At 71.3% G+C, this 57,092-nt stretch carries 49 protein-coding genes (1 of these 49 cut by a window edge); 21 read left to right on the top strand and 28 right to left on the bottom strand.

Annotated elements, in window-relative coordinates:
- Window positions 1-487: 487 nt before the first annotated feature.
- Window positions 488-1,897, bottom strand: coding sequence for a type I glutamate--ammonia ligase (gene glnA / locus ACZ5WC_RS01735; RefSeq protein ID WP_468538908.1), 1,410 nt, complete (start codon window positions 1,895-1,897; stop codon window positions 488-490).
- A gap of 281 nt (window positions 1,898-2,178) precedes the next feature.
- Between glnA and ACZ5WC_RS01730 the strand changes: the two genes are divergently transcribed.
- On the top strand, window positions 2,179-2,586 hold the full coding sequence (locus ACZ5WC_RS01730; RefSeq protein ID WP_468539391.1) for an RDD family protein: 408 nt from the start codon (window positions 2,179-2,181) through the stop codon (window positions 2,584-2,586).
- Window positions 2,587-2,724: 138 nt separating this feature from the next.
- Here ACZ5WC_RS01730 and ACZ5WC_RS01725 read toward each other — a convergent pair whose 3' ends face one another.
- The 4 genes from ACZ5WC_RS01725 to lipB form a co-directional block, all read right to left on the bottom strand.
- Complete coding sequence (locus ACZ5WC_RS01725) at window positions 2,725-3,432, bottom strand: DUF4191 domain-containing protein (RefSeq protein ID WP_468538907.1); 708 nt, start codon at window positions 3,430-3,432, stop codon at window positions 2,725-2,727.
- A 30-nt stretch (window positions 3,433-3,462) separates the two neighbouring features.
- Window positions 3,463-3,663 (bottom strand): SCO2195 family GlnR-regulated protein, encoded by a 201-nt coding sequence (locus tag ACZ5WC_RS01720; protein ID WP_096631684.1) that lies wholly within the window; start codon window positions 3,661-3,663, stop codon window positions 3,463-3,465.
- A 268-nt stretch (window positions 3,664-3,931) separates the two neighbouring features.
- Window positions 3,932-4,912, bottom strand: a complete 981-nt coding sequence (gene lipA, locus ACZ5WC_RS01715) for a lipoyl synthase (RefSeq protein ID WP_468538905.1) — start codon at window positions 4,910-4,912, stop codon at window positions 3,932-3,934.
- A 172-nt stretch (window positions 4,913-5,084) separates the two neighbouring features.
- Entirely contained in the window at window positions 5,085-5,894 is an 810-nt protein-coding gene (lipB, locus tag ACZ5WC_RS01710) for a lipoyl(octanoyl) transferase LipB (RefSeq protein ID WP_468538904.1), read from the bottom strand.
- Window positions 5,895-6,195: 301 nt separating this feature from the next.
- Here lipB and ACZ5WC_RS01705 point away from each other — a divergent pair, with 301 nt between their 5' ends.
- Window positions 6,196-7,809, top strand: coding sequence for a regulator (locus ACZ5WC_RS01705; protein WP_468538903.1), 1,614 nt, complete (start codon window positions 6,196-6,198; stop codon window positions 7,807-7,809).
- 15 nt (window positions 7,810-7,824) lie between these two features.
- Here the strand turns inward: ACZ5WC_RS01705 and ACZ5WC_RS01700 are convergent, their stop codons facing one another.
- Together ACZ5WC_RS01700 and ACZ5WC_RS01695 are read right to left on the bottom strand one after the other, a co-directional pair.
- Window positions 7,825-9,219 carry an FAD-dependent oxidoreductase gene (locus ACZ5WC_RS01700; protein WP_468538902.1) on the bottom strand — a complete coding sequence of 465 codons (1,395 nt, stop codon included), beginning with the start codon at window positions 9,217-9,219 and terminating at the stop codon, window positions 7,825-7,827.
- Window positions 9,220-9,401: 182 nt separating this feature from the next.
- Complete coding sequence (locus ACZ5WC_RS01695) at window positions 9,402-10,301, bottom strand: TIGR01777 family oxidoreductase (RefSeq protein ID WP_468538900.1); 900 nt, start codon at window positions 10,299-10,301, stop codon at window positions 9,402-9,404.
- Between the two features lie 62 nt (window positions 10,302-10,363).
- Between ACZ5WC_RS01695 and ACZ5WC_RS01690 the strand changes: the two genes are divergently transcribed.
- Window positions 10,364-10,888 carry a GNAT family N-acetyltransferase gene (locus ACZ5WC_RS01690; RefSeq protein ID WP_468538898.1) on the top strand — a complete coding sequence of 175 codons (525 nt, stop codon included), beginning with the start codon at window positions 10,364-10,366 and terminating at the stop codon, window positions 10,886-10,888.
- A gap of 6 nt (window positions 10,889-10,894) precedes the next feature.
- Here ACZ5WC_RS01690 and ACZ5WC_RS01685 read toward each other — a convergent pair whose 3' ends face one another.
- From ACZ5WC_RS01685 to ACZ5WC_RS01650, 8 genes are all read right to left on the bottom strand, one after another.
- Complete coding sequence (locus ACZ5WC_RS01685; protein WP_468538896.1) at window positions 10,895-11,416, bottom strand: DUF4240 domain-containing protein; 522 nt, start codon at window positions 11,414-11,416, stop codon at window positions 10,895-10,897.
- Window positions 11,417-11,478: 62 nt separating this feature from the next.
- The gene (locus tag ACZ5WC_RS01680; protein ID WP_468538894.1) at window positions 11,479-12,456 is read right to left on the bottom strand and encodes a helix-turn-helix transcriptional regulator; all 978 of its coding nucleotides are present in this window, start codon (window positions 12,454-12,456) and stop codon (window positions 11,479-11,481) included.
- Window positions 12,457-12,586: 130 nt separating this feature from the next.
- A complete protein-coding gene (gene aceE / locus ACZ5WC_RS01675; protein ID WP_468538892.1) occupies window positions 12,587-15,259 on the bottom strand; it encodes a pyruvate dehydrogenase (acetyl-transferring), homodimeric type in 2,673 nt (890 codons plus the stop codon).
- Between the two features lie 267 nt (window positions 15,260-15,526).
- Window positions 15,527-16,150: a GntR family transcriptional regulator gene (locus ACZ5WC_RS01670; RefSeq protein WP_468538890.1), complete on the bottom strand. Its 624-nt coding sequence runs from the start codon at window positions 16,148-16,150 to the stop codon at window positions 15,527-15,529.
- Window positions 16,151-16,296: 146 nt separating this feature from the next.
- Window positions 16,297-18,078, bottom strand: a complete 1,782-nt coding sequence (gene sucB, locus ACZ5WC_RS01665) for a 2-oxoglutarate dehydrogenase, E2 component, dihydrolipoamide succinyltransferase (RefSeq protein WP_468538888.1) — start codon at window positions 18,076-18,078, stop codon at window positions 16,297-16,299.
- 62 nt (window positions 18,079-18,140) lie between these two features.
- Complete coding sequence (gene lpdA / locus ACZ5WC_RS01660) at window positions 18,141-19,529, bottom strand: dihydrolipoyl dehydrogenase (protein WP_468538886.1); 1,389 nt, start codon at window positions 19,527-19,529, stop codon at window positions 18,141-18,143.
- A gap of 347 nt (window positions 19,530-19,876) precedes the next feature.
- Window positions 19,877-21,436: a leucyl aminopeptidase gene (locus tag ACZ5WC_RS01655; protein WP_468538884.1), complete on the bottom strand. Its 1,560-nt coding sequence runs from the start codon at window positions 21,434-21,436 to the stop codon at window positions 19,877-19,879.
- Window positions 21,437-21,628: 192 nt separating this feature from the next.
- Window positions 21,629-22,411: an adenosylcobinamide-GDP ribazoletransferase gene (locus tag ACZ5WC_RS01650; protein WP_468538882.1), complete on the bottom strand. Its 783-nt coding sequence runs from the start codon at window positions 22,409-22,411 to the stop codon at window positions 21,629-21,631.
- Window positions 22,412-22,499: 88 nt separating this feature from the next.
- Here ACZ5WC_RS01650 and ACZ5WC_RS01645 point away from each other — a divergent pair, with 88 nt between their 5' ends.
- A complete protein-coding gene (locus ACZ5WC_RS01645) occupies window positions 22,500-23,264 on the top strand; it encodes a hypothetical protein (protein ID WP_468538880.1) in 765 nt (254 codons plus the stop codon).
- Here the strand turns inward: ACZ5WC_RS01645 and ACZ5WC_RS01640 are convergent.
- The 4 genes from ACZ5WC_RS01640 to ACZ5WC_RS01625 form a co-directional block, all read right to left on the bottom strand.
- Window positions 23,204-23,929, bottom strand: coding sequence for a hypothetical protein (locus ACZ5WC_RS01640; RefSeq protein ID WP_468538878.1), 726 nt, complete (start codon window positions 23,927-23,929; stop codon window positions 23,204-23,206). The genes ACZ5WC_RS01645 and ACZ5WC_RS01640 overlap by 61 nt on opposite strands.
- Window positions 23,926-25,707 carry a phosphatidylglycerol lysyltransferase domain-containing protein gene (locus tag ACZ5WC_RS01635; protein ID WP_468538876.1) on the bottom strand — a complete coding sequence of 594 codons (1,782 nt, stop codon included), beginning with the start codon at window positions 25,705-25,707 and terminating at the stop codon, window positions 23,926-23,928. Before ACZ5WC_RS01635 ends, ACZ5WC_RS01640 begins: the two co-directional genes overlap by 4 nt.
- 122 nt (window positions 25,708-25,829) lie before the next feature.
- The gene (gene cobT, locus ACZ5WC_RS01630; RefSeq protein WP_468538874.1) at window positions 25,830-26,954 is read right to left on the bottom strand and encodes a nicotinate-nucleotide--dimethylbenzimidazole phosphoribosyltransferase; all 1,125 of its coding nucleotides are present in this window, start codon (window positions 26,952-26,954) and stop codon (window positions 25,830-25,832) included.
- A gap of 118 nt (window positions 26,955-27,072) precedes the next feature.
- On the bottom strand, window positions 27,073-28,275 hold the full coding sequence (locus tag ACZ5WC_RS01625) for a bifunctional adenosylcobinamide kinase/adenosylcobinamide-phosphate guanylyltransferase (RefSeq protein ID WP_468538872.1): 1,203 nt from the start codon (window positions 28,273-28,275) through the stop codon (window positions 27,073-27,075).
- Between the two features lie 78 nt (window positions 28,276-28,353).
- Between ACZ5WC_RS01625 and ACZ5WC_RS01620 the strand changes: the two genes are divergently transcribed.
- Entirely contained in the window at window positions 28,354-28,563 is a 210-nt protein-coding gene (locus ACZ5WC_RS01620; RefSeq protein WP_003969611.1) for a hypothetical protein, read from the top strand.
- A gap of 77 nt (window positions 28,564-28,640) precedes the next feature.
- Here the strand turns inward: ACZ5WC_RS01620 and ACZ5WC_RS01615 are convergent, their stop codons facing one another.
- The 3 genes from ACZ5WC_RS01615 to ACZ5WC_RS01605 all read right to left on the bottom strand — a co-directional run bounded on the left by ACZ5WC_RS01615 (window position 28,641) and on the right by ACZ5WC_RS01605 (window position 31,211).
- Window positions 28,641-29,729 (bottom strand): S1C family serine protease, encoded by a 1,089-nt coding sequence (locus ACZ5WC_RS01615; RefSeq protein WP_468538870.1) that lies wholly within the window; start codon window positions 29,727-29,729, stop codon window positions 28,641-28,643.
- A gap of 91 nt (window positions 29,730-29,820) precedes the next feature.
- Complete coding sequence (locus ACZ5WC_RS01610) at window positions 29,821-30,483, bottom strand: class I SAM-dependent methyltransferase (protein ID WP_468539390.1); 663 nt, start codon at window positions 30,481-30,483, stop codon at window positions 29,821-29,823.
- Between the two features lie 128 nt (window positions 30,484-30,611).
- Complete coding sequence (locus tag ACZ5WC_RS01605) at window positions 30,612-31,211, bottom strand: DUF3043 domain-containing protein (protein WP_468538868.1); 600 nt, start codon at window positions 31,209-31,211, stop codon at window positions 30,612-30,614.
- A 330-nt stretch (window positions 31,212-31,541) separates the two neighbouring features.
- Here ACZ5WC_RS01605 and ACZ5WC_RS01600 point away from each other — a divergent pair, with 330 nt between their 5' ends.
- From ACZ5WC_RS01600 to ACZ5WC_RS01580, 5 genes are all read left to right on the top strand, one after another.
- Window positions 31,542-32,324, top strand: coding sequence for a PspA/IM30 family protein (locus ACZ5WC_RS01600; protein WP_468538866.1), 783 nt, complete (start codon window positions 31,542-31,544; stop codon window positions 32,322-32,324).
- Window positions 32,325-32,334: 10 nt separating this feature from the next.
- Window positions 32,335-32,613 carry a PspA-associated protein PspAA gene (gene pspAA, locus ACZ5WC_RS01595; protein ID WP_468538864.1) on the top strand — a complete coding sequence of 93 codons (279 nt, stop codon included), beginning with the start codon at window positions 32,335-32,337 and terminating at the stop codon, window positions 32,611-32,613.
- A gap of 135 nt (window positions 32,614-32,748) precedes the next feature.
- Entirely contained in the window at window positions 32,749-34,032 is a 1,284-nt protein-coding gene (locus ACZ5WC_RS01590) for a sensor histidine kinase (RefSeq protein WP_468538862.1), read from the top strand.
- Window positions 34,029-34,754, top strand: a complete 726-nt coding sequence (locus ACZ5WC_RS01585; RefSeq protein WP_468538860.1) for a response regulator — start codon at window positions 34,029-34,031, stop codon at window positions 34,752-34,754. Before ACZ5WC_RS01590 ends, ACZ5WC_RS01585 begins: the two co-directional genes overlap by 4 nt.
- 180 nt (window positions 34,755-34,934) lie before the next feature.
- Complete coding sequence (locus ACZ5WC_RS01580; protein WP_468538858.1) at window positions 34,935-38,090, top strand: efflux RND transporter permease subunit; 3,156 nt, start codon at window positions 34,935-34,937, stop codon at window positions 38,088-38,090.
- Window positions 38,091-38,152: 62 nt separating this feature from the next.
- On the opposite strand, the gene ACZ5WC_RS01575 is transcribed toward ACZ5WC_RS01580, so the two are convergent.
- Window positions 38,153-40,465, bottom strand: a complete 2,313-nt coding sequence (locus tag ACZ5WC_RS01575) for a tetratricopeptide repeat protein (protein WP_468538856.1) — start codon at window positions 40,463-40,465, stop codon at window positions 38,153-38,155.
- 235 nt (window positions 40,466-40,700) lie between these two features.
- The gene (nadA, locus tag ACZ5WC_RS01570; protein ID WP_468538854.1) at window positions 40,701-41,879 is read right to left on the bottom strand and encodes a quinolinate synthase NadA; all 1,179 of its coding nucleotides are present in this window, start codon (window positions 41,877-41,879) and stop codon (window positions 40,701-40,703) included.
- Between the two features lie 273 nt (window positions 41,880-42,152).
- On the opposite strand from nadA, the gene ACZ5WC_RS01565 reads away from it, so the two are divergent.
- Entirely contained in the window at window positions 42,153-42,509 is a 357-nt protein-coding gene (locus tag ACZ5WC_RS01565) for an iron-sulfur cluster assembly accessory protein (protein ID WP_006123927.1), read from the top strand.
- An 83-nt stretch (window positions 42,510-42,592) separates the two neighbouring features.
- Here the strand turns inward: ACZ5WC_RS01565 and ACZ5WC_RS01560 are convergent, their stop codons facing one another.
- The gene (locus ACZ5WC_RS01560; protein ID WP_468538852.1) at window positions 42,593-44,002 is read right to left on the bottom strand and encodes a hypothetical protein; all 1,410 of its coding nucleotides are present in this window, start codon (window positions 44,000-44,002) and stop codon (window positions 42,593-42,595) included.
- 108 nt (window positions 44,003-44,110) lie between these two features.
- A complete protein-coding gene (locus ACZ5WC_RS01555; RefSeq protein ID WP_468538851.1) occupies window positions 44,111-44,308 on the bottom strand; it encodes a hypothetical protein in 198 nt (65 codons plus the stop codon).
- 157 nt (window positions 44,309-44,465) lie between these two features.
- On the opposite strand from ACZ5WC_RS01555, the gene ACZ5WC_RS01550 reads away from it, so the two are divergent.
- Entirely contained in the window at window positions 44,466-45,440 is a 975-nt protein-coding gene (locus ACZ5WC_RS01550) for a carbohydrate kinase family protein (protein ID WP_096629266.1), read from the top strand.
- A gap of 1 nt (window position 45,441) precedes the next feature.
- On the opposite strand, the gene ACZ5WC_RS01545 is transcribed toward ACZ5WC_RS01550, so the two are convergent.
- Complete coding sequence (locus tag ACZ5WC_RS01545) at window positions 45,442-46,833, bottom strand: aminotransferase class V-fold PLP-dependent enzyme (protein ID WP_468538850.1); 1,392 nt, start codon at window positions 46,831-46,833, stop codon at window positions 45,442-45,444.
- 273 nt (window positions 46,834-47,106) lie between these two features.
- Between ACZ5WC_RS01545 and ctaC the strand changes: the two genes are divergently transcribed.
- The 4 genes from ctaC (at window position 47,107) to ACZ5WC_RS01525 (ending at window position 51,582) form a co-directional block, all read left to right on the top strand.
- A complete protein-coding gene (gene ctaC / locus ACZ5WC_RS01540) occupies window positions 47,107-48,075 on the top strand; it encodes an aa3-type cytochrome oxidase subunit II (RefSeq protein WP_096629269.1) in 969 nt (322 codons plus the stop codon).
- Entirely contained in the window at window positions 48,072-49,808 is a 1,737-nt protein-coding gene (ctaD, locus tag ACZ5WC_RS01535; protein WP_096629270.1) for an aa3-type cytochrome oxidase subunit I, read from the top strand. Before ctaC ends, ctaD begins: the two co-directional genes overlap by 4 nt.
- Window positions 49,805-50,203: a cytochrome c oxidase subunit 4 gene (locus tag ACZ5WC_RS01530; RefSeq protein ID WP_096629272.1), complete on the top strand. Its 399-nt coding sequence runs from the start codon at window positions 49,805-49,807 to the stop codon at window positions 50,201-50,203. Before ctaD ends, ACZ5WC_RS01530 begins: the two co-directional genes overlap by 4 nt.
- Window positions 50,204-50,328: 125 nt before the next feature.
- Window positions 50,329-51,582 carry a L,D-transpeptidase gene (locus ACZ5WC_RS01525; protein ID WP_468538848.1) on the top strand — a complete coding sequence of 418 codons (1,254 nt, stop codon included), beginning with the start codon at window positions 50,329-50,331 and terminating at the stop codon, window positions 51,580-51,582.
- A gap of 88 nt (window positions 51,583-51,670) precedes the next feature.
- On the opposite strand, the gene ACZ5WC_RS01520 is transcribed toward ACZ5WC_RS01525, so the two are convergent.
- Window positions 51,671-52,072, bottom strand: coding sequence for a DNA-binding transcriptional response regulator (locus ACZ5WC_RS01520; protein ID WP_096629275.1), 402 nt, complete (start codon window positions 52,070-52,072; stop codon window positions 51,671-51,673).
- 199 nt (window positions 52,073-52,271) lie between these two features.
- On the opposite strand from ACZ5WC_RS01520, the gene ctaE reads away from it, so the two are divergent.
- The 5 genes from ctaE to trpD form a co-directional block, all read left to right on the top strand.
- On the top strand, window positions 52,272-52,892 hold the full coding sequence (ctaE, locus tag ACZ5WC_RS01515) for an aa3-type cytochrome oxidase subunit III (protein ID WP_096629277.1): 621 nt from the start codon (window positions 52,272-52,274) through the stop codon (window positions 52,890-52,892).
- Between the two features lie 55 nt (window positions 52,893-52,947).
- Complete coding sequence (gene qcrC / locus ACZ5WC_RS01510) at window positions 52,948-53,757, top strand: cytochrome bc1 complex diheme cytochrome c subunit (protein WP_311119227.1); 810 nt, start codon at window positions 52,948-52,950, stop codon at window positions 53,755-53,757.
- Window positions 53,754-54,806 (top strand): cytochrome bc1 complex Rieske iron-sulfur subunit, encoded by a 1,053-nt coding sequence (qcrA, locus tag ACZ5WC_RS01505; RefSeq protein ID WP_468538847.1) that lies wholly within the window; start codon window positions 53,754-53,756, stop codon window positions 54,804-54,806. The genes qcrC and qcrA overlap by 4 nt, the downstream gene beginning before the upstream one ends.
- Window positions 54,803-56,449, top strand: a complete 1,647-nt coding sequence (qcrB, locus tag ACZ5WC_RS01500; RefSeq protein WP_096629281.1) for a cytochrome bc1 complex cytochrome b subunit — start codon at window positions 54,803-54,805, stop codon at window positions 56,447-56,449. The genes qcrA and qcrB overlap by 4 nt, the downstream gene beginning before the upstream one ends.
- Before the next feature lie 122 nt (window positions 56,450-56,571).
- Window positions 56,572-57,092, top strand: the 5' portion of a protein-coding gene (trpD, locus tag ACZ5WC_RS01495; RefSeq protein WP_468538845.1) for an anthranilate phosphoribosyltransferase. 544 nt of this gene lie beyond the right edge of the window; 521 of the gene's 1,065 nt are visible here — the first part of the coding sequence; the start codon lies at window positions 56,572-56,574; its stop codon lies beyond the right edge, outside the window.

Here is a 57,092-nt window from a genome sequence, read left to right as displayed (position 1 = left end):
CCGAACCTGATCCCAGTACGGACCGGCGATCCTGCCATAGAACTCTGATTCCGGCTCCGCAGCTCGCCTCGGCGAGGCGTCTGTCCGATTCCAGCTCGCGTATACGACCACGACCAACGAGCGTAGATGGTCCCACCGGCAACTCCCATACATTTTCTGCGGCGGGGTGGGCGCAGGGCTCAGGTGGGATGGCTCTCTGGACGCTGCCATGTCTCTTGCAGCTCACGTCAGGTAGCGGATCAGAGCCAGCCTGTGTGGAAAGACGTCGTGACTGGCGTGTGGTCCGAGCAACGAGTGAAGGCCGTCACTTGTAAGTGACGGCCTTCACTAACGTGTCTGACACCGAGTCAGGGTTTGCGTGCTCCGGTGCACACACGGTGCACAACGCAGTGGAAATCAGCCGGGAGCCGTGAGAACTCGCGAGGCGTGCTTACGCAGGTCACGACACGTTTCGGATGATCCCTCGCAGGCCACCCGAACCCAGTCTCTAGATGTCGAAGTACAGCTCGAACTCGTGCGGGTGCGGCCGCAGCTGGATCGGGGCGATCTCGTTCGTGCGCTTGTAGTCGATCCACGTCTCGATCAGGTCCGACGTGAAGACGCCGCCCGCCTGGAGGTACTCGTTGTCCGCTTCCAGGGCTTCGAGCACGGCCGGGAGGGAGGTCGGGACCTGCTGGACGTTGGCGTGCTCCTCGGGAGCCAGCTCGTAGAGGTCCTTGTCGATCGGCTCGGCCGGCTCGATCTTGTTCTTCACGCCGTCCAGGCCCGCCATCAGCAGTGCCGAGAACGCGAGGTACGGGTTCGAGGACGGGTCCGGGGCGCGGAACTCGACGCGCTTGGCCTTCGGGTTCGAGCCGGTGATCGGGATGCGCATCGCGGCGGAGCGGTTGCGCTGCGAGTACACCATGTTGACCGGGGCCTCGAAGCCGGGGACCAGGCGGTGGTAGGAGTTCACCGTCGGGTTGGTGAAGGCCAGCAGCGACGGCGCGTGCTTCAGGATGCCGCCGATGTAGTAGCGGGCCATGTCCGAGAGGCCGGCGTAGCCCTGCTCGTCGTAGAAGAGCGGCGAGCCGCCCTGCCACAGCGACTGGTGCACGTGCATGCCCGAGCCGTTGTCGCCGAAGATCGGCTTCGGCATGAAGGTCGCGGTCTTGCCGTTGCGCCAGGCGACGTTCTTCACGATGTACTTGAAGAGCATCAGGTCGTCGGCCGCGGCCAGCAGCGTGTTGAACTTGTAGTTGATCTCGGCCTGGCCCGCGGTGCCGACCTCGTGGTGCTGGCGCTCGACCTGGAGGCCGTTCTTGTCCAGCTCCAGGGAGATCTCGGCACGCAGGTCGGCGAAGTGGTCCACCGGCGGGGCGGGGAAGTAGCCGCCCTTGTAGCGGACCTTGTAACCGCGGTTGTTCTCCAGCGCACCGGTGTTCCAGGCGCCGGCCTCGGAGTCGATGTGGTAGAAGCTCTCGTTCGCCGACGTCTGGAAGCGGACGTTGTCGAAGACGTAGAACTCGGCCTCCGGGCCGAAGTACGCGGTGTCCGCGAAGCCGGTCGAGGCGAGGTAGGCCTCGGCCTTCTTGGCGATGTTGCGCGGGTCACGGCTGTACTGCTCGCCCGTGATCGGGTCGTGGATGAAGAAGTTGATGTTGATCGTCTTGTCGCGGCGGAAGGGGTCCACCCGAGCCGTCGACAGGTCCGCGCGCAGCGCCATGTCGGACTCGTGGATGGCCTGGAAGCCGCGGATCGACGAACCGTCGAAGGCCAGTTCCTCGGCCGGGTCGAAGGTCGCTGCCGGGATCGTGAAGTGCTGCATCACCCCGGGCAGGTCGCAGAACCGGACATCGATGAACTTGACGTCGTTGTCCGCTACGTACTTCTGCACTTCGTCGGCGTTCTGGAACATCCAACTCCTCCTACTCCCGGCCCGGGAGGGACGGGGTTGTAGCTCGTGGTGCGGCCAGTGCGGTGGCACACGCTGGACCCGACCATAGGCAGGCGTGATTTCTCAAGCATGACCCATTTGTTTCGCCCAAGTTAACCGGGGCGAGGGTCGGCGGCATCTCCGTGGCCCGTTCCGGTGCCCCGCCCGGCCGGGGCCGGATACCGGCGCAGTACCGTGGACGGGTGGACAACAGGCAAGCAATCGGATCGTGGCTCTCGGGGCCCCGCGCGGCCGCCGAGGAGATGGGCGCCGACTTCGGTTACCGGGGCAAGGGGCTCGGGCTGCCCGAGCACGGGCCCGGCTCGGTCGCGCCGCTCGGACGGCGCTTCGGGGCCCTCTTCATCGACTGGTCGCTCTGCATGGTGATCGCATACGGGCTGTTCGCTCGCGGTGACCAGCAGGCGGCGGGGAACTGGGCGCTCGGGATCTTCCTCGTGCTCAGCCTCGCCACCGTCGGGACCATCGGCTGCACCCCGGGCAAGCGCCTGCTCGGGCTGCGTGTCATCTCCGAGGACGGCGGCCGGCTCGGCTTCGGGCGCGTGGTCCTGCGGACCCTCCTGCTCCTGCTCGCCATCCCCGCGCTGGTCTGGGACCGCGACGGGCGAGGACTGCACGACCGCCTCGGGCGCGCCGTGCAGGTCCGGATGTAGCCCGGACACAGTCCGTACGCGGAGGCGAGCCGACGCGTACGCGACGAGCCCGACCCGTCACATACGCGGCGGCCCCGGACCGTCACGGTCCGGGGCCGCCGCGTATGTCGCCCACGTCTGCGTCGCGTACGTGCGCCGTCAGCGCATCTTTCCGCCGCGCGGCATCCGCATGCCCTTCGGCATCGGGCCCTTCGGCAGCGGCATGTTGCTCATCAGGTCGCCCATCGCGCGCAGCCGGTCGTTGGTGGAGGTCACCTGGGGGCCGGTGAGTACGCGGGGGAGCTTCAGCATCTTGGTGCGGACCTTCTTCAGCGGCACCTGGCCCTCGCCGGTGCCGACGATGATGTCGTGCACCGGCACGTCCACCACGATGCGGGCCATCTTCTTCTTCTCGGCCGCCAGCAGGCTCTTCACCCGGTTCGGGTTGCCCTCGGCCACCAGGACGATGCCGGCCTTGCCGACCGCCCGGTGGACGACGTCCTGGCTGCGGTTCATCGCCACCGCGGGGGTGGTGGTCCAGCCGCGCCCGATCCGGTCCAGGACGGCGGCCGCCGCTCCCGGCTGGCCCTCCATCTGCCCGAAGGCCGCCCGCTCGGCGCGTCGGCCGAAGACGATCGCCATCGCGAGGACGGCCAGGACGAAGCCCAGGATGCCCAGATAGACCGGGTGCCCGATCGCGAAGCCGATGCCGAGGAGGACACCGAACGTGACGATTCCGACACCTGCGATAACAAGACCGATCTTGCTGTCGGTCCGCCTGGTCATCTTGTAGGTCAGGGCGATCTGCTTGAGCCGCCCTGCGTTCTCGGCGCTGTCCGCGCCTTCGGTTTTTGCCTTCCTCGCCATAAACAGAAGTTTACGTGGCGGGGGAGCGACCTAGGAACGGTGGTCGGCCACGGCCTCCAGGACGTGCTGGGCCTCCACCCGGTCCTTGGCGCGGCGGCGGTCCTCCAGGACGGCCGTCCAGGCGTTGCGGCGGGCGGTGCGCTGGCCGCCGCTCAGCAGCAGCGACTCGACGGCGCGCAGGGCGGTGGTGACGGACGGAAGAGCGTGGGCACGGACCGGTGCGGCCTGCATGGTGGTGTTCCCCCTCGGAAGGATGCGCCGACCCCGGGCGCGGACTGAGTACGGGAAGCGGTGACGGCGGCTGCGGGGAGCGCCGCCGTATGTGTACCTAGGGTCACTGCTCGGTGTTACCAGCGCATGACCGGTCGGTCAAACACCAATGAAACCTTCATTCCGGTGCCGCGCACGCCGGAGCGGTCCGTACGCGTCCCCTACCTGCGAGGAGCGCACGGACCGCTCGGGTGGTGTCATGACGGGGCGGTGGGCCCGGTGAGCGGACTCACACGGCCCGGGCCGCCGGGGCGCTCCCGGCGGCGGCCGCGCCGCGCGCGTCCATCGCCTGCTGGAAGAGACGGCCCGCGCGGTACGAGGAACGCACCAGCGGCCCCGACATCACGCCGGAGTAGCCGATCGCGTCGGCCTCGTCCTTCAGCTCGACGAACTCGTGCGGCTTCACCCAGCGCTCGACCGGGTGGTGCCGCACGGTGGGCCGCAGGTACTGCGTAATCGTGATGAGCTCGCAACCTGCGTCGTACAGGTCCTGGAGCGCCTCGCTGACCTCCTCGCGGGTCTCGCCCATGCCGAGGATCAGGTTCGACTTGGTCACCAGGCCGGCCTCGCGGGCCCGCGTGATGACCTCCAGGGAACGCTCGTAGCGGAAACCGGGGCGGATCCGCTTGAAGATCCGCGGGACCGTCTCCACGTTGTGCGCGAGCACCTCGGGGCGCGAGGAGAAGACCTCGGCGAGCTGCTCGGGCTCCGCGTTGAAGTCGGGGATCAGCAGCTCGACCTTGGTCGCGCCCGCCTCCCGCTCCGCGGTGAGCGTGTGGATCTGGCGGACCGTCTCGGCGTACAGCCAGGCGCCGCCGTCCTCCAGGTCGTCGCGGGCGACGCCGGTGATGGTGGCGTAGTTCAGGTCCATCGTGACGACCGACTCGCCGACGCGGCGGGGCTCGTCACGGTCCAGCGCCTGCGGCTTGCCCGTGTCGATCTGGCAGAAGTCACAGCGCCGCGTGCACTGGTCACCGCCGATGAGGAAGGTGGCCTCGCGGTCCTCCCAGCACTCGAAGATGTTGGGGCAGCCCGCCTCCTGGCAGACCGTGTGCAGCCCCTCGCCCTTCACGAGACTCTGCAGCTGCTTGTACTCGGGGCCCATCTTCGCCCGCGTTTTGATCCACTCGGGCTTGCGCTCGATGGGGGTCTGGCTGTTCCGGACCTCCAGGCGCAGCATCTTGCGCCCGTCGGGTGCGACAGCGGACACTCCGGCTCCCCTTTGCTTTCTGCTGCGTGGGATTCGCATGGGATTCTTCGGCGAACACCAGGGTACGCCCGTAAATCAAACGGTCTTACGCCCGGCCAACCTGTGGCGGACGGGGGCTATTCCCCGGTCACCCGTGGCGGCCGGTGCTACCGGTCGGTAGCACCGGCCGGTACTAGGCCGGGGCCGCGGCCTGCCGCGGCTCGACCGTCCTCGGTGCGAGCTCCGCGTTCTCCAGGATGTCCCGCAGGTGCTTCTCGACGACCGGCAGCACCTCCTCGATGGTGACATCCCGGCCCAGCTCGTTGGCGAGGGAGGTGACGCCCGCGTCGCGGATGCCGCACGGCACGATCCGGTCGAACCAGGTGTTGTCCGGGTTCACGTTGAGCGAGAAGCCGTGCATCGTCACGCCCTTGGCGACCCGGATGCCGATCGCGGCCAGCTTGCGGTCCTCGCGGCGCTGGCCGGCGTTGGACGGGGCGTACTCCGGGCCGTTCAGTCGCGCGTCGAACTCCTCGTCCTGGAGCCTCGGGTCGAAGTCCAGGGAGAGCCCGCCCGGCATCGGCCGCTGCTCGACCGGGTCGCCGAGCACCCAGACGCCGCTGCGGCCCTCCACCCGGGAGGTCTCCACGCCGAAGTCGGCGGCCGTGCGGATCAGCGCGTCCTCCAGGCGGCGGACGTGCGCCACGACGTCGACCGGACGCGGCAGCTTCTGGATCGGGTAGCCGACGAGCTGCCCCGGACCGTGCCAGGTGATCTTCCCGCCGCGGTCCACGTCGATGACCGGGGTGCCGTCCAGCGGGCGTTCGCTGTCGGCGGTGCGGCGGCCCGCCGTGTAGACGGGCGGGTGCTCCAGAAGCAGGCAGGTGTCCGGCACCCGGTCCTCGAACCGGGCCGCGTGCACCTCGCGCTGCTTCTGCCATGCCTCCGTGTACTCGACGGCCTGTTCGCCGAAGCCCAGACGGGCGAACCGCAGCTCGCTCACAGATGCCTCCCTACGTGGGGCACCGCGTGCCCGGAGGGGTGTCCCCGGGATGACGGCACCCTGCACTGATCGCGCCCGCATCCACTGTACGACCGTCACCCGGTCGGCCCACCGGCAGGTGGAGCGCGCTTGCGTGACCTGAGGCAGGGCCCGTCCCTTCCGTCAGCTCTGTCCGTAATCCTCACACGATCGGATGAACGTGGAGCAAAGGGTGGCTGTGACCGCCCCGGTGGCCGCTAAATTCGCGCCGTTCCCATGAGGGCTGACCGTCCGGCCCCGAAGGCAGGAGACCGTACAGCTGATGTCGGAACGACCCCCGCAGCGCACGCCCAACCGCCGCCTCGCCTCACTCATCGCGGAAGCCGGGTTCTCCCACGCGGGCCTGGCCCGCCGGGTCGATCAGCTCGGCCTCGAACACGGCCTCGACCTGCGGTACGACAAGACCTCGGTGACCCGCTGGCTGCGGGGTCAGCAGCCGCGCGGCACCACCCCCGCTCTGATCGCCGAGGTCTTCACCCGGCGGCTGGGGCGTCGGCTCTCCGCCCAGGATCTCGGGCTCGACGCCTGCGCACCCGTCTACGCGGGCCTGGAGTTCGCCGCCACCCCCGCCGAGGCCGTCGACATCGTCAGCGGGCTCTGGCGCAAGGACTCCGGCACCCACACCGAGCTGCGCAAGATCGCCTTCACCCCGGCCGGACTCGTCGTTCCCAGCCGCGACTGGCTGATCGGCCGGGCCGACGAGTGGGTGGCCCGGGACGGCGGGGCCACCCGCCAGACCGTCTCCTCCGTGCCCGGCCGTACGGGCGGGGCCCCGCGCACCGAGAGCCGGAGCGTGCCGCGCCCGGGCGGACCGCTGCGTCCCACGCCCTCGGGACCGGCCGCCACCCATCCGCCCGGCCCGGGGCCCTCGGCCGCGGCACAGCCGGGTGCAGGGGCCCGGTCCGGAACGGGAGGGCACTCCGGGACGCCGCACGTCGTCCCGCGCCAGCGGCAGACCGAGCGGGGGCCGGGGCAGCGGGTCGGCAGCGGGGACGTGGCCGCACTGCGCTCGGTCGGCGAGCTGTTCCGCACCCTCGACCACGCCTACGGCGGCGGCCACGCCCGGCAGGCCCTCGTGCGGTATCTGGAGCACGAGGCCGAGCCGATGCTCCGGGGCACCTACGGCGAGGCCACCGGGCGGCGGCTGTTCGCCGCGGTCGCCGATCTGACCCGGCTGGCGGGCTGGACCTCGTACGACATCGCCGCCCACGGCCTCGCCCAGCGGTACTTCGTCCAAGCGCTGCGGCTCGCCCAGGCCGCCGGGGACCGCGGTTACGGCGCCTACGTGCTGATCACGATGAGCCGCCAGGCGGTCTACCTCGGGCACGGCAGGGAGGCCGTGCAGCTGGCCCGCGTCGCCCAGCAGGGCATCGGCTCCGCCGCCCCGCCCCTCGTCCAGGCGCTGCTGCACTCGGTCGAGGCGCGCGGCCACGGGGTGCTCGGCGAGGCACGTTCCTGCACCGCCGCGCTGACCCGGGCCGAACACGCCCTGGAGACCGCCCGCCCCGGCGACGATGTGCCGCACTGGGCCCGCGCGTTCGACGAGGCGCAGCTCGCCGACGAGCTGGGCCACTGCCACCGCGACCTCCAGCAGTACCGGACCGCCGCCCAGCACGCGGAGCGCTCGCTCCAGCTGAGCGCCCCGGCGTACGCCCGCAGCAGACTGTTCTGCCGCGTGGTCCTCGCCTCCGCCCGCCTCGGCCTCGGCGAGCTGGACCAGGCCTGCCAGCTCGGCGCGGAGGCGGCCCAGCAGGCCGCCGAGATGCGCTCGGTCCGCGCCACGGAGTACGTGCGCGCGTTCGAACGCAGCCTGGAGCCGTACCGGGACGCGGTCGCCGTACGCGGCTACCGCGACCGGGTCGCCGCCCTCGGCTGACCCGGTCGGGGTTCCTCACGCCGCCTCCGGCAGCCGGGGGCTCCCTTCGTGCGGGCCCGTGACGGCCAGGTCGGTGAGGATCGCCTCGGCCGCCCGGCGGCCCGAGTGCAGCGCGCCCTGGACCGTGCTCGTGTCGCGGTGGTCGCCGCACACGTACAGCCCGGCCAGCACCCGCACCGGGCGGCGCGGGTCGTGCGGGGCCTCCATCGCGGGCACCGCCTCCGGGTCGTGATGCGCCGCCAGCAGCTCCCAGTCGTCCGTCGGGGTCCTGTACAGCGCCGCCAGGTGCCCGCGCACCGAGCGGTCCAGGTCCGGCGGCGGAGTCCCCAGCACCGTCGAGGTGATCAGCGTCCGGCCCTCCGGGGCGCGCGAGGGGTCGACCTCGCTCATCACCGCGGTGCACGCCACCGGCCCCGACCGGTCACCGTCCAGCACCAGCGACCGGCCCGTCGGCGGCGCGGCGGGCGCGGTGTGGTGAAGGACCGTCACCGGGTGGAAGGACGGCACCCGCAGCCCGGGCAGCAGCTCGGCCGCGGCCCCCGCCCCGGTCGCCAGCAGCAGGGAGCGGCACCCCAGTTCACCGTGTTCCTTCGTACGTACGGAGGTGATGTCGGCGGCCGTCACATGCACCCCGGTCCGGACCGTGCCCGGTGGCAGCGAGGCAGCCAGCAGCTCCGGCAGCGCCGAGGAACCGCCCGCCGGTACGCACAGGCCGCCGCGCGCGTAGTCCCGCAGGGCGAGATCGGCGCACCGGCTGGACGTGGTGAGCGCGGGGTCGCTGAGCAGCGCGGTGAGCAGGGGGCGCAGGACGCCGTCCACCGTACGGGCGGGCAGTCCGACGCCGGCCAGGGCCTCGTGCGCCGTCCGCTCCGGGCGGGCCAGCAGCCGGGCCTCCGGGGTGGCCGCCAGCCGCGACAGCGCCGCGCCCAGCCGGGCCCGGTCGATCGCCCCGGTCACCGCGCCGCTCCGGCCGCCGCCGCGCGAGGGGGCCCCTGGCTCGCTCCCGTGCGCGCTGTGCGCTGCCCAGGGAGCCCGGGCGGCCAGGGCCGCCCGGGGAGCGCTCGACCGGGTGCGCGCTGCCCTGAGTGCGCCCCTCGCGCTCCGTATGTCACCGGTGAGGTGGTGACGGCCCTCGCTGTGGAGCAGCACCCCCGGCGCGAACCCCCGCAGCTCCGGGGAGCCGAGCCCCGGGGCGCCGGTCAGCTCGGGCCAGGAGGAGCAGAGCAGGGGGCCGAGCCGGTCGAGCCGGAAGCCGTCCACCTCGTCGGTGGCGAGCCGGCCGCCCACCCGGGGCGCTGCCTCCAGGACGCTGACGCCGAGCCCTGCCCCGGTCAGCAGGTGGGCCGCTGACAGGCCGGCGATTCCGGCCCCGATGATGACCACGTCTGCGTGGTGTGCCGTGCTGCGCACATGCCCCTCCCCGAGTCGGTGCGACTGGTGGGAGGCTCTTGCCCCCAACAGGCCCCCGGAATGCCGGAGTTCGCATCGAGGCTAGGAGGATGGCCGGTACTGGGTCAGACGCGCGTGCCGGGGAGCACCGGGGCACGGGGTCGCACGCACCGCGGCGGGCCGCCGCCGCGAGGGGGCACGGTTCAGCGCAGTGCCGCCCGGATCGCCCCGTCGATGCCGGGGAAGGCGAACGAGAAGCCGGAGTCCAGCAGCTTCCGGGGAATCACCCGCTGGCTGCCCAGCACGTCTCCCGCGAACTCCCCGAGCACCAGCCGCAGTGCGGGCGCGGGCGCGGTGAACAGCGTCGGGCGGTGCAGCACCCGGCCCATCGCGGCCGTCACCTCGGCGTTGGTGACGGGGTCGGGGCCGGTCAGGTTCACCGGGCCGGTCAGCGACTCGGTGTCCAGGATGTGGCGCAGGGCCGCGATGTGGTCGTGCAGCGCGATGAAGCTCCAGAACTGGCGGCCGTTGCCCAGCTTCCCCCCGAGCCCCGCTCTGAAGAGGGGGAAGAGCCGCCCCCAGGCCCCGCCCTCACGGCCGACGACCAGTCCGGTGCGGGCGTGCACCGTACGGATGCCCGCCTCCTCGGCCGCCGCGGTGGCCGCCTCCCACTCCTCGCAGACCGAGGGCAGGAACCCCTCCCCGGGCGGCGCGTTCTCGTCCACCGCACGGTCCCCGGTGTCGCCGTAGAAACCGATGGCGGACCCGGAGAGCAGTACCCGGGGCGGGGCGTCGAGGGAGGCGACGGCATCGGCGATCGCGGCGGTGCCGAGGACCCGGCTGTCCCGGATCTCCCGCTTGTAGGCGTCCGTCCAGCGGTGGTCGCCGACCCCGGCCCCGGCGAGGTGGACGACGGAGTCGCAGCCGACCAGCCCGGCCACGTCCACGTAACCCCGCTCGGGGTCCCACTCCACCTCGTCGCCGGTTCTGGCGGGCCGCCGCACCAGGCGGGCCACCTCGTGCCCGTCGGCGCGCAGCGAGCGCACCAGCGCCGCTCCGATGAGTCCGGACGATCCGCTGACGGCGATACGGGAGCTCGGCATGGGCCCATCCTGCCCCATGAAATGCCTCGAACACCGGGAACGCCGCGTGGCACAGTGACCCCATGGCCGCACTCACCCTCCGCCCCGTCCGCCCCGCCGTGTCCGCCGACGGCGACGAGCTCGCCGAGCTGGACCGGTCCACCTGGTCGACGCTGCACGCGGTGGTGCCGAGGCCGCAGCCCCCGTACGACCCCTTCTTCGACGAGCGGCACCCGCCGGAGGGCTTCCTCGTGGCGGAGGCGGAGGCGGAGCCCGACGGGGCGGCGCGGATTGCCGGATACATACGGCTCGTCCCGCCCACCCCGCTCGCCGCCAACGCCCATGTGCGGCAGATCCGGGGTCTCGCCGTGGCCGGGTGGGCGCGCGGGGCCGGGGTCGGGCGGACGCTGCTGCGGGCCGCGTTCGCCGAGGCCCGCGGGCAGGGCGCCCACCGGATCACGCTGCGGGTGCTCGGGCACAACACCCCCGCCCGCGCGCTGTACGCCTCCGAGGGCTTCTCCGTCGAAGGGGTGCTGCCCGGGGAGTTCTTCCTGAACGGGCGTTACGTCGACGACCTCTGCATGGGCCGCTCGCTCGGTCCCGCCTGACGGGAGCTACCGCGGCCCGAAGCGGTCCCACAGCTCGGGGAAGCGGGCCGCGAGGCCGTCGTCGTCCTCGAAGTCGACCGGGGTGCCCAGCGGCTCGGCCGGCTGCGGCGGCAGTCCCAGGTCGGGCGCGACCACACCGGTCAGCTGCTCGTACGCCTCGTCCGCCGCGTACCCCAGCTCCTCGCCGTCCCCGTCGACCTCCTCGTCGAAGTCCTCCAGCAGCTCCGCCAGGCTGTCCGGGTCGTGCACGGCCCCCTCGAAGACCTCCCGGCCCTGGCCGATCAGCCAGCAGCGGAAGTAGTCGAACGCGTCGTCGCTCGCCCCGCCCAGCAGCACGGCCGCCGCGCCCCACAGGTCCCAGCGGTAGGCGCGGTGGTAACGGGCCTCGAAGTGCCGGGCGAAGTCCAGCACGGAATCGGGATCGAGCTGCACCAGCCGTTCCACGAGCAGATCGGCGTGGTCCTCGGGGTCGCCCTCGGCGGCCTCGCGGGTGCTGTCGATGATCTCCCAGAATTCCGTTTCGTCCATCACGGGTACAGCATCCAGCCTGCCGGGGGCTCCCGCACGCGCAGACGCCGAATTGAAGCCTTTCAGCGATACATCTCGTGCAGGCGTTCGGCTGCCTCGGTGAAGCGGACCCGCAGCTCCTCGGGCGCCACGACCTCCAACTCCGGGCCCAGTGCCAGCAGCTGGCCGTACGCCACGTCAAGGGACTCCACCGGCAGTGTGAGGGTGCGCCGGCCGTCCGGACCGGGCTCCGGCGCCTCGGCGAGCGCGGCGGCCGCCGCCGCCCGGTCGCCGGTGTACGCGAGCTGCCGCGCCCCGCGCTCGGACACCCGTACGGTCACCTCCGTACGCAGCAGTGACCGGGCGAACGAGGCGGCCCGCTCCTTCCAGAACCCGGGCAGATCGAAGGTCTCGTCCCGCTCGAAGCGCTCCTCGGCCGCCTCGACGGCGGTGAAGCGGTCGATGCGGTAGACCCGGAAGTCCTCGCCCGCCCGTGCGCAGAGGTACCAGATCCCGGCCTTGAGGACGAGGCCGTACGGAGCGAGCTCCCGCGCCGCCTCCGTGGCCTGTTCGCCCCGGCCCTTGCGGTAGCGGGCCCGCAGCACGCGGTCGTCCCAGACCGCGTCGGCGATGACGGGCAGCAGCTCGGGGGGCTCCGGCTCGGAGTACCAGGACGGGGCGTCCAGGTGGAAGCGCCGGGCGGCGGAGGTGGACGCGTCGCGCAGCGAGGGCAGCAGCGCCGCCGACACCTTGAGCCGGGCCGCCGACGCCGCGTCCTCCAGGCCCATCTCGCGCAGCGCGGAGGGCAGCCCGGACAGGAACAGCGCCTCCGCCTCGTCCCGGGCCAGGCCCGTCAGCCGGGTGCGGTAGCCGCCGACGAGCCGGTAGCCGCCCGCCCGGCCGCGCTCGGCGTACACCGGGACGCCCGCCTCGGAGAGCGCCTGGGCGTCCCGGGTGACCGTACGCTCCGACACCTCCAGCTCGGCCGCCAGCTCGGCGGCGGTCATGGCGGGGCGGGACTGGAGGAGCAGCACCATCTTGATCAGCCGGGCAGCACGCATGCGCCCCATTGTCGTGCCCCGGGAACGCGAACCCCCGGCCGCCGGGGCGGGCACGCTGTCGGACGTGCCCGCCCCGGTGACCGGGGGCTCAGCTCTGTACGGGAGAAACGGGAGAACGGGAGAAGGGGGCTCAGAGCCCGTAGCGCTCCCGGGCCTCCTTGACCGCCGATGCGGGCACCTCGCCGCGCTTGGCGAGCTGGGCCAGCGAGGCCACCACGATCGACTGGGCGTCGACCCCGAAGTGGCGGCGGGCCGCCTCGCGGGTGTCGGAGAGGCCGAAGCCGTCCGTGCCGAGCGAGGACCAGTCCTGCTCCACCCACTGGCTGATCTGGTCCGGGACCTGGCGCATCCAGTCGCTGACCGCGAGCACCGGGCCCGGCGCGCCGGAGAGCGCCTGCGTCACGTACGGCATCCGCACCTCACCGCGGAGCAGCGCCTCGTCCGCCTCCAGCGCGTCGCGGCGCAGCTCGCCCCACGAGGTGGCGGACCAGACGTCGGCCGTGACGCCCCAGTCGGCGGACAGCAGCTCCTGGGCCTCCAGGGCCCAGTGGATGGCCGTACCGGAGGCCAGCAGCTGGAGCCGCGGCGCGTCCGCCTTCGCGGGCGTGCCCTCCTTGAAGCGGTACAGGCCCTTGACGATGCCCTCCTCGACGCCCTCGGGCATCGCGGGCTGGGGCTTGGGCTCGTTGTAGACCGTCAGGTAGTAGAAGACGTCCTCGGCCTCGGGGCCGTACATCCGGCGCAGACCGTCCTTGACGATCACCGCGACCTCGTACGCGAACGCCGGGTCGTAGTTCAGCGAGGCCGGGTTGGTGGCCGCGATCAGGTGCGAGTGGCCGTCCGCGTGCTGGAGGCCCTCACCCGTCAGGGTCGTACGGCCCGCCGTGGCGCCGACGATGAAGCCCTTGCCGAGCTGGTCGGCGAGCTGCCACATCTGGTCGCCGGTCCGCTGCCAGCCGAACATCGAGTAGAAGATGTAGAACGGGATCATCGTCTCGCCGTGCGTCGCGTACGACGTGGCGGCGGCGATGAAGTCGGCCATGGCACCGGCCTCGGTGATCCCCTCGTTGAGGATCTGGCCGTCCTTGGCCTCCTTGTAGTACATCAGCTGGTCGCGGTCGACCGGCTCGTACGTCTGGCCCAGCGGCGAGTAGATGCCCGCCGACGGGAACAGGGACTCCATACCGAAGGTACGGGCCTCGTCCGGGACGATCGGCACCCAGCGCTTGCCGGTCTCCTTGTCGCGCATCAGGTCCTTCACCAGGCGGACGAACGCCATGGTGGTGGCCATCTCCTGCTTGCCGGACCCCTTGTAGAGGGCCTTGAACGCGCGCTCCTCGGGCTGCGGCAGCGGCGCGGAGGCGTGCATCCGGCGGGCCGGGGCGGGGCCGCCGAGGGCGGCGCGGCGCTCCTGGAGGTAGCGGACCTCGGGGGAGTCGGCGCCCGGGTGGCCGTAGGGGACGAGGCCGTCCTCGAAGGCGCTGTCGGGGATCGGGAGGCCGAGCAGCTCGCGCATGCCCTTGAACTCGTCGATCGACAGCTTCTTCATCTGGTGGTTGGCGTTCTTGGACTCGAAGCCCTTGCCGAGCGTGTAGCCCTTGACCGTCTGGGCCAGGATCACGGTCGGCGCGCCCTTGTGCTCGACGGCCGCCCGGTACGCCGCGTAGACCTTGCGGGCCTCGTGGCCCCCGCGCGAGGTGTAGAAGCACTCGGCGATCTTCGCGTCGGTGAGCAGCTTCGCCAGCTCGGCGAGCGCGGGCTCGGCGCCGAAGAAGTGCTCGCGGATGTAGGCGACGTCGCGGGTGGCGTACGTCTGGAACTGCGCGTCCGGGACCTCGCGCAGGCGGCGCAGCAGCGCACCCTGGGTGTCCAGCTGGAACAGCTCGTCCCAGGCGTTGCCCCAGAGCGTCTTGACGACGTTCCAGCCGGCCCCGCGGAACTGCGCCTCCAGCTCCTGGACCACGCGGAAGTTGGCGCGGACCGGGCCGTCGAGGCGCTGGAGGTTGCAGTTGATGACGAAGGTCAGGTTGTCGAGCTGCTCACGGGCCGCGAGGGCGAGGGCCGCCGTCGACTCGGGCTCGTCCATCTCGCCGTCGCCCAGGAAGGCCCAGACGTGCGAGTTGGCGGTGTCCTTGATGTTGCGGTTGGTCAGGTAGCGGTTGAAGCGCGCCTGGTAGATGGCCGAGAGCGGGCCGAGGCCCATCGACACGGTGGGGAACTCCCACAGCCAGGGCAGCCGCCGCGGGTGCGGGTAGGAGGGCAGGCCCTCGCCGCCCGACTCCTGGCGGAAGTTGTCGAGCTGCCGCTCGCTGATCCGGCCGTCGAGGAAGGCGCGGGCGTAGATGCCGGGGGAGGCGTGGCCCTGGATGTAGAGCTGGTCGCCGCTGCCGTCCCCCTCCTTGCCGCGGAAGAAGTGGTTGAAGCCGGTCTCGTAGAGCCAGGCCGCCGAGGCGAAGGTGGCGATGTGGCCGCCGACCCCGAACCGCGAGCCACGGGTGACCATCGCGGCCGCGTTCCAGCGGTTCCACGCGGTGATCCTCGACTCCATCTCCAGGTCACCGTCGAACGCCGGCTCGGCGGACGTCGGGATGGAGTTGACGTAATCGGTCTCCAGCAGCTTGGGCAGCGCGAGACCGGCGCCCTCGGCGTGCTGCAACGAGCGGCGCATCAGGTACGCGGCGCGGTGCGGGCCGGCGGCCTGGGTGACGGCGTCCAGGGAGGCCGCCCATTCGGCGGTCTCCTCGGGGTCACGGTCCGGGAGCTGGTCGAGCTCGCTCGGAAGCTTTCCTACGGGGTCGGTCATGATCGCCGCCTTCCGGAGAGGAGGGGGGTGGAGAAGGCTCTATCTGGCAGGACAGAGCGATGGGGCCGGTGGGCCCGCGAAGTGAACTGTAAAGCGCTGATCGATGATCGATCAAAGGATGGAAGGTAAAACTTCCCGATACGAAGAAAAGTGGCATGGGGTGCCTCGAAACAGGGCACGGAGTGACGCGAAAAAGTGCGCAAAAAGGGCGCTGACCTGCACGGAAGAGCAGGTCACACGCCAGATGATCGGACGGCCGCGGGCGACTCAGGCCCGCGGTGCGCAGCCCAGCACATGGGCCTTCACCAGCGCCCCGATCCGGGGGTCCTGGCGCAGGAACGCGTCGATGAGCGCCTGGTGCTCCTCCGCGTACGACTTCTGCACCGTGCCCAGCCAGCGGATCGACAGGGCCGTGAACACCTCGATGCCCAGCCCCTCCCAGGTGTGCAGCAGCACCGCGTTCCCGGCGGCCCGCACCATCTCCCGGTGGAAGCCCACCGTGTGGCGGACCTGGGCCTCGCCGTCGGCCAGCCGGTCCGCCTCGTACAGCGCCGTCACATGCGGCTCCAGCGCCGAGCAGTCCTGGCCCAGGCGCTCGGCCGCCAGCTCCGCCGCGATCTGCTCCAGGCCCGCCCGGACCGGGTAGCTCTCCTCCAGGTCGGCGGCGGTCAGATTGCGGACCCGGACGCCCTTGTTGGGGGCCGACTCGATCAGCCGGAGCGTCTCCAGCTCGCGCAGCGCCTCGCGCACGGGCGTCTGGCTGACCTCCAGCTCGGTGGCGATGCGGCGCTCCACGATCCGCTCACCCGGCTTCCAGCGCCCGCTGACGATCCCCTCCACGATGTGCTCGCGGATCTGTTCGCGCAGCGAGTGGACGACGGGCGGGGTCATGAGGTGCTCCTTCGGGCAAACCGGTGGTGCCTACACCATCACGGCGGCGCGGGCGACCGGTGGTGCTTAGACAATACGGCGGCGCCCCCGTCCGGATCAGTTCCGGACGGGGGCGCCGCTGGTGAGGCTGGTTACAGCCGGAGCGTTCAGAGGCCGAGCTCGACCTCGAACTCACCCGCCTCAAGGATCGCCTTGACCGACGTCAGGTAGCGGGCGGCGTCCGCGCCGTCCACCAGACGGTGGTCGTAGGAGAGCGCGAGGTAGGTCATGTCGCGCACCGCGATCGTCTCGCCGAGGTCCGGGTGGTCGATGACCACCGGGCGGCGGACCGTGGCGCCGATGCCCAGGATGGCTGCCTGGTTCGGCGGCACGATGACGGTGTCGAACAGGGCGCCGCGCGAACCGGTGTTGCTGATGGTGAAGGTGGCGCCGGACATGTCGTCCGGGGTCAGGCCGCCACCGCGCGCCTTGCCCGCCAGCTCGGCGGTCTTCTTGGAGATACCGGCGATGTTCAGGTCGCCCGCACCCTTGATGACCGGGGTCATCAGGCCCTTCTCCGCGTCCACGGCGATGCCGATGTTCTCCGCGTCGAAGTACGTGATGGTGCCCTCGTCCTCGTTGATCCGGGCGTTGATGACCGGGTGGGCCTTCAGCGCCTGGGCCGCCGCCTTCACGAAGAACGGCATCGGGGACAGCTTGACGCCCTCACGGGCGGCGAAGGAGGCCTTCGCCTGGTTGCGCAGCTTCATCAGCTTGGTGATGTCGACCTCGACGACCGAGGTCAGCTGGGCCTGCGAGTGCAGCGCCTTCATCATGTTGTCGCCGATGACCTTGCGCATGCGGGTCATCTTGACCGTCTGGCCGCGCAGCGGGGACGCCTCCAGCTTCGGCGCCTTGGCGGCGGCGGTCGCAGCTGCCGGGGCCGGGGCCGGAGCGGCTGCGGCGGCCTTGGCGGCCTCCGCGGCGGCGACGACGTCCTGCTTGCGGATACGGCCGCCGACGCCGGTGCCCTTGACCGCGCTCAGGTCCACGTTGTTCTCGGACGCGAGCTTGCGGACCAGCGGCGTGACGTAGGCGCCGTCGTCACCGGAGGGCGCGGCCGGGGCGGCCGGTGCCGGGGTGACGGGGGCGGGCTGCGCCGGAGCCGGGGCCGGGGCGGCGGGAGCCGACGGGGCCTGGACCGGAGCCGGGGCCGGGGCGGCCGGGGCCGGAGCCGCCGGGGCGGGAGCCGCGGGGGCCTCCTGCTTCGGCGCCTCGGCCTTGGGGGCCTCCTGGGCCGGGGCGGCGGGCTGCGCCGGAGCGGCGGCCGGGGCCGCGCCCGGAGCACCGATGACGGCGAGCTTGGCGCCGACCTCGGCGGTCTCGTCCTCGCCGACCACGATCTCCAGCAGCACACCGGCGACCGGGGCGGGGATCTCGGTGTCGACCTTGTCCGTGGAGACCTCAAGGAGCGGCTCGTCCTCCGCGACCTCCTCGCCGACCTCCTTCAGCCAGCGGGTGACGGTGCCCTCGGTGACGCTCTCGCCGAGCGCCGGGAGGGTGACGTCGGTGCCGGACGCGCCACCGGCCGGGGCGGCCGCCGGAGCCTCGGCCGCAGGGGCCGGAGCGGCGGGCGCCTCGGCGGCCGGGGCCTCGGCCGGGGCGGCGGGGGCCTCGGCGGCCGGGGCCGAGGCCTCGGCGGGAGCGCCGGAGCCGTCGTCGATGACGGCCAGCTCGGCGCCGACCTCGACGGTCTCGTCCTCGGCGACCTTGATGGAGGCCAGGACACCGGACGCGGGGGCCGGGATCTCGGTGTCGACCTTGTCGGTCGAGACTTCGAGCAACGGCTCGTCGGCCTCGACGCGCTCGCCCTCGGCCTTCAGCCAACGGGTGACAGTGCCCTCGGTGACGCTCTCGCCGAGCGCCGGAAGGGTTACGGAAACCGACATGGTTTCAGTTGCTCCTTACGAAAATGCGGAAGTGGTCGGTCGTCGCGCCCGGTACCGGGGGATCAGTCGTGGGCGTGGAGGGGCTTGCCCGCCAGCGCCAGGTGCGCTTCGCCCATCGCCTCGTTCTGCGTCGGGTGGGCGTGGATGAGCTGCGCGACCTCGGAGGGCAGCGCCTCCCAGTTGTAGATCAGCTGGGCTTCGCCGACCTGCTCGCCCATGCGGTCGCCCACCATGTGGACGCCGACCACGGCACCGTCCTTGACCTGGACGAGCTTGATCTCGCCCGCGGTCTTCAGGATCCGGCTCTTGCCGTTGCCCGCGAGGTTGTACTTGAGGACGACGACCTTGTCCGCGCCGTAGATCTCCTTGGCCTTGGCCTCGGTGATGCCCACGGAGGCGACCTCGGGGTGGCAGTACGTCACCTTCGGCACGCCGTCGTAGTCGACCGGGACGGTCTTGAGACCGGCCAGCCGCTCCGCCACCAGCATGCCCTCGGCGAAGCCGACGTGCGCGAGCTGGAGCGTCGGGACGAGGTCGCCGACGGCCGAGATCGTCGGGACGTTGGTCTGCATGTACTCGTCGACCAGGACATAGCCGCGGTCCATCGCGACGCCCTGCTCCTCGTAACCGAGGCCCTGCGAGACCGGGCCGCGGCCGATGGCGACGAGCAGCACCTCCGCCTCGAAGGTCTTGCCGTCGGCGAGCGTCACACGGACGCCGTCCTCGGTGTACTCGGCCTTGTCGAAGAAGGTGCCGAGGTTGAACTTGATGCCGCGCTTGCGGAACGCGCGCTCAAGAAGCTTGGAGCTGTTCTCGTCCTCGACCGGGACGAGGTGCTTGAGGCCCTCGACGATCGTGACCTCGGTGCCGAAGGACTTCCACGCCGAGGCGAACTCGACGCCGATGACGCCGCCGCCCAGCACGATCGCCGACTTCGGGACGCGGTCCAGCTTCAGCGCGTGGTCCGAGGAGATGATCCGGTTGCCGTCGATCTCCAGGCCCGGCAGCGACTTCGGCACGGAGCCGGTAGCCAGCAGCACGTGGCGGCCCTGGACGCGCTGGCCGTTCACGTCCACGGAGGTGGGGGAGGAGAGCCTGCCCTCACCCTCGATGTAGTGGACCTTGCGCGAGGCGACGAGACCCTGGAGACCCTTGTACAGGCCCGAGATCACGTCGTCCTTGTACTTGTTGACGGCCTCCATGTCGATGCCCTCGAAGGTGGCCTTCACGCCGAACTGGGCCGACTCGCGGGCCTGGTCCGCGATCTCGCCCGCGTGCAGCAGTGCCTTCGTGGGGATGCAGCCGTTGTGCAGGCAGGTGCCGCCGACCTTGCCCTTCTCGATCAGGGCGACGTCCAGGCCCAGCTGCGCTCCGCGCAGGGCCGCGGCGTACCCGCCACTGCCACCGCCGAGGATCACTAGGTCGAAAACGGTGCTGGCGTCGTTCGCCACGTCACGTCCTCCATGCATGTGCGCCGTACGCCGGGCCCCGTCGCTGGGGTGTGACCGGCCGGTCGGCTGGTGTTCGGCCGCTTTTGTCTTTCGGCCCTGTGGTGGGGGCCCTGTCCTGCCGAGAACCCATCTTCGCACTTGTCGACGGCGGGCGGGACGCGGGGCCCGGGTCCGGGACGGATGATCGTCCGTCCCGGAGGGTTACTGCTGCGTAGAGACCTACGGATTCCGCTGGTTTCGTCGAGAGCGAAACCCGCCCGGACCGCGTGCCGCTACCGGGGGCGACAACGCCTACGGCCCCGGAGCTATGCCCGGGGCCGTGAGCGTGTCCGGCGGAGGTGGGCCACTCAGCCCAGGTCGCCGTCGGCGGTGCGCTCGGCGAGGCGCACCAGGGTGCGGACCGCGGAGCCGGTGCCGCCCTTGGGCGTGTAGCCGTACGGAGCGCCCTCGTGGAACGCCGGACCGGCGATGTCCAGGTGGGCCCAGGCGATGCCCTCGCCCACGAACTCCTTCAGGAACAGACCGGCGACCAGGCCGCCGCCCATCCGCTCGCCCATGTTGGCCATGTCGGCGGTGGGGGAGTCCATGCCCTTGCGCAGGTCGGCGGGGAGCGGCATCGGCCAGGAGGCCTCGCCGACCTCCTCGGCGATCTCGTGGATCGACGTACGGAAGGCGTCGTCGTTGGCCATGATGCCGAAGGTGCGGTTGCCGAGCGCCAGCACCATCGCGCCGGTCAGGGTCGCCACGTCGACGATGGCGTCCGGCTTCTCCTCCGAGGCGCGGGTCAGCGCGTCGGCCAGGACGAGCCGGCCCTCGGCGTCGGTGTTGAGGACCTCGACGGTCTTGCCGCTGTACATGCGCAGCACGTCGCCGGGGCGGGTGGCGTTGCCGGAGGGCATGTTCTCGGCCAGCGCCAGCCAGCCGGTGACGTTGACCTTCAGGCCGAGGCGGGCGGCCGCGACGACGGCGGCGAACACGGCGGCCGCGCCGCTCATGTCGCACTTCATCGTCTCGTTGTGACCGGCCGGCTTGAGCGAGATGCCGCCCGAGTCGTAGGTGATGCCCTTGCCGACGAGGGCCAGGGTCTTCTCCGCCTTCGGGTGCGTGTAGGCGAGCTTCACCAGGCGCGGGCCGTTGGCGGAGCCCTGGCCGACGCCGAGGAGGCCGCCGTAGCCGCCCTTGACGAGCGCCTTCTCGTCGAGCACCTGCACCTTGATGCCGTGCTCCTTGCCCGCGGCGGTGGCCACGGCGGCGAAGGACTCGGGGTACAGGTCGTTCGGCGGGGTGTTGATGAGGTCGCGGGCCCGGTTGATCTCCTCGACCAGCGCGAGTGCGCGCTCGACGGCGGCCTTGAAGGCCTTGTCGCGCGGCTTGGCCCCGAGCAGGGCCACCTCGGCGAGCGGCTGCTTCGGGCCGTTCTCCTTGGCGGACTTCGCGGCCTTGGGGGCGAGCTTGTTCTCGCCGCCCTGGTAGGCGGTGAAGGCGTACGCGCCGAGCAGCGCGCCCTCGGCGACGGCGGCGGCGTCCTCGACCGAACCGGCGGGCAGCGCGAAACCGGCCTTCTTCGAACCGGACAGCGCACGGGCGGCGGTGCCCGCGGCGCGGCGCAGGGCCTCCGCGTCGTACGCGTCCTCCTTGTCCGGGACCGGACCGAGGCCGACCGCGACGACGACCGGGGCCTTGAGGCCGGGCGCGGCGGGCAGCTTGGTCAGTTCGCCCTCGGCACCGGTGGCGCCCAGGGTCGCGAGGACGTCGGCGAGCTTTCCGTCGAACGCCTTGTCCACGGCCTCGGCGCCGGGTGCGAGGACCGGACCCGACTTGGGCCCGGCGCCCTTGGCGACGCCGACGACGAGTGCGTCGGCGCGCAGCGTCGCCGCACCGGCAGTGCTGAGAGTGAGAGCAGTCACGGTGGTGAAATCTCGCTTCCGTTGAGTTCGGTTCGGCCGAGGGGTGGGCCGGCCGTGCCCGGCGCATCGTAGACGCCGCCGCGATGTGCCGGGAATGAGCCTACGCGCGCGATTCCTGCCGTGTGACGGCGGCGGGCCGTTCCGGACCGCCGAGGCGGTCGGCGCCGGTCGCCGCGACGAGCCGGCCCGCCGTCAGGGACCCAGCGTCAGCGCCACCAGGGCCGCCGTCGCCGCGCTCTCCTCGACGCCCCCGAAGACGTCCCCGGTGACCCCGCCGAACCGCCGCACGCAGTGCCGCAGCAGCAGTTCGGACACGGCCAGCGCACCCAGCACCGCGAGCGCGTGGTGCAGCGCACCGTACGGACCGAACGCCGCGCCCGCCGCCCCGCACAGCGCCACCGCGACCGCCGCCGCGAGCAGCGCCCACCGGACCGGGACCGTGGCGGCCACCGTCGCCCCGAGCCCCTCCGGCCGGGCCGCCGGGACGCCCTGCCGGGACGCCAGGGTCAGCGCGAGGCGGGCGGCGACGGCCGCCACGACGGCCCCGAGCGCCCCGTGCGCCCAGCCCTCCCCGTACAGCTCGAAGAGGACCGCGACCTGGGCCAGCAGGACCAGGAGGAGTGTGATGACACCGAACGGCCCAATGTCGGACTGCTTCATGATCCGCAGCGCGTCCTCGGCCGGTTTCCCGCTGCCGAGTCCGTCCGCCGTGTCCGCCAGTCCGTCCAGATGCAGCCCCCGGGTGAGGGCGGCGGGCACCGCGACGGAGGCGACCGCCGCGAGCAGCGGCCCCGATCCGGCCAGCAGTGACAGCGAACCGAGGGCGGCGGCGAGCAGTCCCACGACGAGCCCGGCGAGCGGGGCGCAGAGCATGCCCGAGCGGGCGGTCGCGTGGTCCCAGCGGGTCACGCGGACGGGCAGTACGGTCAGGGTGCCGAAGGCGAAACGCAGGCCATGGCTGTTCAGGGAGGTCACCGCGGGCAGGCTAGCCGCTCCCGCCCGCCGATAGATTGGCCGAAACGGTCACATGGCCGCAGAAGTGAACGCATCGGGAGTGGGTGGCATGGGTGACTGGTGGCACACCAACATCGTGGAACCGGGCAAGCTCCCCTTGCTTCTCGCGCTGGCCGCCTTCGTCCTGACCTTCGCGATCACCCGCAGTGTCACCCGGCTGATCCGCGCCGGGAAAGGCCCGTTCCGCAACATCACCCCGGGCGGGATGCACATTCACCATGTGGTGCCCGGTGTCGTGCTGAGCGTGATCGGCGGATTCGGGGCGGTGGCCGCGGGCCGGCACGGGGTGGCCGCGGGACTGTGCGCGATCATCTTCGGCGTGGGGGCGGGTCTGGTGCTGGACGAGTTCGCCCTGATCCTGCATCTGGACGACGTGTACTGGACCGAGGCGGGCCGTCAGAGCGTGGAGATGGTCGTGCTGACCGCCTCGCTGGTGCTGCTGGTCCTGGCGGGCTTCTCGCCGCTCGGCGTGGACGACGTGACCGATCAGGAGCAGCAGGGCCGGATCGGCGTCATCACCTCATACGTGATCAACTTCTGCTTCGTCCTGATCGCGCTGTTCAAGGGCAAGGCCCGGATGGCGGTGCTCGGCACCCTCGTCCCGTTCGTGGCCCTGGTCGGCGCGGTCCGCCTGGCCCGCCCCACCTCGCCCTGGGCCAGGCGGTTCTACCGCCACCGCCACCGCGCCCGTTCCAAGGCGGTGCTGCGGGCCTACCACCACGACGTGCGGTGGGCCGGGCCGCGCCGGAGGTTTCAGGACCTCATCGGCGGCGCCCCGGACCGGGTGCCGTCGCCGCCCGCGGGCAGGTCCTGAGCGGCCCGCCGCCGCCCGAGCCACTCCCGTACGCCGCACACCACCAGGACGGCGGCGATGGCGGCCAGATGCTCGCGGCCCGCCAGGTTGTCCTTGACCAGGACCTCCACCACCATCGCGACGATCACCAGTGCCCCGGTGAACCAGGCGCGTTGCTGATGGCAGACGTACACCGCGAGTCCCACGACCGCCGCCGAGGGGCCGGTGTCCACCACCTGCGCGTCCGATGCGGGCAGCCCGAGGAAGGCGTCCGGGCCGAGCGCGATGCCGATCCGGGCGTACAGCGTCCCGGCGAGCGTGGCCAGATACGCGACCGCGAGCATGCGCCACCGCCCCAGGCACACCTCCGCGATGCCGAACACCAGCAGGATCTGGGCCAGCGCGCCCCACACGGGCAGATCGAGCGCGGGCACGAACAGCGACAGCGGTGTGCGCAGCAGGGCCTGCCACACCGGGTCCTCGGCCCGCACCGCCCCCAGGTTCTGCACCGGGCGGTAGCCCCAGTCCTGGTTCTGGGCGACCTGGATCACCGCCGTCAGAGCCACCGCCGTCAGCGTCAGGGCGAGCGCCCGCACCCCGCAGTCGGTGATTCCCGTCCGTACGGTGGTGAAGAGCGGACCCCACTCGCGCAGCACCGCCCGGCGCGGGGCCGGGAGGCGGCTCACCTACGGGTGCCCAGGTGCGAGCGGTGCAGCCACTTCGGCAGCCCCGGCGCCTCCAGGAACCCCTCGGCGCGCCCCGCCGCGAGGGCGATCCGCGCCAGGTCGGCGCTCTTCTCGAACAACATGAAACGCGGCTCCCAGATCGGTCGGTACTTGGCGTTGGCCCGGTAGAGCGACTCGATCTGCCACCAGCGCGAGAAGAAGCTCAACAGCGAGCGCCACAGCCTCAGCACCGGTCCCGCGCCGAGCCGCGATCCCCTCTCGAAGACGGACCGGAACATCGCGAAGTTGAGCGAGACCTGAGTGATCCCGATCTCGCCCGAGCGCTGGAGCAGCTGGATGACCATGAACTCCATCAGCCCGTTCTCCGCGTCCCGGTCGCGGCGCATCAGGTCGAGGGAGAGGCCGTTGGGCCCCCACGGCACGAAGCTCAGGATCGCGCGCAGCTCACCGGGGGCCCCGGCCTCGCCCGCATCGCGGCACTCCAGCATCACGCACTGCCCGTCGGCCGGGTCGCCGAGCCGCCCGAGCGCCATGGAGAAGCCGCGCTCGGTCTCCCCGTCACGCCAGTCGTCGGCGCGCCGCACGAGGTCGGCCATCTCGTCCTCGGGGATGTCCGCGTGCCGCCGGATCGTCACCTCGTACCCGGCGCGCTTCACCCGGTTGTAGGCCTGGCGTACCGTACGCATCGCCCGCCCGTCGAGCGTGAACTCGGCGGTCTCCACGATCGCCTCGTCGCCCAGCTCCAGCGCGTCCAGGCCGTGCCGGGCGTAGACCGTGCCCGCCTCCTCGCTCGCGCCGGTCACGGCCGGAATCCAGCCGTGCTCCCGGGCCTCGGCCAGCCAGGGGGCGATCGCGCCCGGCCAGGCCTCCGGGTCGCCGATCGGATCACCGGATGCCAGGGAGACCCCGCCGACGACCCGGTAGACGACGGCGGCCTTCCGGGTCGGCGACCACACGGCGCTCTTCTCCCGGCGCAGCGCGAAGTAGCCGAGCGAGTCCCGGTCGCCGTGCTTGTCCAGCAGTACGCGGAGCCGCGCCTCGTCCTCGGGGGAGAGCGGGTCCACCGCGCGGCGCGAGCGGAACGCGGCGTAGACGACGGCGATCAGCAGCAGCGTGGACAGGATGTTGATGACGACGTTGACCCAGCCGGGTGTGGTGATCCCGGGGAAGCGGGAGTCGTCGGCCGCCACGGAGACGAGGCGCAGCGCCCCGTAGCGCCAGCGGTCCAGGAACGTGGAGCGGTACTCGTCGTGGGCGGTGTTGGTGACGGTCACCAGGGCCGTCGCGATGAGCGAGGCGGCCAGCAGCCCCGCCAAGGCCACCAGGGCCGCCAGCTTGGGGTTGGAGCGGTCGCCCTTGGCGTAGAACTCCCGCCGCCCGAGCAGCAGCGCGGCGACGAAGGCGGCCGTCAGCCCCAGCGAGACCCAGTTCTGCGCGTGCTGGCGGATCTCCGCGAAGAAGAACGCGAGGATCAGGAGCGCCAGCACCAGCCCGCCCAGGACCATGTTCACGATCCAGGCGGCCCGCTTGCGCCGCCGCATGGTGATCGCCAGGAACAGGGCGACCACCCCGGCGGAGAACCCCGCGCTGAGCAGGTAGGGCGTGAAGTAGTTCTCGGTGTTGTGCCGCCGCAGGTCCTGGCCGAGGCTGACCCAGACGGCGCTGAGGAAATTGATGAACGAGACGACGCGCAGATACCAGATGGCGAACGCCGCGCTCCGCCGGGACCGGGCGGTGCTGCGCCGGGCTGCCTCTTCGGCCGATCGAACCTCTCCCATGAGAGATGATCATATGGCGCATTACGGACATGGGGGTGGCGGGCGTGATCGGTGGGGGCTGCCCGCCCCACAGGTGTGAACGGTGGGACTGCCCGCCCCGACCTGCCCGCCCCGCCGTGGCCTCAGGTCGCGTCGAGCACCTTCACGTCGTCCTCGGAGGGGGCTTTCCCCGCCTCGGCCTCGGCCTCATCCTCGTCCTCGGTCGCCTCCGGCGTACGCTCCGGCAGTTCGGCGGCCAGCGCGGCCGCCGCCTGCACCAGCGGCAGGGCCAGCAGCGCGCCGCTGCCCTCGCCGACCGTCACCCCGTGGTCCAGCAGCGGGGTCAGCGCCATCCGGTCCAGCGCCTTCGTCTGCGCGGGCTCCCCGCTGACCTGACCGGCCAGCCACCAGTCCGGCGCCCGGAACGCCGCCCGCTGCGCCACCAGCGCACAGGCCGCCGAGACGACCCCGTCCAGGATCACCGGCATCCGGCGCACCGCGCTCTGCAACAGGAAGCCGGTCATCGCCGCCAGATCCGCGCCGCCCGACGTGGCCAGCAGCTCCAGCTGGTCGCCGAGCACCGGCCGGGCCCGGCGCAGCGCGTCCCGGATCGCCGCACACTTGCGCATCCAGGCCAGGTCGTCGATGCCCGCACCGCCGCGCCCGGTCACCACCGAGGCATCCGTCCCGCAGAGCGCCGCGATCAGCGTGGCCGCGGCCGTGGTCCCCCCGACACTGAGATCGCCGAGCACCACCAGATCGGTGCCGGAGTCCGCCTCCTCGTCGGCGATCGCCATGCCCAGCCGGACCGCCCGCTCGGCCTCCTCGACCGTCAGCGCGTCCTCGACGTCGATCCGCCCCGACCCCCGCCGCACCCGGTGCCGTACGACGGACTCGGGAAGCAGCTCCGGGTCGCAGTCGAGACCGGCGTCCACGATCCGCAGCGGAACGGAGAAGCGGCGGGCCAGCACCGAGACGGGGCTCGCACCGTCCAGTGCCGCCCGGACCAGCTCGTACGCGCTTCCCGCGGCCCGGCCCGAGACACCCAGCTCCGCCACTCCATGATCACCGGCGAAGAGCACCAGGCGCGGCTGCTCGACGGCCCTGACCGGCACGGACTGCTGCGCGGCGCTGAGCCACTCGCCCAGCTCGTCGAGTCGGCCGAGCGCCCCGGGGGGCACGATCAGCCGCTCACGCCGCTCCTCGGCATCGCGGCGCACACCCCCGTCGGGGCGTTCGATCAGGTCGGAGAAGTCGTCCAGGTTCACGGAGGTCTGCCTCGCGGGTCGTCGCGTCTGTTTCCGGTCCGGGAACCCGGCGGCGGGCCCCCGCCGGGAACAGTACCGGTCGGCCCGCGGAACCCGACCGGATACCGGTGACGCCCCCTCACCCCCGCAGCACCACCGCCTGCCCCGCCACCACCAGCAGCACTTCCTCGCACTCGGCCGCCACGGCCGCGTTCAGCCGCCCCAGCTCGTCCCGGAACCGCCGCCCCGCCGGGGTCGCCGGCACCACCCCCGCCCCCACCTCGTTGGTCACCAGCACCACCTGGCGCCGGGTCTCCCGCACCGCGCCCACCAGCTCCGCGACCCGCCCCCGCAACGCCTCCTCGCCGCCGTGCCGCCACCGCACGTCCTCCCAGGCGTCCACCCGGTCCATCGCGTCGGTCAGCCACAGGGACAGGCAGTCGACCAGCAGCGGCGGCCCGTCCGCCGCCAGCAGCTTCGCGACCTCACAGGTCTCCTCGGTCCGCCAGGCGCCCGGCCTGCGCTCCCGGTGCAGACCCACCCGGGCCGCCCATTCCGGGTCCCCGTCGCGGCGGCCGCCGGTCGCCACGTACACCACGTCCGGGAACGTCTCCAGCCGCCGTTCCGCCTCCAGCGACTTCCCCGACCGCGCGCCGCCCGTCACCAGCACCCGGCGCGGCACGTCCGGCACCGCGTGGTACTCGCCCACCACCAGCGTCGTCCCGTCCGGCACCGCCCGCGCCCCGGCCGACGCGAGCCGCCGCTCCAGCGCCGCGCCCGGCGGGGCGTCGTGGTCCAGATGGACCGCGATCACCTCGGTCGCCGGGCCCACCGCGCCCACCGACCGCAGCCGGGCCACCGCGTCGGGCCGCGCGACCACATCGCAGACGACCATGTCCAACGGCCGCTCCGCCCGCTCGGTCAGCCCCGAGGGCGCGGCCCCCGGCGGCAGGTACAGCAGCCGCTCGCCCTCCGGCGAGCTCACCTCGTACCCCGTCCCCGGCGCGTCCATCGCCACCGCCCGTACCCGGTGCCCGCTGATCAGCGTCAGCACCTGGCCGTCCGGCACCCGCCCGGCCGGCGGCAGGGCGGGCGGCAGCTCGACGGCGGGCCCGTCGTGCGGATGGGTCAGCAGCACCTGGCGCACCGTGCCCAGTGAATGCCCCGCCCGCGCGGCGGCGAACACCGCTCCGGGGGTGAGGTCGAGCAGCAGCGCGTCGTCGACCAGCAGCGCCGTCGCGGCCCGCGCCCACGGGCCGCGGGCCGAAGCGCAGGCCGCGCAGGGACAGGAGGGGCGCGGCAGCCCGTCGGGGGCTCCGGTGCCGAGCAGAGTCAGTTCCACACCTTGATCCTCCCGTGTCCCCCCGCGCGGCGCGCGCCCGGATAGGCTTCGGGCAGCAACGTGACCCAGGAGGCGGACATGGCGTGGACGTGGCGGTTCGAGAAGTCCGACGGTACGGAGACGGAGCCGGCGTTGCAGCCGGAGGAGTTCACCACCCAGGGCGACGCGGAGTCCTGGATCGGTGAGTTCTGGAAGGAACTGCTGGAGGGCGGTGCCGCCCAGGTGACGCTCTTCGAGGACTCGACCAAGATCTACGGCCCGATGAGCTTGCAGGCCGACGGCGCCTGACGCTCGGGAACGGAAGGGGGCGGGCTCCGCAGGACGTCCGGCGGAGCCCGCCCCCTTCCCTTCCTTGTCCTGACCGCTCAGATCTCCCCGAGCGTGACCTCCGCCGTCCTGCTGTCGCCCTCGCGCGTGTACGTCACCGTGACCTTCGCGCCCGGCCTCTCGGCCGCCAGCGCCTCGGAGAGCGAGGTGACCGTGGTGACCTCGCTGTCCCCGATCCTCGTGATGACGTCCCCGGCCCGCAGCCCCGCGTCGGCCGCCGCGCCGCCCCGGTCCACGCTGACCAGGGCCACCCCGGCGGGGCGGTAGTCGTCGTCGACGACCGTGCGGCCGGTGATGTTGAGCGCGGCCCGGCCCGAGTCGGTGACCCGGCCGTCCTTGATGATCTGGTCGGCGACCGTCCTCACCATCGAGACGGGGATCGCGAAGCCGATGCCGGGTGCCGCGCTGTCTCCCATCTGCGGATCCGTCGCCGCGAGGGTGGGGATGCCGATGACCTCGCTGCTGAGGTTGACCAGCGCCCCGCCGCTGTTGCCCGGGTTGATCGCCGCGGAGGTCTGCACCATGTTGGCGATCGTCGCCCCGGTGCCGCCGCCCGCCCGGCTCTCGCTCACCGTCCGGCCGAGCGCCGAGACGATGCCCTGGGTGACGCTGCTGGACAGGCCGAGCGGCGAGCCCATCGCCATCACGACCTGCCCCACCTCGACCTTCTCCGCGTCGCCGAACTTCGCGGGCTTCAGCCCGTCCGGCACCTCGTCGAGTTTGATCACGGCCAGGTCCTGGTCCGGATACGAGGAGACCAGGGAGGCGTTCAGCACCGTCTCCCCGGTGGCGACGCTGACCTTGAACTCCCTCTCGTCGCCGATCACATGGGCGTTGGTGACGATGTGACCCTTGCTGTCGTAGACGACCCCGGAACCGAGGCTGTCGGAGGCGTCGATCTGCACGACCGACGGCAGTACGTCGTTGATGACGGCCTGGTAGGCGCTCTCCAGGTCGTTGGAGGAGCGGACCGCCGCACCCTGGGCCGTCCCCGACGCACTGGCCTCCGGTGCGGGGGCGGCCGGACCCGCACCGGAACAGCCGCCCGCCAGGGCGATCGCGCAGAGGGCTGCCGACAGGGGCGGCAGCAGCCTGCCTGCCCGGCGGCGGGAAGGGGATGGGGGCATGTCCGGAGTGTCCATATCCGGAGTCTGGTCTCCCCGCCCGTTCGGGCGCCCGCACTGATGGGCCGAACGGGGCCCACCGCCGTACCACGAGCTACCCGCGCACCCCGCACAGGTGCAGCAGAGCCGCCACTCCCCGGTACGGGTCGGTGCGCCCGGCCCGGTCCTCCAGGGTCACGGCCCGCTCCAGCTCCTCGGCCGGGAGCTCCGCGTCGTCCGCCACGTCGTCCGTGAAGACCCGCACCCCGTACCAGGCGTGCAGCGGGGCGGCGATCCCGGCGAGCGTGGCCCGCAGGGCATCGAGCCGGTCGGCCCGGACCGGGCGGCCCAGGTGGTCGGTGTACGTGGCGGTGTCGAAGGCGGCCAGGGCCGCGCCGAAGTCACCGGCGAGCGCGGGGCGCATCGCGAGCGCGTCCGCGTTCCGTACGAGGAGGGAGAGCAGGCCGCCGGGCGCCAGCATCCGGGCGAGCCCGGCCAGCATGGGGTCCGGCTCCTCGACGTACATCAGGACGCCGTGGCACAGCACCACGTCGAAACTGCCGGGCAGGAAGTGCACGCCGGTGTCCCGGCCGTCGCCCTCGATCAGTCTGACCCGCTCCCGGATGCCCTCGGGCTCCGTCGACAGGGCCGTACGGGCCGCCCCGAGCAGCTCGGCGTCCGACTCCAGACCCGTCACCGAATGACCGGCCCGCGCAAGGCGCAGCGCCTGGGTGCCCCGGCCCGTACCGACGTCCAGGACGCGCAGCCGACGGCCCACCGGGAACCGCCCGGCTATCTGCTCGTCCAGCTGGCGCCCGACGAGCTCCTGGCGGACCGTGTCGCGCACGCCGCCGAAGCCGGCCGGGCCGACCGGGGAGACCCCGGTGACGTCGGAGGCCTCCGTGCTCAGGGCCGCTCTCCGCGCTTGACCTGCGGCTTCGGCAGCCGCAGTCGGCGCATCTGGAGCGTACGCATCAGGCCGTACGCCACGGCTCCGCGCTTCGGGGTGTCCGGGAAGCGCTTGCGCAGCTCCTTCTTCAGGCGCATGGTCAGACCGATCGAGTCGATCACGATCAGGATGATCACACCGATCCAGAGCAGCAGCGAGATGCTCTGGATGTTCTGCACCCGGATCACGCTGAGGATCAGGATGACCACGGCGAGCGGCAGGAACCACTCGGCGATGTGGAAGCGCGAGTCCACGTAATCGCGGACGAAGCGACGCACCGGGCCCTTGTCGCGGACCGGGAGGTAGCGCTCGTCGCCCGAGGCGAGCGCCTCGCGCTGCCTGGCCAGGTCGGCCCGGCGCGCCTCACGCTGGCGCTTCATGGCCGCCTTGCGGTCGGTCGGCGCGCTGGACGCGGCACGCCGGCGCTGCGTCTGGGCCTCACTGCGCTTGGGGGTGGGGCGACCCTTGGGAGCCTGCGGGTCGCGGGGCTGCTTGGAGAGGTCCGCCGTCACCTGATCGGTGGGGGCCTTCTCTGTCTTGGCGCGGCTACGGAACACAAAACCCAAGGGTACGGGGTCGGCGGGCGGGCCCGGGAACAAGGGCGGGAACGATCCGGCAACGGACCGCGTCCCCAGAAGTGTCCCGACGGGTGCAGAACCGGCGTTTACCGCCTGTTCAGCCGCTCGTCCGGCTTGTCCTCACCGGGCGCCCGGGGGCCCACCTACACCCTGGGCGGGAGTGTTCACCGGGTGTACTCGTCCTTGGGGAGGAGCACATCCGCGCCCGAACAGTGCGGTAATAGAGGCAGGGCCCGTACTGTGGGTTCTATCGGGAGTGCTGGAGCTCAGTCCGTCAGAAGGGGGCGCGCGAAGCCCATGAGCGGTGTCATGAAGCGTATGGGGATGATCTTCCGCGCGAAGGCAAACAAGGCCCTTGACCGGGCCGAGGATCCGCGCGAGACCCTCGATTACTCGTACCAGAAGCAGCTGGAGCTGCTTCAGAAGGTGCGTCGGGGCGTCGCCGATGTGGCGACGTCCCGCAAGCGCCTGGAGCTGCAGCTGAACCAGTTGCAGGGCCAGTCGTCCAAGCTGGAGGACCAGGGCCGCAAGGCGCTGGCGCTGGGCCGTGAGGACCTGGCCCGCGAGGCGCTGTCGCGCCGCGCCGCACTCCAGCAGCAGGTCACCGACCTGGAGACGCAGCACACCACGTTGCAGGGCGAGGAGGAGAAGCTCACCCTCGCCGCCCAGCGGCTCCAGGCCAAGGTCGACGCCTTCCGCACCAAGAAGGAGACCATCAAGGCCACCTACACGGCGGCGCAGGCCCAGACCCGGATCGGCGAGGCCTTCTCCGGCATCTCCGAGGAGATGGGCGACGTGGGCCTGGCGATCCAGCGGGCCGAGGACAAGACGCAGCAGCTCCAGGCGCGGGCCGGCGCCATCGACGAGCTGCTCGCCTCCGGCGCCCTGGACGACCCGACCGGCACCGCGAAGGACGACATCGCCGCCGAGCTGGACCGGCTCTCCGGTGGCAGCGACGTGGAGCTGGAGCTCCAGCGGATGAAGGCCGAGCTGGCGGGCGGTTCCTCGTCCTCGCAGCAGGCCATCGAGGGCGGCGCCCAGGACAGCACGCCGCAGTCGCAGCGGTCCCCGCACAAGTTCGACAAGCAGTAAGGGCAGCGTCATGATCGTACGGATCATGGGGGAGGGCCAGGTCAAACTGGCCGACAGTCACTTCGTCGAACTGAACGAGCTCGACGACGTCCTGCTCAAGGAGATGGAGAGCGGCGACAGCCCCGGCTTCCGCGCCACTCTCCACGCACTCCTGGACAAGGTGCGCGAGCTCGGTACGCCGCTGCCGGACGACTCCCTGGAGCCGTCCGAGCTGATCCTCCCGGCGCCCGACGCGACCCTCGAAGAGGTCCGCGACATGCTCAGCGACGACGGACTCATCCCCAACTGACCGCGCTGAAACCGCGCTGTCGACCAGCACCCCTGTGCCCCGCCCCCGGTCCGCCGGGTGCGGGGCGCTGTGCGTCCGGTCCCTCCCCGCGGAACGGTCCCGGCCGCCCGGCCCGGCCGCGTACCGTAGCTGGACGTGACCACCCTCTCGTCCGGCTTCGCGCGCGCCCGCCGCTGGCTCCGGGACCATCCCCTCGCGTTCGACGCGGCCCTGGCGTTCTGCACCCTCGTCGCGATGATCGGCAGTTCGTTCACCGCCCCGGGCGACCGTCACGGGCCGCCGTCCTTCGGGGCCCGCACCCCCGAGCTGTTCAGCGTGCTCCTGATGACGCTGACCGCCGCGGCCCTCGTCCTGCGCCGCCGCCGCCCGATGCAGGTACTCGCCGTCACCGCCGCGCTCTCGGCCGTCGAGTACGTCCTGATGGAACCGCCCGCACCGGTCGTCATGAGCACCGTCATCGCCCTCTACACCGTCGCCTCGCGCACCGACCGCCCGACCACCTGGAAGGTCGGGCTGCTGACGATGGGCGGGCTCACCGCGGCCGCGATGGTCTTCGGCTCGACGCCCTGGTACAGCCAGGAGAACTTCGGCGTCTTCGCCTGGACCGGGCTGGCCTCGGCCGCCGGGGACGCCGTACGCAGCAGGCGCGCCTTCGTCGACGCCATCCGGGAGCGCGCCGAACGGGCCGAGCGCACCCGCGAGGAGGAGGCCCGGCGCCGCGTCGCCGAGGAGCGGCTGCGCATCGCCCGCGACCTCCACGACGTCGTCGCCCACCACATCGCCCTGGTCAACGTGCAGGCCGGGGTCGCCGCCCACGTCATGGACAAGCGCCCCGACCAGGCCAAGGAGGCGCTCGCCCACGTCCGCGACGCCAGCCGCTCCGCGCTCAACGAACTGCGGGTCACCGTCGGACTGCTGCGCCAGCAGGGCGACCCGGCGGCGCCCACCGAACCGGCCCCCGGCCTCGCGGTCCTGGACGCGCTGGTGGACACCTTCCGCAACGCCGGGCTCCCCGTCGAGGTGGCCTGCGCCGCAGAGGGGACCCGGCTGCCCGCCGGTGTCGACCTGGCCGCCTACCGGGTCATCCAGGAGGCCCTGACCAACGTCCGCAAGCACGCGGGCGCCGGGGCCCGGGCCGAGGTCAGCGTCGTACGGGTCGGGGCCACCGCCGAGATCACCGTGCTCGACAACGGCCGCGGGAGCCGGGAGCGGACCACCGGCACCGGGGACGAGGGCCCGGACAGCGGCGGCCACGGCCTGGTCGGCATGCGTGAGCGCGTCACCGCCCTCGGTGGTGCCCTCACCGCGGGACCTCGCTACGGCGGCGGCTTCCGGGTCCATGCGATCCTGCCGGTCGAGGCCCGCGCGGGTGAACCGGAGCTCCCGGGCACGGCGGGCGGGACGGGGGTACGCCGATGACCCAGCCGATACCGGTGCCGTCGGCGGCACCGGACGTACCGATCAGGGTGCTGCTCGCGGACGACCAGGCGCTCCTGCGCAGCGCGTTCCGGGTGCTGGTGGACTCCGAGCCGGACATGGAGGTCGTCGGCGAGGCGGTGGACGGGGCGCAGGCGGTCGAGCTGGCCCGCACCACCGGCGCCCACGTGGTGCTCATGGACATCCGGATGCCGGGCACCGACGGGCTCGCCGCCACCCGCATGATCAGCGCGGACCCGGAGCTGTCCGGCGTACGGGTGGTCATGCTCACCACCTTCGAGGTCGACGAGTACGTGGTCCAGTCGCTGCGCGCCGGGGCCTCCGGGTTCCTCGGCAAGGGCGCCGAACCGGAGGAGCTGCTGAACGCCATCCGGATCGCCGCGGCGGGCGATGCGCTGCTCTCCCCGGCGGCGACCAAGGGGCTCATCGCCACGTTCCTGGCCCAGGGCGGGAGTCCGGAGGAGGGGCCCGACAGCGCGGAGTACGCCGAGCGGCTGGGCGCGCTCACCGGCCGCGAACGCGAGGTGCTGGTGCAGGTCGCGGGCGGCCACTCCAACGACGAGATCGCCGAACGCCTTGAGGTCAGCCCGCTCACGGTCAAGACCCATGTGAACCGGGCGATGGCGAAGGTCGGCGCCCGGGACCGGGCGCAATTGGTGGTCATCGCCTACGAATCGGGCCTGGTGCGCGCCCGGTCCGACTGACCGGGCGGGGACCGGGGTGTACGAGGGTGTACTCCACCTGCGGTATGCGCGGCATAAGAAAGCAGCCCGGAGGGCCGACGCCCGGGCGGCGCGAACCGGAGATCGTAGGGGTGGGCTCGGAGGCGTCCCCGTGTTTCCTCCCGCCCGCTTCCGCGTACGCCACAGAAGAGAGATGCACCCATGTCCTGGCTGTCCAGATTCAGCCTCGCGCAACGGGCCCTGATCGGGCTGGTCTCGATTGTCGCGCTCGTCTTCGGCGCGATAGCGATCCCGCAGCTCAAGCAGCAGCTGCTGCCCACCATCGAGCTGCCGATGGTGTCGGTGCTGGCGCCCTACCAGGGTGCGTCCCCCGATGTGGTCGAGAAGCAGGTCGTCGAGCCGCTGGAGAACTCCATCAAGGCGGTCGACGGCGTCGAGGGCATCACCTCGACCGCCAGCGAGGGCAACGCCCTGATCATGGCGACGTTCGACTTCGGCGACGAAGGCACCAAGCAGCTCGTCGCCGACATCCAGCAGGCGGTGAACCGGGCCCGCGCCCAGCTGCCCGCGACCGTCGACCCGCAGGTCGTCGCCGGTTCCACCGACGACATCCCGACCGTGGTCCTCGCGGTCACCGCCGACGAGGACCAGCAGGCGCTGGCCGACCGGCTCGACCGCACGGTCGTCCCGGCCCTCCAGGACATCGAGGGCGTCGGCCAGGTCACCGTGGACGGGGTGCAGGAGCTCCAGGTCTCCGTCGTACCGGACGACAAGAAGCTCGCGGCGGCCGGTCTGAACGCGGGCTCGCTGTCCCAGGCCCTTCAGGCGGGCGGCGCGACCCTCCCGGCCGGTTCCTTCTCCGAGGCGGGCAAGAGCCGCACCATCCAGGTCGGCGGTGGCTACACCTCCCTGAAGCAGATCGAGGACCTCCAGGTCGTCCCCCAGCCGCAGCCGGGTGCTTCGGAGGGTCCGGGCAAGCCGGTACGGATCGGTGACGTGGCGGAGGTGAAGCAGGAGCCGTCCACCGCGGTCTCCATCACCCGTACCAACGGCAGGCCGAGCCTCGCCGTGATGGCCACCATGGACAAGGACGGCAGCGCCGTCGCCATCTCGGACGCCGTCGAGGACAAGCTCCCCGAGCTCCGCGAGGACCTCGGCGCGGGCGCCGAGCTGACGGTCGTCTCCGACCAGGGCCCGGCCGTATCCAAGGCGATCTCCGGGCTGACCACCGAGGGTGCGCTCGGGCTGGTCTTCGCGGTCGTCGTGATCCTGGTCTTCCTCGCCTCGATCCGCTCGACGCTGGTCACCGCGGTCTCCATCCCGCTCTCCGTCGTCCTCGCGCTGATCGTGCTGTGGACCCGGGACCTGTCGCTGAACATGCTCACGCTCGGCGCGCTGACCATCGCCATCGGCCGGGTCGTCGACGACTCGATCGTGGTGCTGGAGAACATCAAGCGCCACCTCGGCTACGGCGAGGACCGCCACACGGCGATCATCACCGCGGTGAAGGAAGTGGCCGGAGCGGTCACCTCCGCCACCCTGACGACCGTCGCCGTGTTCCTGCCCATCGGTCTGGTCGGCGGCATGATCGGCCAGCTCTTCGGCTCCTTCTCGCTGACCGTCACCGCGGCCCTGCTGGCCTCGCTGCTGGTCTCGCTCACCGTGGTGCCGGTGCTGTCGTACTGGTTCCTGCGGGCTCCCAAGGGCACCCCTGAGGACGCCGCCGAGGCCCGCCGCCTCGCGGAGGAGAAGGAGGCCCGCAGCAGGCTCCAGCGGCTGTACGTCCCGATCCTGCGTTTCGCGACCCGCCGCCGGATCACCAGCGTCGTCATCGCCGTCGCGGTGCTCATCGGCACCTTCGGGATGCTCCCGCTGCTGAAGACGAACTTCTTCGACGCGGGCGAGCAGGAAGTCCTGACCGTCAAGCAGGAGCTGGCGCCCGGCACCAGCCTGGAGGCCGCCGACGAGGCCGCCCGCAAGGTGGAGAAGGTCCTTGACCAGGACAAGGGCGTCAAGGACTACCAGGTCACCGTCGGCTCCTCCGGCTTCATGGCGGCCTTCGGCGGCGGTACGGGCTCCAACCAGGCCTCCTACCAGGTCACCCTGAAGGACGCCGCGGACTACGAGAACGCCCAGGACCGCATCGACGAGGCCCTCGGCAGGCTCGACGGCATCGGCGACACCTCCATCGCCGCGGGCGACGGCTTCGGCGCCCAGGACCTGAGCGTCGTGGTCAAGGCCGCCGACGCGGACACCCTCAAGAAGGCGGCCGACACCGTCCGCACCGAGGTCGCCACCATCAAGGACGTCACCGACGTCCAGAGCGACCTGTCGCAGAGCGTTCCGCGCATCTCCGTCACCGCCAACGACAAGGCGGCCGCCGCCGGATTCGACTCCACCGCACTGGGCGGGGTCGTCGCCGGAGCCGTACGCGGCACCCCGGCCGGCACCGCGACGCTGGACGACACCGAGCGCGACGTCGTCATCAGGTCCGCCCGCCCGGCCACCACCATGGCCGAGCTCAAGGCCCTGCCGCTCGGCCCTGTGAAGCTCGGCGACATCGCCGAGGTGGAGCTCGTCCCCGGCCCGGTCTCCACGACCCGGATCGACGGCCAGCGCGCGGCGACCATCACCGCCAAGCCCGTCGGTGACAACACCGGCGCGGTCAGCGCCACGCTCGCCCAGAAGATCGACGCACTGGACCTCCCCGACGGCGCCACCGCCACCATCGGCGGCGTCACCGAGGACCAGAACGAGGCCTTCACGCAGCTCGGCCTCGCCATGCTGGCGGCCATCGCGATCGTGTTCATGCTGCTGGTGGCGACCTTCCGGTCGCTGATCCAGCCGCTGATCCTGCTGGTCTCCGTCCCGTTCGCGGCCACCGGAGCCATCGGCCTGCTGCTCGTCACCGGCACCCCGCTGGGCGTTCCCGCGATGATCGGCCTGCTGATGCTCATCGGCATTGTGGTCACCAACGCGATCGTGCTGATCGACCTGATCAACCAGTACCGTGCCCAGGGCCTGGGCATCGTGGAAGCCGTCATCGAGGGCGGCCGCCACCGCTTCCGCCCGATCCTGATGACGGCCCTGGCCACGATCTTCGCCCTGCTCCCGATGGCGCTCGGCGTCACCGGCGACGGCGGTTTCATCTCGCAGCCGCTGGGCGTCGTGGTGATCGGCGGTCTGATCAGCTCCACGCTGCTGACCCTGCTGCTCGTCCCGACGCTGTACGCGATGGTCGAGCTGCGCAAGGAGCGCCGCGCCGGGAAGAAGGCCGCCAAGCGCGCCGCGAAGGCGGGCGTACCGGACCGGGCCGAGCCGGAGGAGGCCAAGGAGACACAGCCCTCGGGCGTGTAGCCGCCTGCTGTACCGGAACAGGGGCCTGTCCCGCGCGCCCGCGTGGGGCAGGCCCCTGTGCGTCAGGCCTCGCCGCCCAGTGCCCCGATGATCCGGCGCCAGATCTCCCCGTGCGGTCCGGGGTGGCGGACGCTCAGGGCGACGGTCTCCTTCACCAGCCGGGCGCGGGTCTCCTCGTCGGCCCTGTGCAGGAGCGCGGCCAGGTCGTCCGGGTCGAACCCCGAGGTCTCTCCCGAGAGCACCAGGGCCACCTGGGCATGGGTGAGCGAGGAGAGCCGGTCGCGGAAGACCTGGCCCTCGATGCCCCCGGCGTGCATCAGCGCGGTGCCGTCCCCGGCTTCCAACGCCCGCTCCACGTAGGCCTGGAGGGCGTCGCGGTCCTCCACCAGGCGGTACGCGGCGTCCAGGCCCTCGGTGCGGCCGATGTCGAGCATCGCGACGTGGGCCAGCGGGGTGGCGCCGGGCGGCTGCACGTCCAGGAGGCGCGGGTGCTCCTCCAGATAGGCCCGTGACTCCGTCCAGTCCGCGCACTCCAGCCACTGGGCCAGTTGCTCCGAAAGGATCAGCGGATCGTAGGCGGCGGTCACCCCGTGGGTGAGGACGGACTCGCGGAGCAGGGCGTGCCGCTGGGCGCCGAGCGGGTCCAGGACCGCCAGCTCGTCGAGGGCGGTCGCCGCCTGCCCGCTGCCGAGAACACCGGCGTTCCGCGACCAGAAATCGCGGGAGCGGGGCCAGTCGGGCGCGAACATCCAGGCGCTGACGAGGTCCAGGGTCTTCGCCGGCAGGGCCAGCCAGTCCGGCACGGGCGTGAAGGTCTCCTCCTCCCACGCCGCGTGCACCGCGGCGCTGTCGCCGTACGCGCGCAGCGCCTGCCTCGCCCGTACGGTCACGGTGTCCGCGCTCCCGTTCCGCTCCCCGTCCTCGTCGAGCCACCGCACCAGCTCGCCCACCCCGGTCGCGGGCCAGGGGTCCGGGCAGCGCAGCAGGAAGGCGCTCCGTTCGACGCCCAGGCGCCGGGCGGCCGCCGGGTCGGCCGCGGTGAACTCCTTGACCGTTTCCCCGAATTCCTCGATCGCCGCCGCGTGTTCGCCGGTGCGGGCGAGCGCCCGGGTCAGGTCGTCCAGCGCGGAGACCAGGGCGGTGACCGGGGCGTCTCGGCCGCCGGGGCTCTCCAGCGCCAGGGACCGGTGGAGAGCCACCGACTCCCAGAACGCTTCCACCGCCCCCTCCGCGTCACCGTTCGCCTCCAGGTGCGTGCCGAGCAGCTGGAGCGAGCGGGCCAGTTCCGGCAGGACGTCCTCGCCCTGTTCTCGCAGCAGGCCGACGGCCTCCCGCGCCGGGGCCGACGCCTGCGCGGGGCCACCGGTGCCGGCCAGGCTCCGGGCGAGGGTACGGAGAGCGGCGGCCAGGGCCGGGCGGAAGGCCTCAGGGTGCTGCCCGGCGGGCTCGCGGAGCAGGGCCACCGCCTCCTCCGCGGCCCGCAGGCCCGCCGCCGGGTCTCCGGCCCTGTTGAGGTGACCGGCCAGGCCGTCGAGTGCCGTGGCCAGCTCCGGGCGGAAGACATCCGGCCGCCGGTCGGCGAGTTCACGGAAGCAGTCGCCCGCCTCCCGGGCCGCGTCGACCGCGCCGGAGAGGTCGCTCACGGCCGCGCGGTGGTCGCCGAGGGCGTGCAGAGCGGCGGCGAGCCGAGGCAGGAAGGCCTCCGCCTCCTCCTCGGCGAGGCGCCGGAGGAGGCCGACCGCCTCCTCGGCCCGGGGCACGGCCTCCACCGGCTCCCCGGCGCCCGCCAGATGCGCGGCGCAGCCCAGCAGGTACGCCGCGAGTGCCGGAACGGACGCGCCCGGCCGCTCCTCCTCGATCAGCTCGCGCTGGAGCCGTACGGACTGCTTCGCGAACGGCACGGCGGCCGCCCGGTCCCCGGTGTCGGCGATCCGGTCGCCCAAGGCGCCCATGGCCAGGGCCAGCTCCGCCTGGAAGTCCCCCGGGCGCTTCATACCGAGCTCGGCGTAGATCTGCGCGGCCTCCTGCGCCGGGGGCAGGGCGCCGGCGCGGTCCCCGGTGGCGCGGACCCGGTCCGACAGCCGGTGCAGGGCCCCGGCCAGGGCGGGCAGGAAGTCGCCCGGCTCCTCCGCGTCGAGCGCCCGGTAGATCTCCACCTCCTCCTCCGCCGCGGCCAGGGCCCCTTCACGGTCCCCGGCACCGGACCTCAGCACGGAGAGGCCGTCCAGCATCGCGGCGAGCGCGAGCCGCGCCGCAGGGGCGCTCTCGGCGAGGCTGCGGCAGCCCCGTACGGTCTCCTCCGCACGCGGCAGCGCGCCGGTGTCCGTCTCACCCGCGCCACCCGCGATGTCCGCCCCGTGGTCCTCGTAGCTCATACCCGCCCCACCGTCTCGCTGCTCGTCGCCTGTCGTCCCCGTCGTTCCGCGGCCGTGCCGGAGAGCGGCCGACTGCGGTGAGTAGCAGCGTAGTTACGCAAAGGGTGGGGCGGGTGCCGTACGGGCGAAGTGGCCCGATCCGGGGCCCAGGGGCCGCCGCGGGGGGCGTCCCGGCGCAGACGAAGGGCCCGGCCCGCCGTCACGACGGCGAACCGGGCCCCTCATCGCTCACCCGCTACGGCAGCGCCAGCATCCGCTCCAGCGCGAGCTTGGCGTACTTCTCGGTCTCCGGGTCGACCTCGATCCGGTTGACCAGCTTGCCGTCGGCCAGCGACTCCAGGGTCCAGACCAGGTGCGGCAGGTCGATGCGGTTCATCGTCGAGCAGAAGCAGACCGTCTTGTCGAGGAAGACGATCTCCTTGTCCTCGGAAGCGAAACGATTCGCCAGGCGGCGGACCAGGTTCAGCTCCGTGCCGATCGCCCACTTCGAGCCGCGCGGGGCTGCCTCCAGGGCCTTGATGATGTACTCCGTCGAGCCGACGTAGTCCGCGGCGGCGACGACCTCGTGCTTGCACTCGGGGTGAACCAGCACGTTGACCCCGGGGATCCGGGCCCGGACGTCCTCGACCGACTCGACCGAGAAGCGGCCGTGGACCGAGCAGTGGCCGCGCCACAGGATCATCTTCGCGTCCCGCAGCTGCTCGGCGGTGAGGCCGCCGTTGGGCTTGTGCGGGTTGTAGACGACGCAGTCCGTGAGGCTCATCCCCATATCCCGCACGGCCGTGTTGCGGCCCAGGTGCTGGTCCGGGAGAAAGAGGATCTTCTCGCCCTGCTCGAAGGCCCACTCCAGGGCCCGCTTCGCGTTCGAGGACGTACAGATCGTGCCGCCGTGCCGGCCGGTGAAGGCCTTGATGTCCGCGGAGGAGTTCATGTACGAGACGGGCACGACCTGGTCGGCGATCCCGGCCTCGGTCAGCACGTCCCAGCACTCCGCGACCTGCTCGGCGGTGGCCATGTCGGCCATCGAGCAGCCCGCCGCCAGGTCCGGCAGCACGACCGCCTGGGCGTCGGTGGTCAGGATGTCCGCCGACTCGGCCATGAAGTGCACACCGCAGAAGACGATGTACTCCGCCTCCGGGCGCGCGGCCGCGTCGCGGGCCAGCTTGAACGAGTCGCCGGTGACGTCCGCGAACTGGATGACCTCGTCGCGCTGGTAGTGGTGGCCGAGGACGAACACCTTGTCCCCGAGCTTCTCCTTCGCGACGCGGGCGCGCTCCACCAGGTCCGGGTCGGAGGGGGAGGGGAGGTCGCCGGGGCATTCGACGCCGCGCTCGCTCCTCGGGTCGGCCTCACGGCCGAGCAGCAGCAGCGCGAGCGGTGTCGGCTGTACGTCCAGGGGCTGGGCCGTGGTCACGTCACGCACCCTTTCTAGTCTGCGAACTCAGTGAACTCCGCGAACTTCTGCGAAGAGCTTCGGCGAACTCCGCCTTTTCGTCTATTTGACGCTATCTATGATAGCCGCTTCGTGTCACTTTGACGATGCCGATAGCGTCGATGTGACGCATCCCCCGGGCGACCGGGTGTGCGAGCATGAAAAGGAACAGACAAGCGCTTGGCCCGGAATGAATCCGCGGGTCTGGCGGTTGAACCGTCGGCAAGCAGTCCGTACAACCCGGGAGAGAAGCAGATGTCCGTATCGGACGAGACCACCACCGTGAGCGACGGCATCCTCCTGTCCGACGCCGCCGCCGCCAAGGTCAAGGCCCTGCTGGAGCAGGAGGGCCGCGAGGACCTGGCGCTGCGCGTCGCCGTCCAGCCCGGCGGTTGCTCGGGCCTGCGCTACCAGCTCTTCTTCGACGAGCGCTCGCTCGACGGCGACGTCGTGAAGGACTTCGACGGTGTGAAGGTCGTCACCGACCGGATGAGCGCCCCGTACCTGGGCGGCGCCTCCATCGACTTCGTCGACACGATCGAGAAGCAGGGCTTCACGATCGACAACCCCAACGCCACCGGCTCCTGCGCCTGCGGCGACTCGTTCAGCTAGACGCCGCGCACCGGCACACGAGGGCGGCCCCGGGATTCCTCCCGGGGCCGCCCTCGTACGTCCGCGTCCCGTACGTCCGCGTCTCAGCCGCGCGGCACCGTGGCGCCCGACGCCGCGTCGATCACCGCGCGGTCCCCGAGCGGCTTCTCCAGCGTCACCGTCCGGGTCAGCTCCTTGGCGATCATGATGCAGGCGCCCTCGTGCGGCTGCTCGGTGACCGAGATCCGCACCTGGCCCGCGCTCTCCTCGGCGCTCGCCGTGTACGTACTGCACACGCCGCCCCAGAAGGTCACCTCAAGGGTCCGGCCGTCCGCCCCGTACGAGGTCACCTTCCGGTCCCCGGAGGGCGCCGGCGTCTCCGGCTTCTCGATGAACTCCGGATCCACCGCGACCTGCGTGACCGTGTTCTCCGGCCCGCCCGGCGCCTGCCGGACCGTGAACAGCCACGACGGCACCAGTGTCTGCCGGCCGTCCACGTAGTGCAGGGCGAGGCCGAACACCGCGTCCTCGACCGTCTGCTCCACCGGCGCCCGCTTGCCGTTCGACGGGACGCAGTCGGGCGCCGAGGTCTTCGGCTCACCCTCCAGCGGGACGGGAGTGGCGCACCCGCCGATGTCCCGGCCGCCGTCCCCCTTGCCCCTGCTCGCCGCGTTCAGCTGCTCCAGCGCCTCGTCCGCGCCGATCGCCGGGTAGGTGTCCCCCTTCTCCAGCGCCTTCAGATGGCCGCTGCCGCCGGTCACCTCGCCGCCCGGACCCACCTGGACACCGGTGGACCAGCCGTACGTGGGGAGCCCGTCGATCTTCGGGGCGGCGTTGACCACGCGGACGTCGCCCATGAGCTGGCCCGCGTTCAGCGCCGCGTCGTTCTGCCCGACCGCTTTGAGGACCGGGGCCGCGGCAGCCTTCGCCGCTCTCTCGCTCACCGGGGTGCCCCCCGGCTCCCCGGACCCGTTCGCGCACATCTTCCCCGGCTCGCAGGGCTTCACGGGGGTGGTGCGGGCGAACGTCCAGGTGCCCGGGGCCTGCTTCGTCACCTTCAGGAGCGCGCCGGGGCCGTCGCCGTCGCCGACCACCCAGGACGTGCCCTCGGTGCGCGGCGTGCCCGGGATGCCCAGCGCCTTGGCCAGCCGGGCCACCTCGGCCGACGCCACCGTGCCCCGGGCGTGGTGCACCGCCGCCTCGTCCGGACCGTCGGGCAGCTCGCCCGACGCCCGGTAGACCACCGGCGGGCCGCCCGGGTCCGGTTCGCCGGGCGCGATGCCCGGGGGAGGGGTGCTCGGGCCGTCCGCCGCGGCGGCGGCGTCCAGGGTCAGCGGGGCCGCGTCCTTCGCCGCCGCCCCGCCGTCCGCCGCCCCGCCGCCCGAAGCGGTCGAGGCCCAGTACGCCCCGCCGCCCCCGGCCAGCAGCACGGCCGCGGCCACGGAGGCCACCGCGAGGGGCGGACGCCGCCGCCGGGGGCCGGTCACGTCGTTGTCGGGTCGCTCGGTGCTCACCGGATCGCTCCTTCGACTGCGTTGCCGTCGCGGTGTCTGCCGCGTGCCCCCGGACGGGGACACCGGTGGGACGGAGCGGAGGAGCGTGCGGTTCCCCGACGGCCGCCGTCAGTCGCCGTACTCGGACATCGCGTCGATCAACCGGGCCGACGCGGGCGGGACCGTCACCCCGTGGATCAGGGCCGGTTCCACCCGGGCCGGGGCGCTCTTCGCGGGTGCGGCCCAGTGCGGCGCCATCCGCGCGCAGTCCCCGCGCAGCTCCGCCAGGCTCACTTCGGACTCTCGCGATGCGGTGTGCTTCGACATATCCGCACCGTAACCACGGTCACGCTCAGGTAGAAAGCCCTACTATCGGGTAGTTTTCCCTATTCCTCGTAGGAGAGCTCACCCGGTAGCGTGAACTGTCACGCCGTCCCGGAGGGCGCAGTCACGGCCCTTCGCCTTCCGCAGGAGTAGCCTCCCCGTGCGTATCGCAGTCACCGGCTCCATCGCCACTGACCACCTGATGACGTTTCCCGGCCGTTTCGCCGACCAGCTGGTCGCGGATCAGCTGCACACGGTCTCCCTCTCCTTCCTGGTCGACAACCTCGATGTGCGCCGGGGCGGTGTCGCCGCCAACATCTGCTTCGGCATGGGGCTGCTCGGCACCCGCCCGATCCTGGTCGGCGCGGCGGGCTCGGACTTCGACGAGTACCGCGCCTGGCTCGACCGGCACGGCGTCGAGACCGGTTCGGTGCGGATCTCCGAGGTGCTGCACACCGCCCGCTTCGTCTGCACCACCGACGCCGACCACAACCAGATCGGCTCCTTCTACACCGGCGCGATGAGCGAGGCCCGCCTCATCGAGCTGAAGAACGTCGCCGACCGCGTGGGCGGCCTCGACCTCGTCTCCATCGGCGCCGACGACCCCGAGGCGATGCTCCGCCACACCGAGGAGTGCCGCTCCCGGAACATCCCGTTCGCCGCGGACTTCTCGCAGCAGATCGCGCGGATGGACGGCGAGGAGATCCGCATCCTCCTCGACGGCGCCACGTACCTCTTCTCCAACGAGTACGAGAAGGGGCTCATCGAGTCCAAGACCGGCTGGAGCGACGAGGAGATCCTCGCCAAGGTCGGCCACCGCGTCACCACCCTCGGCGCCCGCGGTGTCCGGATCGAGCGGGCCGGCGAGCCGGTCATCGAGGTCGGCTGCCCCGAGGAGGAGACCAAGGCCGACCCCACCGGCGTCGGCGACGCCTTCCGCGCCGGCTTCCTCTCCGGCCTCGCCTGGGGCGTCGGCCTGGAGCGCGCCGCCCAGGTCGGCTGCATGCTCGCCACCCTGGTCATCGAGACGGTCGGCACCCAGGAGTACACCCTGCGCCGCACCCACTTCATGGACCGCTTCACCAAGGCGTACGGCCACGAGGCCGCAGCCGAGGTCCAGCAGCACCTGGCGTGATTCAGCCGAGCCGGCGGACCACATAGGCCGAGCCCCGGTCCGCCGGCTCCTCGCCCACGTACTCCTGACCCCGCATCTCGCACCAGGCCGGGATGTCCAGGCGCGCCGCCTCGTCATCGGCGAGCACCGTCACCGTGGCGCCCACCGGTACCTCCCCGATCACCTTTGCGAGCTCGATCACCGGGATCGGGCAGCGGCGGCCCAGCGCGTCGACGACCAGGGGCGCGGCAGGCTCGGGGGAGGGAGGCGCGGAGGGCGCCGACACCGGTGCGCCGAGCCGCTCGCGCACCTCCGCGACCACCCCGGGCAGCGCGTCGAGGAAGCGCTCCACGTCGGCCTCGGCCGTGCCCGTCGGCAGCGAGACCCGGATGTTCCCCTCCGACAGCACACCCATCGCCTTGAGCACATGGCTCGGCTCCAGCGTGCTGCTCGTGCAGGACGAACCGGACGATACGGAGAACTCCCTCCGGTCCAGTTCGTGCAGCAGGGTCTCCCCGTCGACATAGAGACAGGAGAAGGTGACCAGATGCGGCAGCCGCCGCTCCGGATCGCCCACCACCTCCACATCGGGCACCCGCTCCGCCACGACGGCCCGAATCCGGTCGACCAGGGCCCGCAGCCGCACCGACTCCGCCGCCGCCTCGTCCCGTACGGCGCGCAGCGAGGCGGCCGCCGCCACGATCGCGGGCAGGTTCTCGAACCCCGGAGCCCGCCCCGACTCCCGCTCCCCGGCCGGGCCTTGGGGTGCGAAGCGCACCCCCTTGCGGACGGCGAGCAGCCCCACCCCGGCCGGCCCGCCCCACTTGTGCGCGCTCGCCGTCAGCAGCGACCAGCCGCCCGCCACCGGCCCCCAGCCGAGCGACTGGGCCGCGTCCACCAGCAGCGGCACCCCGGCATCCGCGCAGCGCGCGGCGACCTCGGCCACCGGCTGCTCGGTGCCCACTTCGTGGTTGGCCGACTGGAGACAGGCCAGCGCGGTGTCCGCCCGCAGCGTCCCGGCGTACGCCGCCGGGTCCACCGCCCCCGAGCGGCCCACCGGCACCTCGGTGAACGAGCCGCCCGCCGTCTCGTGGGCCGCCGCCGAATGGAGCACCGAGGAGTGTTCGACCGCCGACACCGCCAGATGGCGGCCGACACGCCGACGCCCCGAAAGCGCCCCGGCAATTCCCGCGTGCACCGCGGACGTCCCCGAAGAGGTGAACACCAGCTCGTCCGGACGGCAGCCGACCGCCTCCGCGGCGGCCTCCCGGGCCGCGTCCAGCAGCAGCCGGGCGCGCCGGCCCTCCCGGTACAGCCGGGCGGGATCGGCCCAGCCCTCGTCCAGCGCGGCAAGCAGTGCCTGGCGAGCGACGGGGTGCAGGGGGGCGGCGGAGGCGGCATCGAAGTAGGGCACGCCGCCACGCTAGCCCGCACCCGGCCCCGCCTCGGCGGCGGCCGCCCCACCCCGGCGGGCGAGTGGCCGTCAGTTGGGGGCCGGAGGGCCGGATTCCACCCCTTGGGGGTGTCGGGCGGCGCGTTGGGCACCCTCCCCGCGCGACCCCAAATAGCGTCCAGTAGGGTTTGGTCCGCATAAACATCCAAACCCCTGCCCGCGTCAGGGCCGGCGACCGACCAGAGACATACGGGCGCGCCGACCGTGCGGGCGAGACTCTCGGGAAGGCGCTACGTGAGTCCCAACGGCTCCGACCGCTCGTCGCGGCGCCCGATGCGGCGGAAGCTGCCGCAGGTGCTGACTGCGGGCCTGGTCCTGGCGACGGCCTCCGGTTGTTCATACAACTGGGAGGATTTTCCCCGCCTCGGTATGCCCACCCCGGTAACGGAAGAGGCCCCTCGGATCCTCTCCCTCTGGCAAGGCTCGTGGGCGGCAGCGCTCGTCACGGGTGTCCTTGTCTGGGGGCTGATCCTCTGGAGCGTCTTCTTCCACCGGCGTAGCCGGACCAAGGTGGAGGTACCTCCGCAGACCAGGTACAACATGCCCATCGAGGCGTTGTACACAGTGGTTCCCCTCATCATCGTCTCGGTGCTGTTCTACTTCACCGCGCGTGATGAGTCGAAGCTCCTTGAGCTCTCCGACAAGCCCGCCCACACCATCAACGTGGTCGGCTACCAGTGGAGCTGGGGCTTCAACTACATCGAGAAGGTGGAAGGCCAGCCCGCTGCGGGCAAGGAGATCCCCAAGGAGCTCTCGGCCATCCCGGACAGGTTCCAGAAGGACTTCCCCGAGGGCGCCGGCGGCGTCTACGACGTGGGCATCCCCGGGACCCGCAACCCCCAGAACGGCAACCCGGGTCCGACCCTGTGGCTGCCGAAGGGGGAGAAGGTCCGCTTCGTCCTCACTTCGCGCGACGTCATCCACTCCTTCTGGGTGGTGCCGTTCCTCATGAAGCAGGACGTCATTCCGGGCCACACCAACGTGTTCGAGGTGACCCCCAACCGGGAGGGCACCTTCATGGGCAAGTGCGCCGAGCTCTGTGGCGTCGACCACTCCCGGATGCTCTTCAACGTCAAGGTCGTCTCCCCCGAGCGTTACCAGCAGCACCTCAAGGAGCTCGCTGAGAAGGGTCAGACGGGCTACGTGCCGGCGGGCATCGAGCAGACGGACCCGGCCAGGAATGCGGAGAAGAACCAACTGTGAGCATCCTCAACGAACCTCAGGGTGCTGCGCCGGCAGACGACTCGTACGAGGACGAGCTGCCGGTGCGGCGCAAGGAGCCGGGAAACGTCGTCATCAAGTGGCTGACCACCACTGACCACAAGACGATCGGCTCGCTCTACCTGGTCACGTCGTTCGCGTTCTTCATCATCGGCGGCATCATGGCGCTCTTCATGCGCGCCGAGCTGGCTCGTCCCGGCACGCAGATCATGTCGAACGAGCAGTTCAACCAGGCGTTCACGATGCACGGCACGATCATGCTGCTGATGTTCGCGACGCCGCTGTTCGCCGGGTTCGCGAACTGGATCATGCCGCTGCAGATCGGCGCGCCCGATGTGGCGTTCCCGCGGCTGAACATGTTCGCGTACTGGCTGTACCTCTTCGGGTCGCTCATCGCGGTGGCGGGCTTCCTGACCCCGCAGGGTGCGGCCGACTTCGGCTGGTTCGCCTACGCGCCGCTGAACGACGCGGTCCGCTCGCCGGGCATCGGCGCCGACATGTGGATCATGGGCCTGGCCTTCTCCGGCTTCGGTACGATCCTCGGCTCGGTCAACTTCATCACCACGATCATCTGCATGCGCGCACCCGGCATGACGATGTTCCGCATGCCGATCTTCACCTGGAACGTCCTGCTGACCGGTGTGCTGGTCCTGCTGGCCTTCCCGGTTCTGGCCGCCGCGCTCTTCGCGCTGGAGGCGGACCGTAAATTCGGTGCGCACATCTTCGATTCCGCCAATGGCGGCGCGCTGCTCTGGCAACACCTCTTCTGGTTCTTCGGACACCCAGAGGTGTACATCATCGCCCTGCCGTTCTTCGGAATCATTTCCGAGGTCATCCCGGTATTCAGCCGCAAGCCGATGTTCGGCTACATCGGTCTGATCGCCGCGACGATCGCCATCGCCGGTCTTTCCGTGACGGTGTGGGCGCACCACATGTATGTGACGGGCGGCGTGCTACTGCCGTTCTTCTCCTTCATGACCTTCCTTATCGCGGTGCCGACCGGTGTGAAGTTCTTCAACTGGATCGGCACGATGTGGAAGGGGTCCTTGTCCTTCGAGACACCGATGCTCTGGGCCGTCGGCTTCCTGATCACCTTCACCTTCGGTGGTCTGACCGGCGTCATCCTGGCCTCGCCCCCGATGGACTTCCACGTCTCGGACTCGTACTTCGTCGTCGCGCACTTCCACTACGTCATCTTCGGCACCGTGGTCTTCGCGATGTTCTCCGGATTCCACTTCTGGTGGCCGAAGTTCACCGGCAAGATGCTGGACGAGCGGCTCGGCAAGATCACGTTCTGGACGCTGTTCGTGGGCTTCCACGGCACGTTCCTGGTGCAGCACTGGCTCGGTGCCGAGGGCATGCCGCGTCGCTACGCGGACTACCTCGCCGCCGACGGCTTCACCGCTCTGAACACGATCTCGACCATCGCGTCCTTCGTGCTCGGACTGTCGATGCTGCCGTTCTTCTACAACGTCTGGAAGACCGCCAAGTACGGCAAGAAGATCGAGGTCGACGACCCGTGGGGCTACGGCCGTTCGCTGGAGTGGGCAACTTCCTGCCCGCCGCCGCGGCACAACTTCCTCACGCTGCCGCGGATCCGTTCCGAATCGCCGGCGTTCGACCTGCACCACCCCGAGATCGCGGCGCTCGAACAGCTTGAGCACCACTCCGAGTCGGACAAGGCCCTCGCCGGCGGCAAGGAGGCAGGCAAGTGAAGATCCAGGGACAGATGTTCATCTGGCTGAGCGTCTTCATCCTCGCCATGGCCGTCGTGTACGGCGTGTGGTCGAAGGAGCCGGTCGGCACCACGGCCCTCTTCCTGGCCTTCGGCCTGGCCCTCATGATCGGCTTCTACCTGGCCTTCACGGCCAAGCGGGTCGACGCCATGGCCCAGGACAACAAGGAGGCGGACGTCGCCGACGAGGCGGGCGAGCTGGGGTTCTTCTCCCCGCACAGCTGGCAGCCCCTGGCCCTGGCGGTCGGTGGCGCCTTCGCCTTCCTGGGCATCGCCGTCGGCTGGTGGCTGATGTACTTCTCGGCCCCGCTGCTGCTGATCGGCCTCTTCGGCTGGGTGTACGAGTACTACCGGGGTGAGAACCAGACCCAGTGACACCCCGCCAGAGGTGACACGCGCTACACCACGAAAGGCCCGCATCGCCGCAAGCGACGCGGGCCTTTCGCTCGTTTGCAGTCACTGAACGCGCTGCAACGGACGAATCTTCTTAGCGTGGACGCATGAACCACACGCCGCGCATCCGCACCGTAGTGAGCTGCACCCTGCTGGTCGTGACCCTCGTCGCGGGTGCGACCGCCTGTGGCTCACCCGACGGCCACCCGCTCTCGACGAAGCCGTACGACGCGGGCGACCAGGTCTCCTTCAACGGCCCCTCAAAGAACAAGAAGGCCGATCCCGACAAGCCGCTGGAAGTCGTCGTCAAGGGCGACGACGGCCGCATCACCGACGTCAGCGCCGTGGACACGGGGGGCCGCCACCTGGCGGGCGAGCTCTCCGCCGACGGGCGCCGGTGGCGCTCCACCGCCCCGCTCGCGGCCGGAACCGGATACACCGTCAGGGTCTCCACGGAGAACAGCGACGGCGCCCCCGGCGTCCGTACGCTCTCCTTCGACACCTCCTCGCCCAAGAAGCTGCTGAAGGTCGCCTTCGGCCCGCAGGCGGGCACCTACGGCGTCGGGCAGCCCGTCACCGCGGAACTCAGCGCCCCGATCACCGACAAGGCCTCCCGGGCCACCGTCGAGCGCGCCCTGAAGGTGCGCTCCACCCCGGCGGTCACCGGCTCCTGGTACTGGGTCGACGACAAGACGCTGCACTACCGCCCGAAGGAGTACTGGCCCGCGAACGCCACCATCGAGGTGCGCTCCAACCTCACGGGCATCAAGGTGACCAAGTCCCTCTACGGGGCCGAGGCCAAGCCCCTGAAGCTCACCACCGGCGACCGTATCGAGGCCATCACCGACGCCTCGGACCACTCCATGACGGTCCTCCGCAACGGAGAAGTGATCAACACCATTCCGGTCACCACCGGCAAGCCCGGCTTCTCCACCCGCAACGGCGTCAAGGTGGTGCTCGCGAAGGAGTACTACGTACGAATGCGCGGGGAGAGCATCGGCATCGCGGCCGGCTCCTCCGAGTCGTACGACCTGCCGGTCTACTACGCCACCCGGGTGACCTGGAGCGGTGAGTACGTCCACGCCGCGCCCTGGTCGACCGGCTCCCACGGCTATGCCAACGTCAGCCACGGCTGCACCGGCATGAGCACCGGCAACGCCGCGTGGTTCTTCGAGACCGTGCGCCAGGGCGACATCGTCAAGGTCGTCGGCAGCGCGGGGGAGGACATGAGCCCGTTCGGCAACGGGTTCGGTGACTGGAACCTCTCCTGGGAGAAGTGGCAGAAGGGCAGTGCCCTCAACGAGGGGGCGCCGGACAGCCCTCAGACCCTCCAGGCCGCCCGGCTGCGCCCCCACGTCTGATCCCGGCCCCGAAAGAGTGCCCCGCGACGCGGAACGCCCCTCAGACGGCCACAGCGGCCACAGGGGCCCCTGGAGGAGCAGAGGCCCCTCAGGCCTCCACGGCGAGCCGGCGGCGCAGCAGCGCCGCGAGCGCGTCGGGGAACTCCGCCGGGTCCACCGGAAGCGTCACCGCGGACTCCGCGCGGCTCCAGGTGGCCAGCCACGCGTCCTGCGGGCGGCCCATCAGCAGCAGCACCGGCGGGCAGTCGTAGATCTCGTCCTTGATCTGCCGGCAGACGCCCATACCGCCGACGGGAGCCGTCTCGCCGTCCAGCACGCAGACGTCCACACCACCCTTGTCCAGCGCCGCCAGGACGGCCGGGAGGGTCGCGCACTCCAGGAACTCCACCGGTGGGACGTCCGCGGCAGGCCTGCGACCGGCTGCCAGCCTCACCTGCTCGCGGATGTTGGCGTCGTCGCTGTAGACCAGGACCGTGGCGGTCGCCTGCATTGTTCCTCCGTGACATCGGCGTCGTCGGGGCTCTCGGGGCATGAACCGATGCGCGGATCGTACTCCGCCCGACTGCCTGTCAGCACCGGTAATGACGACGATTCGATGGGCCGTTCGGCCCAGGGTGCACCCCCAGCAGACGGCACGGACACACCGAACGGCACCCCCCGGAGTGAGGGCGGGATAAGCGACCGACATAATGTCGGTCGTGGCGACAGCAACGACAGTAGAAACCGGGCACGCGCACCCGTCGGTCAATCGGCCGAACCTCACCAGCGTCGGAACCATCATCTGGTTGAGTTCCGAGCTGATGTTCTTCGCGGCCCTCTTCGCGATGTACTTCACCCTGCGATCGGTGACGGGACCCGAGTACTGGAAGGAGATGGCCGGCCATCTGAACTTCCCGTTCTCGGCGACGAACACCACGATCCTGGTGCTCTCCTCACTCACCTGCCAGCTCGGCGTCTTCGCCGCCGAGCGGGGCGATGTGAAGAAGCTCCGCACCTGGTTCATCATCACCTTCGTGATGGGGTCGATCTTCATCGGCGGCCAGGTCCTGGAGTACGTGGAACTGGTCAAGGAAGCGGGGCTCTCCCTCTCGTCCGGCCCGTACGGTTCGGTGTTCTACCTGACCACCGGCTTCCACGGACTGCATGTGGCAGGCGGTCTCATCGCCTTCCTGCTGGTTCTCGGCAGGACGTACGCGGCCAAGAGGTTCACCCACGAGCAGGCCACCTCAGCCATCGTCGTGTCCTATTACTGGCACTTCGTCGATGTCGTGTGGATCGGCCTGTTCGCCACGATCTACATGATCAAGTAACCGGGCTCGCACCCGCCCACCATCGACGCAGAAGATCCTGACACCGGGGTAATCCGTGAAAAAGCTCTCCGCACGACGACGCCATCCGCTGGCGGCGGTCGTCGTACTACTCCTCGCGCTGGCGGCTACCGGGGGGCTGTACGCCGCGTTTGCGCCTGCGGGCAAGGCGCAGGCCGATGAAACCGCCCAGTCCCTCGCCATCGAAGAGGGCAAGAAGCTCTACGCCGTAGGCTGCGCCAGCTGCCACGGAACCGGCGGTCAGGGCACCACCGACGGGCCGTCCCTCGTGGGCGTGGGCTCCGCCGCCGTCGACTTCCAGGTCGGCACGGGCCGTATGCCCGCGCAGCAGCCGGGCGTCCAGGTACCGAAGAAGAAGGTCATCTACACCCAGGCGGAGATCGACCAGCTCGCGGCGTACGTCGCGTCGCTCGGCGCCGGTCCGATCACGCCGACCGACAAGCAGGTCGACCCGGCCGGCGCGGACGTCGCCAAGGGCGGCGAACTGTTCCGCAACAACTGCGCCCAGTGCCACAACTTCACGGGTAAGGGCGGCGCGCTGACACACGGCAAGTACGCCCCGGACCTCGAAGGCGTGAGCCCGAAGCACATCTACGAGGCCATGCAGACCGGCCCGCAGAGCATGCCCTCCTTCCCGGACACGACGATGCCCAACCAGGAGAAGAAGGACATCATCGCCTACATCCAGACCGTGAACGGTTCGGAGACGGCGAGCCCCGGTGGCCTCTCGCTCGGTGGTCTCGGTCCGGTCAGTGAGGGTCTGTTCACCTGGATCTTCGGGCTCGGCGCTCTCATCGCAACTGCCGTTTGGGTCGCGGCCCACACCGCTAAGGCCAAGAAGTCATGAGTAGCCAACAGATTCCAGAAGACAGCCTGCCCGCAGTGCAGGAGACCGCGCACGGCGCGGTCGAGGGTACGGACGACCCGTTCGCCGACCCGGGGCTGCCGGCCCACCAGCCGCGCATCCAGGACCTCGACGAACGCGCCGCGCGCCGCTCGGAGCGGGCCGTCGCGTTCATGTTCACCCTCTCGATGCTGGCGACGGTGGGCTTCATCGCCTCCTACGTCATCTTCCCGGTGGACAAGATCGTCTACATCTGGCCCTTCGGCCATGTGAGTGCGCTCAACTTCTCCCTGGGCCTCACCCTGGGCTTCGCGCTCTTCTTCATCGGCGCGGGCGCCGTCCACTGGGCGCGCACCCTGATGTCCGATGTCGAGGTCGCCGCCGAGCGCCACCCGATCGAGGCCGAGCCCGAGGTCAAGGCCCAGGTGATGGCCGACTTCGCGGCCGGTGCCGAGGAGTCCCAGCTCGGTCGGCGCAAGCTGATCCGGAACACCATGTTCGGTGCGCTGGCCCTGGTGCCGCTCTCCGGTGTGGTCCTGCTGCGCGACCTCGGTCCGCTGCCGGAGAAGAAGCTCCGCACCACCCTGTGGGCCAAGGGCAAGCTGCTCGTCAACATGAACACCGGCGAGCCGCTCCGTCCCGAGCACGTCCCCGTGGGGTCGCTGACCTTCGCCAGGCCCGAGGGGCTTGAGGAGGACTCGCACGACTTCCTCACGCAGATCGCCAAGGCCGCCCTGATGATCGTCCGCATCGAGCCGGACGACATCAAGGACAGGCGCCAGCGCGAGTGGGCCCACGAGGGCATCGTGGCCTTCTCCAAGATCTGCACCCACGTCGGCTGCCCGATCAGCCTGTACGAGCAGCAGACACACCATGTGCTCTGCCCGTGCCACCAGTCCACCTTCGACCTCTCCGACGGCGCCCGCGTCATCTTCGGTCCGGCCGGCCACGCTCTTCCGCAGCTGCGGATCGGTGTGAACAGCGAGGGCAACCTCGAGGCGCTCGGTGACTTCGACGAGCCCGTCGGCCCTTCCTTCTGGGAGCGCGGATGAGTACTGCGACAACGAACCCGCCCGCCGACCAGGCGGGGCAGCGCAAGGCACCCGCGGGCGAGCGGGTCGCCGACTGGGCCGACGGCCGGCTGGGCATCTACGGCCTGGCCAAGGCCAACATGCGCAAGATCTTCCCGGACCACTGGTCCTTCATGCTCGGTGAGGTCGCGCTCTACAGCTTCATCATCATCATCCTCACGGGTGTGTATCTGACGCTGTTCTTCCAGCCGAGCATGAACGAGATCGTCTACCACGGTCCGTACGAGCCCATGCAGGGCATCCGGATGTCGGAGGCCTACGCCTCGACGCTGAAGATCAGCTTCGAGATCCGTGGCGGTCTGCTCGTGCGGCAGATCCACCACTGGGCCGCGCTGATCTTCCTGGCCGGCATGTTCGTGCACATGATGCGCGTCTTCTTCACCGGCGCCTTCCGCAAGCCGCGCGAGATCAACTGGGTGTTCGGCTTCCTGCTGTTCGTGCTGGGTATGTTCACCGGCTTCACCGGTTACTCCCTCCCGGACGACCTGCTCTCCGGTACGGGTGTCCGCTTCACCCAGGGCGCGATCCTGTCCGTGCCGATCGTCGGTACGTACATCTCGATGTTCCTGTTCGGCGGCGAGTTCCCCGGTCACGACTTCGTGGCCAGGTTCTACTCGATCCACATCCTGCTGCTGCCGGGCATCATGCTCGGTCTGCTGGTGGCCCACCTGATCCTGGTCTTCTACCACAAGCACACGCAGTTCGCGGGTCCCGGCCGGACCAACAAGAACGTCGTCGGCATGCCGCTGCTGCCCGTGTACATGGCGAAGGCCGGAGGCTTCTTCTTCCTGGTCTTCGGCATCATCGCGATCATCTCGGCGATCGCCACGATCAACCCGATCTGGGCGCTCGGCCCGTACCGCCCGGACCAGGTGTCCACCGGCGCCCAGCCCGACTGGTACATGGGCTTCGCCGAGGGTCTGGTCCGTGTCATGCCCGGCTGGGAGATCGTCTTCTGGGGCCACACGCTCAACCTGGGCGTGTTCATCCCGCTGGTCCTCTTCGGCCTGGTGCTCACGCTGCCCGCGGTCTACCCGTTCGTCGAGTCCTGGATCACCGGGGACAAGCGCGAGCACCACATCCTGGACCGCCCGCGCAACGCCCCGACCCGTACGGGCCTCGGCGTCGCCTGGGTCACGGCGTACTTCATCGGCCTCGTCGGCGGTGGAAACGACCTGTGGGCCACGCACTTCCACCTGTCGATCAACGCCATCACCTGGTTCGTCCGGATCTTCTTCTTCGTCGGACCGGTCATCGCGTTCATCGTCACCAAGCGGATCTGCCTCGGCCTCCAGCGCCGCGACCGGGAGAAGGTGCTGCACGGCCGCGAGACCGGCATCATCAAGCGCCTGCCGCACGGTGAGTTCGTCGAGGTCCACGAGCCGCTCAGCCAGGAGAAGCTGCACACGCTCACGGCGCACGAGCAGTACAAGCCGGTCGAACTCGGCCCCGAGGTCGACGAGAACGGCGTCAAGCGCAAGATCTCCCCGGTGCAGAAGCTGCGGGCCAAGCTCAGCAAGGGCTACTACGGCGAGAACAACCAGATCGCCAAGCCCACCACCGAGGAGTACAAGGAGATCACCGAGGGCCACGGCCACCACTGATCACCTGAACTGATCGCCACCACGAGAGCCCCGTCCATTCGATGGACGGGGCTCTTTGTGGTCCCCCGGGCTGGATAGGGTGGAGCCATCCTTCTGACCGGCTGTGGACCCTGGAGCGGACCATGAACGTTGTGACCCCGAACGGCGGCGACAGCGTGGCGGCCCCTTCCTGGCCCGGGCTGCTGAACCCCCTGCTGCGCGGCGAGAACCTCAGCTCCGAGGAGACCGCCTGGGCCATGGACCGCATCATGAGCGGCGAGGCGACCGACGCGCAGATCGCCGGGTTCGCCGTCGCGCTGCGGGCCAAGGGCGAGACCGTCGAGGAAGTCACCGGGCTGGTCCGCGCGATGTACGCGCACGCCAACCTCATCGAGGTGCCCGGCCGCACCGTCGACATCGTGGGCACCGGTGGCGACCTCGCCAAGACGGTCAACATCTCCACCATGTCCGCGATCGTCATCGCGGGCACCGGCGCCAAGGTCGTCAAGCACGGCAACCGGGCCGCCTCCTCGGCAAGCGGCTCCTCCGACGTGCTGGAGAAGCTGGGCGTCAACCTGGAGCTGACCCCGCGACGGGTCGTCGAGGTCGCCGAACAGGCGGGCATCACCTTCTGCTTCGCCGTGAAGTTCCACCCCGCCCTGCG

The organism is Streptomyces sp. NPDC033165 (assembly GCF_055577965.1).
The sequence above is the reverse complement of the archived record's forward strand: the minus strand, read 5'-3'. Positions and strand labels throughout refer to the sequence as shown.

Excerpts from the sequence above, each read along its gene's own strand:
- glnA (WP_468538908.1), bottom strand. The coding sequence starts at position 1,897 with ATGTTCCAGAACGCCGACGAAGTGCAGAAGTACGTAGCGGACAACGAC.
- ACZ5WC_RS01730 (WP_468539391.1), top strand. The coding sequence starts at position 2,179 with ATGGGCGCCGACTTCGGTTACCGGGGCAAGGGGCTCGGGCTGCCCGAG.
- ACZ5WC_RS01725 (WP_468538907.1), bottom strand. The coding sequence starts at position 3,432 with ATGGCGAGGAAGGCAAAAACCGAAGGCGCGGACAGCGCCGAGAACGCA.
- ACZ5WC_RS01720 (WP_096631684.1), bottom strand. The coding sequence starts at position 3,663 with ATGCAGGCCGCACCGGTCCGTGCCCACGCTCTTCCGTCCGTCACCACC.
- ACZ5WC_RS01705 (WP_468538903.1), top strand. The coding sequence starts at position 6,196 with ATGTCGGAACGACCCCCGCAGCGCACGCCCAACCGCCGCCTCGCCTCA.
- ACZ5WC_RS01695 (WP_468538900.1), bottom strand. The coding sequence starts at position 10,301 with ATGCCGAGCTCCCGTATCGCCGTCAGCGGATCGTCCGGACTCATCGGA.
- ACZ5WC_RS01690 (WP_468538898.1), top strand. The coding sequence starts at position 10,364 with ATGGCCGCACTCACCCTCCGCCCCGTCCGCCCCGCCGTGTCCGCCGAC.
- ACZ5WC_RS01685 (WP_468538896.1), bottom strand. The coding sequence starts at position 11,416 with ATGGACGAAACGGAATTCTGGGAGATCATCGACAGCACCCGCGAGGCC.
- ACZ5WC_RS01680 (WP_468538894.1), bottom strand. The coding sequence starts at position 12,456 with ATGCGTGCTGCCCGGCTGATCAAGATGGTGCTGCTCCTCCAGTCCCGC.
- aceE (WP_468538892.1), bottom strand. The coding sequence starts at position 15,259 with ATGACCGACCCCGTAGGAAAGCTTCCGAGCGAGCTCGACCAGCTCCCG.
- ACZ5WC_RS01670 (WP_468538890.1), bottom strand. The coding sequence starts at position 16,150 with ATGACCCCGCCCGTCGTCCACTCGCTGCGCGAACAGATCCGCGAGCAC.
- sucB (WP_468538888.1), bottom strand. The coding sequence starts at position 18,078 with ATGTCGGTTTCCGTAACCCTTCCGGCGCTCGGCGAGAGCGTCACCGAG.
- ACZ5WC_RS01645 (WP_468538880.1), top strand. The coding sequence starts at position 22,500 with ATGGGTGACTGGTGGCACACCAACATCGTGGAACCGGGCAAGCTCCCC.
- ACZ5WC_RS01635 (WP_468538876.1), bottom strand. The coding sequence starts at position 25,707 with ATGGGAGAGGTTCGATCGGCCGAAGAGGCAGCCCGGCGCAGCACCGCC.
- ACZ5WC_RS01620 (WP_003969611.1), top strand. The coding sequence starts at position 28,354 with ATGGCGTGGACGTGGCGGTTCGAGAAGTCCGACGGTACGGAGACGGAG.
- ACZ5WC_RS01615 (WP_468538870.1), bottom strand. The coding sequence starts at position 29,729 with ATGCCCCCATCCCCTTCCCGCCGCCGGGCAGGCAGGCTGCTGCCGCCC.
- ACZ5WC_RS01600 (WP_468538866.1), top strand. The coding sequence starts at position 31,542 with ATGAAGCGTATGGGGATGATCTTCCGCGCGAAGGCAAACAAGGCCCTT.
- pspAA (WP_468538864.1), top strand. The coding sequence starts at position 32,335 with ATGATCGTACGGATCATGGGGGAGGGCCAGGTCAAACTGGCCGACAGT.
- ACZ5WC_RS01585 (WP_468538860.1), top strand. The coding sequence starts at position 34,029 with ATGACCCAGCCGATACCGGTGCCGTCGGCGGCACCGGACGTACCGATC.
- ACZ5WC_RS01580 (WP_468538858.1), top strand. The coding sequence starts at position 34,935 with ATGTCCTGGCTGTCCAGATTCAGCCTCGCGCAACGGGCCCTGATCGGG.
- ACZ5WC_RS01575 (WP_468538856.1), bottom strand. The coding sequence starts at position 40,465 with ATGAGCTACGAGGACCACGGGGCGGACATCGCGGGTGGCGCGGGTGAG.
- ACZ5WC_RS01565 (WP_006123927.1), top strand. The coding sequence starts at position 42,153 with ATGTCCGTATCGGACGAGACCACCACCGTGAGCGACGGCATCCTCCTG.
- ACZ5WC_RS01555 (WP_468538851.1), bottom strand. The coding sequence starts at position 44,308 with ATGTCGAAGCACACCGCATCGCGAGAGTCCGAAGTGAGCCTGGCGGAG.
- ACZ5WC_RS01525 (WP_468538848.1), top strand. The coding sequence starts at position 50,329 with ATGAACCACACGCCGCGCATCCGCACCGTAGTGAGCTGCACCCTGCTG.
- ACZ5WC_RS01520 (WP_096629275.1), bottom strand. The coding sequence starts at position 52,072 with ATGCAGGCGACCGCCACGGTCCTGGTCTACAGCGACGACGCCAACATC.
- ctaE (WP_096629277.1), top strand. The coding sequence starts at position 52,272 with ATGTCGGTCGTGGCGACAGCAACGACAGTAGAAACCGGGCACGCGCAC.
- qcrA (WP_468538847.1), top strand. The coding sequence starts at position 53,754 with ATGAGTAGCCAACAGATTCCAGAAGACAGCCTGCCCGCAGTGCAGGAG.
- qcrB (WP_096629281.1), top strand. The coding sequence starts at position 54,803 with ATGAGTACTGCGACAACGAACCCGCCCGCCGACCAGGCGGGGCAGCGC.